General features: G+C 62.4%; 59 protein-coding genes and 1 riboswitch. Of the genes, 30 read left to right on the top strand and 29 right to left on the bottom strand.

Annotated features, from left to right (window positions below):
* Nucleotides 1-576: 576 nt before the first annotated feature.
* Both dapF and OCV80_RS06650 read left to right on the top strand, forming a co-directional pair.
* Complete coding sequence (gene dapF, locus OCV80_RS06655) at nt 577-1,419, top strand: diaminopimelate epimerase (protein ID WP_267288300.1); 843 nt, start codon at nt 577-579, stop codon at nt 1,417-1,419.
* A gap of 55 nt (nt 1,420-1,474) precedes the next feature.
* A complete protein-coding gene (locus tag OCV80_RS06650; protein ID WP_021747575.1) occupies nt 1,475-2,770 on the top strand; it encodes a dicarboxylate/amino acid:cation symporter in 1,296 nt (431 codons plus the stop codon).
* Nucleotides 2,771-2,824: 54 nt separating this feature from the next.
* Here the strand turns inward: OCV80_RS06650 and sdaAA are convergent, their stop codons facing one another.
* Entirely contained in the window at nt 2,825-3,718 is an 894-nt protein-coding gene (gene sdaAA, locus OCV80_RS06645; protein ID WP_119310742.1) for an L-serine ammonia-lyase, iron-sulfur-dependent, subunit alpha, read from the bottom strand.
* A gap of 1 nt (nt 3,719) precedes the next feature.
* On the bottom strand, nt 3,720-4,388 hold the full coding sequence (gene sdaAB, locus OCV80_RS06640) for an L-serine ammonia-lyase, iron-sulfur-dependent subunit beta (protein WP_174232994.1): 669 nt from the start codon (nt 4,386-4,388) through the stop codon (nt 3,720-3,722).
* Nucleotides 4,389-4,524: 136 nt separating this feature from the next.
* Here sdaAB and OCV80_RS06635 point away from each other — a divergent pair, with 136 nt between their 5' ends.
* The gene (locus OCV80_RS06635; protein ID WP_267288299.1) at nt 4,525-5,883 is read left to right on the top strand and encodes an 8-oxoguanine deaminase; all 1,359 of its coding nucleotides are present in this window, start codon (nt 4,525-4,527) and stop codon (nt 5,881-5,883) included.
* A 116-nt stretch (nt 5,884-5,999) separates the two neighbouring features.
* Here the strand turns inward: OCV80_RS06635 and OCV80_RS06630 are convergent, their stop codons facing one another.
* The gene (locus OCV80_RS06630; protein ID WP_036629569.1) at nt 6,000-6,296 is read right to left on the bottom strand and encodes a helix-turn-helix transcriptional regulator; all 297 of its coding nucleotides are present in this window, start codon (nt 6,294-6,296) and stop codon (nt 6,000-6,002) included.
* Nucleotides 6,297-6,439: 143 nt separating this feature from the next.
* Here OCV80_RS06630 and OCV80_RS06625 point away from each other — a divergent pair, with 143 nt between their 5' ends.
* Nucleotides 6,440-6,688: an AbrB/MazE/SpoVT family DNA-binding domain-containing protein gene (locus tag OCV80_RS06625; RefSeq protein ID WP_036629571.1), complete on the top strand. Its 249-nt coding sequence runs from the start codon at nt 6,440-6,442 to the stop codon at nt 6,686-6,688.
* Nucleotides 6,689-6,735: 47 nt separating this feature from the next.
* On the opposite strand, the gene OCV80_RS06620 is transcribed toward OCV80_RS06625, so the two are convergent.
* The 3 genes from OCV80_RS06620 to OCV80_RS06610 all read right to left on the bottom strand — a co-directional run bounded on the left by OCV80_RS06620 (nt 6,736) and on the right by OCV80_RS06610 (nt 8,865).
* The gene (locus tag OCV80_RS06620) at nt 6,736-7,182 is read right to left on the bottom strand and encodes a zinc ribbon domain-containing protein (protein ID WP_267288298.1); all 447 of its coding nucleotides are present in this window, start codon (nt 7,180-7,182) and stop codon (nt 6,736-6,738) included.
* A gap of 69 nt (nt 7,183-7,251) precedes the next feature.
* Entirely contained in the window at nt 7,252-8,172 is a 921-nt protein-coding gene (locus tag OCV80_RS06615) for a polysaccharide deacetylase family protein (protein ID WP_267288297.1), read from the bottom strand.
* A gap of 156 nt (nt 8,173-8,328) precedes the next feature.
* A complete protein-coding gene (locus OCV80_RS06610; RefSeq protein ID WP_136891608.1) occupies nt 8,329-8,865 on the bottom strand; it encodes a macro domain-containing protein in 537 nt (178 codons plus the stop codon).
* A 178-nt stretch (nt 8,866-9,043) separates the two neighbouring features.
* Here OCV80_RS06610 and OCV80_RS06605 point away from each other — a divergent pair, with 178 nt between their 5' ends.
* Complete coding sequence (locus OCV80_RS06605; protein ID WP_136891607.1) at nt 9,044-9,709, top strand: beta/alpha barrel domain-containing protein; 666 nt, start codon at nt 9,044-9,046, stop codon at nt 9,707-9,709.
* 64 nt (nt 9,710-9,773) lie between these two features.
* Nucleotides 9,774-9,944, top strand: a riboswitch (M-box (ykoK) riboswitch).
* Between the two features lie 243 nt (nt 9,945-10,187).
* Nucleotides 10,188-11,537, top strand: coding sequence for a magnesium transporter (gene mgtE, locus OCV80_RS06600; protein ID WP_025545283.1), 1,350 nt, complete (start codon nt 10,188-10,190; stop codon nt 11,535-11,537).
* A gap of 75 nt (nt 11,538-11,612) precedes the next feature.
* Here mgtE and selD read toward each other — a convergent pair whose 3' ends face one another.
* Genes selD through yqeC form a run of 3 tightly spaced genes read right to left on the bottom strand, consistent with a single transcriptional unit; the run spans nt 11,613 to nt 14,176 of the window.
* The gene (selD, locus tag OCV80_RS06595) at nt 11,613-12,653 is read right to left on the bottom strand and encodes a selenide, water dikinase SelD (protein WP_025545284.1); all 1,041 of its coding nucleotides are present in this window, start codon (nt 12,651-12,653) and stop codon (nt 11,613-11,615) included.
* Between the two features lie 48 nt (nt 12,654-12,701).
* Complete coding sequence (gene yqeB / locus OCV80_RS06590; protein ID WP_267288296.1) at nt 12,702-13,517, bottom strand: selenium-dependent molybdenum cofactor biosynthesis protein YqeB; 816 nt, start codon at nt 13,515-13,517, stop codon at nt 12,702-12,704.
* Nucleotides 13,508-14,176, bottom strand: coding sequence for a selenium cofactor biosynthesis protein YqeC (gene yqeC / locus OCV80_RS06585; protein WP_136891605.1), 669 nt, complete (start codon nt 14,174-14,176; stop codon nt 13,508-13,510). Before yqeC ends, yqeB begins: the two co-directional genes overlap by 10 nt.
* Nucleotides 14,177-14,367: 191 nt before the next feature.
* On the opposite strand from yqeC, the gene OCV80_RS06580 reads away from it, so the two are divergent.
* The 9 genes from OCV80_RS06580 to OCV80_RS06540 all read left to right on the top strand — a co-directional run bounded on the left by OCV80_RS06580 (nt 14,368) and on the right by OCV80_RS06540 (nt 21,776).
* A complete protein-coding gene (locus OCV80_RS06580) occupies nt 14,368-15,207 on the top strand; it encodes a helix-turn-helix domain-containing protein (protein WP_267288295.1) in 840 nt (279 codons plus the stop codon).
* 116 nt (nt 15,208-15,323) lie between these two features.
* Entirely contained in the window at nt 15,324-16,268 is a 945-nt protein-coding gene (moaA, locus tag OCV80_RS06575; protein WP_136891573.1) for a GTP 3',8-cyclase MoaA, read from the top strand.
* A 5-nt stretch (nt 16,269-16,273) separates the two neighbouring features.
* Nucleotides 16,274-16,753, top strand: a complete 480-nt coding sequence (gene moaC, locus OCV80_RS06570) for a cyclic pyranopterin monophosphate synthase MoaC (RefSeq protein ID WP_136891572.1) — start codon at nt 16,274-16,276, stop codon at nt 16,751-16,753.
* A 5-nt stretch (nt 16,754-16,758) separates the two neighbouring features.
* Nucleotides 16,759-17,202, top strand: coding sequence for an MOSC domain-containing protein (locus tag OCV80_RS06565; RefSeq protein ID WP_025544848.1), 444 nt, complete (start codon nt 16,759-16,761; stop codon nt 17,200-17,202).
* On the top strand, nt 17,199-18,218 hold the full coding sequence (locus OCV80_RS06560; protein WP_021749840.1) for a molybdopterin-binding protein: 1,020 nt from the start codon (nt 17,199-17,201) through the stop codon (nt 18,216-18,218). Before OCV80_RS06565 ends, OCV80_RS06560 begins: the two co-directional genes overlap by 4 nt.
* A gap of 133 nt (nt 18,219-18,351) precedes the next feature.
* Nucleotides 18,352-19,203: a molybdate ABC transporter substrate-binding protein gene (gene modA / locus OCV80_RS06555; RefSeq protein WP_136891571.1), complete on the top strand. Its 852-nt coding sequence runs from the start codon at nt 18,352-18,354 to the stop codon at nt 19,201-19,203.
* 334 nt (nt 19,204-19,537) lie between these two features.
* A complete protein-coding gene (modB, locus tag OCV80_RS06550) occupies nt 19,538-20,218 on the top strand; it encodes a molybdate ABC transporter permease subunit (protein ID WP_119310732.1) in 681 nt (226 codons plus the stop codon).
* Nucleotides 20,218-21,264: a sulfate/molybdate ABC transporter ATP-binding protein gene (locus OCV80_RS06545; RefSeq protein WP_021749837.1), complete on the top strand. Its 1,047-nt coding sequence runs from the start codon at nt 20,218-20,220 to the stop codon at nt 21,262-21,264. Before modB ends, OCV80_RS06545 begins: the two co-directional genes overlap by 1 nt.
* Before the next feature lie 14 nt (nt 21,265-21,278).
* Entirely contained in the window at nt 21,279-21,776 is a 498-nt protein-coding gene (locus tag OCV80_RS06540) for a MogA/MoaB family molybdenum cofactor biosynthesis protein (RefSeq protein ID WP_021749836.1), read from the top strand.
* Between the two features lie 26 nt (nt 21,777-21,802).
* Here OCV80_RS06540 and OCV80_RS06535 read toward each other — a convergent pair whose 3' ends face one another.
* Nucleotides 21,803-22,273, bottom strand: a complete 471-nt coding sequence (locus OCV80_RS06535) for an RrF2 family transcriptional regulator (protein ID WP_256264674.1) — start codon at nt 22,271-22,273, stop codon at nt 21,803-21,805.
* A 164-nt stretch (nt 22,274-22,437) separates the two neighbouring features.
* Here OCV80_RS06535 and OCV80_RS06530 point away from each other — a divergent pair, with 164 nt between their 5' ends.
* Nucleotides 22,438-23,610, top strand: a complete 1,173-nt coding sequence (locus OCV80_RS06530; protein ID WP_267288294.1) for an NAD(P)-dependent malic enzyme — start codon at nt 22,438-22,440, stop codon at nt 23,608-23,610.
* 74 nt (nt 23,611-23,684) lie between these two features.
* On the opposite strand, the gene OCV80_RS06525 is transcribed toward OCV80_RS06530, so the two are convergent.
* Nucleotides 23,685-24,242, bottom strand: coding sequence for a hypothetical protein (locus OCV80_RS06525; RefSeq protein WP_025544844.1), 558 nt, complete (start codon nt 24,240-24,242; stop codon nt 23,685-23,687).
* Between the two features lie 41 nt (nt 24,243-24,283).
* On the opposite strand from OCV80_RS06525, the gene OCV80_RS06520 reads away from it, so the two are divergent.
* Nucleotides 24,284-25,018 (top strand): single-stranded DNA-binding protein, encoded by a 735-nt coding sequence (locus tag OCV80_RS06520; RefSeq protein ID WP_249390704.1) that lies wholly within the window; start codon nt 24,284-24,286, stop codon nt 25,016-25,018.
* On the opposite strand, the gene OCV80_RS06515 is transcribed toward OCV80_RS06520, so the two are convergent.
* The 3 genes from OCV80_RS06515 to OCV80_RS06505 form a co-directional block, all read right to left on the bottom strand.
* Nucleotides 24,970-26,232 carry an MFS transporter gene (locus tag OCV80_RS06515; RefSeq protein ID WP_267288293.1) on the bottom strand — a complete coding sequence of 421 codons (1,263 nt, stop codon included), beginning with the start codon at nt 26,230-26,232 and terminating at the stop codon, nt 24,970-24,972. The two genes, OCV80_RS06520 and OCV80_RS06515, sit on opposite strands and share 49 nt — an antisense overlap.
* Nucleotides 26,233-26,413: 181 nt before the next feature.
* Entirely contained in the window at nt 26,414-27,067 is a 654-nt protein-coding gene (locus OCV80_RS06510) for a TetR/AcrR family transcriptional regulator (RefSeq protein WP_021749829.1), read from the bottom strand.
* A 113-nt stretch (nt 27,068-27,180) separates the two neighbouring features.
* Nucleotides 27,181-27,699 (bottom strand): NUDIX hydrolase, encoded by a 519-nt coding sequence (locus OCV80_RS06505; RefSeq protein WP_021749828.1) that lies wholly within the window; start codon nt 27,697-27,699, stop codon nt 27,181-27,183.
* A 182-nt stretch (nt 27,700-27,881) separates the two neighbouring features.
* On the opposite strand from OCV80_RS06505, the gene OCV80_RS06500 reads away from it, so the two are divergent.
* The 4 genes from OCV80_RS06500 (at nt 27,882) to OCV80_RS06485 (ending at nt 31,223) form a co-directional block, all read left to right on the top strand.
* A complete protein-coding gene (locus OCV80_RS06500) occupies nt 27,882-29,159 on the top strand; it encodes a redoxin domain-containing protein (RefSeq protein WP_136891567.1) in 1,278 nt (425 codons plus the stop codon).
* A 176-nt stretch (nt 29,160-29,335) separates the two neighbouring features.
* Nucleotides 29,336-29,848 (top strand): RNA polymerase sigma factor, encoded by a 513-nt coding sequence (locus OCV80_RS06495; RefSeq protein ID WP_021749765.1) that lies wholly within the window; start codon nt 29,336-29,338, stop codon nt 29,846-29,848.
* A 72-nt stretch (nt 29,849-29,920) separates the two neighbouring features.
* Nucleotides 29,921-30,790 carry a DUF4367 domain-containing protein gene (locus OCV80_RS06490; protein ID WP_267288292.1) on the top strand — a complete coding sequence of 290 codons (870 nt, stop codon included), beginning with the start codon at nt 29,921-29,923 and terminating at the stop codon, nt 30,788-30,790.
* Between the two features lie 13 nt (nt 30,791-30,803).
* Nucleotides 30,804-31,223, top strand: coding sequence for a hypothetical protein (locus OCV80_RS06485; RefSeq protein ID WP_136891565.1), 420 nt, complete (start codon nt 30,804-30,806; stop codon nt 31,221-31,223).
* Nucleotides 31,224-31,267: 44 nt separating this feature from the next.
* Here OCV80_RS06485 and dpaL read toward each other — a convergent pair whose 3' ends face one another.
* Nucleotides 31,268-32,482: a diaminopropionate ammonia-lyase gene (dpaL, locus tag OCV80_RS06480; protein WP_119310724.1), complete on the bottom strand. Its 1,215-nt coding sequence runs from the start codon at nt 32,480-32,482 to the stop codon at nt 31,268-31,270.
* 218 nt (nt 32,483-32,700) lie between these two features.
* Here dpaL and OCV80_RS06475 point away from each other — a divergent pair, with 218 nt between their 5' ends.
* The 4 genes from OCV80_RS06475 (at nt 32,701) to OCV80_RS06460 (ending at nt 36,917) form a co-directional block, all read left to right on the top strand.
* The gene (locus OCV80_RS06475; RefSeq protein WP_136891564.1) at nt 32,701-34,950 is read left to right on the top strand and encodes a heavy metal translocating P-type ATPase; all 2,250 of its coding nucleotides are present in this window, start codon (nt 32,701-32,703) and stop codon (nt 34,948-34,950) included.
* Nucleotides 34,951-34,983: 33 nt separating this feature from the next.
* A complete protein-coding gene (locus OCV80_RS06470) occupies nt 34,984-35,334 on the top strand; it encodes a metal-sensing transcriptional repressor (RefSeq protein WP_021749760.1) in 351 nt (116 codons plus the stop codon).
* A 15-nt stretch (nt 35,335-35,349) separates the two neighbouring features.
* The gene (locus OCV80_RS06465) at nt 35,350-35,544 is read left to right on the top strand and encodes a heavy-metal-associated domain-containing protein (protein WP_021749759.1); all 195 of its coding nucleotides are present in this window, start codon (nt 35,350-35,352) and stop codon (nt 35,542-35,544) included.
* Between the two features lie 347 nt (nt 35,545-35,891).
* Nucleotides 35,892-36,917: a G5 domain-containing protein gene (locus tag OCV80_RS06460; protein WP_136891563.1), complete on the top strand. Its 1,026-nt coding sequence runs from the start codon at nt 35,892-35,894 to the stop codon at nt 36,915-36,917.
* A 73-nt stretch (nt 36,918-36,990) separates the two neighbouring features.
* On the opposite strand, the gene OCV80_RS06455 is transcribed toward OCV80_RS06460, so the two are convergent.
* Nucleotides 36,991-37,674: a YjjG family noncanonical pyrimidine nucleotidase gene (locus OCV80_RS06455; RefSeq protein WP_051319996.1), complete on the bottom strand. Its 684-nt coding sequence runs from the start codon at nt 37,672-37,674 to the stop codon at nt 36,991-36,993.
* A 139-nt stretch (nt 37,675-37,813) separates the two neighbouring features.
* On the opposite strand from OCV80_RS06455, the gene rsmA reads away from it, so the two are divergent.
* Together rsmA and pckA are read left to right on the top strand one after the other, a co-directional pair.
* Entirely contained in the window at nt 37,814-38,680 is an 867-nt protein-coding gene (gene rsmA / locus OCV80_RS06450; RefSeq protein WP_136891562.1) for a 16S rRNA (adenine(1518)-N(6)/adenine(1519)-N(6))-dimethyltransferase RsmA, read from the top strand.
* Between the two features lie 90 nt (nt 38,681-38,770).
* Nucleotides 38,771-40,378, top strand: a complete 1,608-nt coding sequence (gene pckA / locus OCV80_RS06445; RefSeq protein WP_136891561.1) for a phosphoenolpyruvate carboxykinase (ATP) — start codon at nt 38,771-38,773, stop codon at nt 40,376-40,378.
* Nucleotides 40,379-40,517: 139 nt separating this feature from the next.
* On the opposite strand, the gene OCV80_RS06440 is transcribed toward pckA, so the two are convergent.
* Genes OCV80_RS06440 through OCV80_RS06425 form a run of 4 tightly spaced genes read right to left on the bottom strand, consistent with a single transcriptional unit; the run spans nt 40,518 to nt 42,525 of the window.
* Nucleotides 40,518-40,754 carry a hypothetical protein gene (locus OCV80_RS06440; RefSeq protein WP_021749750.1) on the bottom strand — a complete coding sequence of 79 codons (237 nt, stop codon included), beginning with the start codon at nt 40,752-40,754 and terminating at the stop codon, nt 40,518-40,520.
* A gap of 13 nt (nt 40,755-40,767) precedes the next feature.
* The gene (locus tag OCV80_RS06435; RefSeq protein ID WP_025545071.1) at nt 40,768-41,001 is read right to left on the bottom strand and encodes a hypothetical protein; all 234 of its coding nucleotides are present in this window, start codon (nt 40,999-41,001) and stop codon (nt 40,768-40,770) included.
* 39 nt (nt 41,002-41,040) lie between these two features.
* The gene (locus tag OCV80_RS06430; protein ID WP_021749748.1) at nt 41,041-41,484 is read right to left on the bottom strand and encodes a WapI family immunity protein; all 444 of its coding nucleotides are present in this window, start codon (nt 41,482-41,484) and stop codon (nt 41,041-41,043) included.
* Between the two features lie 15 nt (nt 41,485-41,499).
* Complete coding sequence (locus tag OCV80_RS06425) at nt 41,500-42,525, bottom strand: aldo/keto reductase (RefSeq protein ID WP_119310717.1); 1,026 nt, start codon at nt 42,523-42,525, stop codon at nt 41,500-41,502.
* A 253-nt stretch (nt 42,526-42,778) separates the two neighbouring features.
* On the opposite strand from OCV80_RS06425, the gene OCV80_RS06420 reads away from it, so the two are divergent.
* Nucleotides 42,779-43,153 (top strand): winged helix-turn-helix domain-containing protein, encoded by a 375-nt coding sequence (locus OCV80_RS06420; protein WP_021749746.1) that lies wholly within the window; start codon nt 42,779-42,781, stop codon nt 43,151-43,153.
* Between the two features lie 105 nt (nt 43,154-43,258).
* On the opposite strand, the gene OCV80_RS06415 is transcribed toward OCV80_RS06420, so the two are convergent.
* From OCV80_RS06415 to xdhA, 7 genes are all read right to left on the bottom strand, one after another.
* The gene (locus OCV80_RS06415) at nt 43,259-43,915 is read right to left on the bottom strand and encodes a cytidylate kinase-like family protein (protein WP_021749745.1); all 657 of its coding nucleotides are present in this window, start codon (nt 43,913-43,915) and stop codon (nt 43,259-43,261) included.
* Nucleotides 43,916-43,968: 53 nt separating this feature from the next.
* Nucleotides 43,969-44,169, bottom strand: coding sequence for a hypothetical protein (locus tag OCV80_RS06410; RefSeq protein ID WP_136891560.1), 201 nt, complete (start codon nt 44,167-44,169; stop codon nt 43,969-43,971).
* A gap of 12 nt (nt 44,170-44,181) precedes the next feature.
* Nucleotides 44,182-44,670 (bottom strand): hypothetical protein, encoded by a 489-nt coding sequence (locus OCV80_RS06405; RefSeq protein WP_021749743.1) that lies wholly within the window; start codon nt 44,668-44,670, stop codon nt 44,182-44,184.
* Nucleotides 44,671-44,802: 132 nt separating this feature from the next.
* Nucleotides 44,803-45,426 carry a TetR/AcrR family transcriptional regulator gene (locus OCV80_RS06400; RefSeq protein WP_021749742.1) on the bottom strand — a complete coding sequence of 208 codons (624 nt, stop codon included), beginning with the start codon at nt 45,424-45,426 and terminating at the stop codon, nt 44,803-44,805.
* Between the two features lie 127 nt (nt 45,427-45,553).
* The gene (xdhC, locus tag OCV80_RS06395; RefSeq protein ID WP_021749741.1) at nt 45,554-46,063 is read right to left on the bottom strand and encodes a xanthine dehydrogenase subunit XdhC; all 510 of its coding nucleotides are present in this window, start codon (nt 46,061-46,063) and stop codon (nt 45,554-45,556) included.
* The gene (xdhB, locus tag OCV80_RS06390) at nt 46,063-46,944 is read right to left on the bottom strand and encodes a xanthine dehydrogenase subunit XdhB (protein ID WP_136891559.1); all 882 of its coding nucleotides are present in this window, start codon (nt 46,942-46,944) and stop codon (nt 46,063-46,065) included. The genes xdhC and xdhB overlap by 1 nt, the downstream gene beginning before the upstream one ends.
* Nucleotides 46,945-46,959: 15 nt before the next feature.
* Entirely contained in the window at nt 46,960-49,254 is a 2,295-nt protein-coding gene (gene xdhA / locus OCV80_RS06385) for a xanthine dehydrogenase subunit XdhA (RefSeq protein WP_267288291.1), read from the bottom strand.
* A gap of 92 nt (nt 49,255-49,346) precedes the next feature.
* Here xdhA and OCV80_RS06380 point away from each other — a divergent pair, with 92 nt between their 5' ends.
* Together OCV80_RS06380 and OCV80_RS06375 are read left to right on the top strand one after the other, a co-directional pair.
* Complete coding sequence (locus OCV80_RS06380; protein ID WP_267288290.1) at nt 49,347-49,940, top strand: nucleotidyltransferase family protein; 594 nt, start codon at nt 49,347-49,349, stop codon at nt 49,938-49,940.
* The gene (locus OCV80_RS06375; protein ID WP_021749737.1) at nt 49,937-50,206 is read left to right on the top strand and encodes a DUF1905 domain-containing protein; all 270 of its coding nucleotides are present in this window, start codon (nt 49,937-49,939) and stop codon (nt 50,204-50,206) included. Before OCV80_RS06380 ends, OCV80_RS06375 begins: the two co-directional genes overlap by 4 nt.
* Nucleotides 50,207-50,251: 45 nt before the next feature.
* Here the strand turns inward: OCV80_RS06375 and xdh are convergent, their stop codons facing one another.
* Nucleotides 50,252-52,804, bottom strand: a complete 2,553-nt coding sequence (gene xdh, locus OCV80_RS06370) for a selenium-dependent xanthine dehydrogenase (RefSeq protein WP_256264742.1) — start codon at nt 52,802-52,804, stop codon at nt 50,252-50,254.
* Between the two features lie 135 nt (nt 52,805-52,939).
* The gene (locus OCV80_RS06365) at nt 52,940-53,587 is read right to left on the bottom strand and encodes a thiamine diphosphokinase (protein ID WP_119310712.1); all 648 of its coding nucleotides are present in this window, start codon (nt 53,585-53,587) and stop codon (nt 52,940-52,942) included.
* Nucleotides 53,588-53,839: the final 252 nt, after the last annotated feature.

The raw sequence follows: 53,839 nt of genomic DNA, 5'->3' as shown, positions 1-53,839 counted from the left end.
GGATCAAACTCTCTATAAAATGGTATCTAAACGAACCGTAGTCCGTTCAAACCTTCATAGAGCTATTTGTCATAGCTTCATTTCTCCATCCCACTGGTAATTGACTCAACCCAGTGAGACGGCTTTGTCCTTTGGCAAACTCACCTAAATGAGCTCGCCTTCTGGTGCTTCCTTTTCGTTACGTTGTTTAATTTACAAGGTGCACGCCGTTCCCGGCGGAACATTGCTATTATACTCGATTTCATTTCGTTTGTCAAGAACTTTTTTCAGAAGTTTTTTGACATCCGATCCATCTCGTATCAGCAGCAACCTGTTTAGGTTACCACATCTCAGCCTTGCTGTCAAGAACTTTTTTCATTTCTTCCCGGCCCGGCTCATCACCGCGCCGACAGCTTTGTTAGAATACCAAATCCTTCCCCTTTTGTCAATACCTTTTTCCTCTTTTCTCGATTTTTTTCGACCGTCTTCCCACTGACGTGGATTTCGCAGGTTCTGCATGGTTTTCCGCACATTCTCTGCTTTTCATTCTCAGTTCTCGCTGTTATAATAATGTATATACAAGAAGGAGGTGGAAACTTGAGATTTTGGAAAATGAACGGCGCGGGAAATGACTTTGTGATTCTGAACAACCTGGAGGAGCACCTCCCCCTGGAGCAGCTGCCACAAACCGCCCGGACGCTGTGTGAACGGCACATGTCCATCGGGGCGGACGGGTTGATGGTTGTGGATGCCCCCTCCCAGGGCGGAGATTATCGGATGCTGTTCTATAATTCTGATGGCAGCGTAGGTGAGATGTGTGGGAACGGTGCCCGCTGCATCTGCCGGTATGGCTACGAAAACGGGCTGGCCGGAGAGACGCAGACTGTGGAGACCACGGCAGGCATCGTCACCGGCCGGCGGATCGACCAGCGGCTGTACCGCATCCGGCTGAACGACCCCACCACCGTACGACTGGATAGCCCGGTGGAGGCAGACGGCGTGACATACGTCTGCTCCTATGTGGAGCTGGGAAATCCCGGCATCCCCCACGCCGTGGTGCCATACGCCGGACTGCGCCAGGCGGACGAAAACGAGCTGCGGGAGCTGGGCCGGGCTATTCGCTGGAACAAGGTCTTTCCCAAGGGTGCCAATGTGAACTTCTACGAGATCACCGGTGAAGATCTGATTTTCGAGCGGACATTTGAACGCGGCGTGGAGGACTTCACCTATGCCTGCGGCACTGGCACCGGATCTGTGGTGACCGTGCTGACTCTGCAGGGCAAAGTCTCCGGCCACGGCGTACAGGTGGATATGACCGGCGGCCGCTTGGTGATCGATGCGGAGCGGGTCCACTCCCATATCGCCAGCCTTTATCTGACAGGCCCCACCAACGTGGTGTGCAGGGGTGAAGTTACGGATGAGGACCTTATTATAATGTAAGGCCGGAAGGCCATATAGGTCAGCAGCTATTTCAATATGTATTGGAGGAGAGAGAATGAGTACACAGCTGAGCAAAAAGTCTGTTGCCCGGAACTACGCATTTCTGGCCGTCATGCTGGGGGCCATGATCCTGGGCTCCATCGTGGGCTGGATCTTCCCCCAGGAGCTGGATGCGGAGGGCAACGTCATCAGCGCCGGCGCCACGGTGCTGGAACCTCTGGGCACCCTGTTCCTGAATATGATGTTCTGCATCGTGGTGCCCATGGTGTTTTCGTCCATTGCCGGGTCTGTGGCTACCATGAAGAGCCGCAAACGGGCCGGCAAGATCATGGGCACCACCGTGCTGACCTTCGTCATCACCGGCGCCATCGCTGCGGTCATCATGATCGTCATTATGAAGATCTTCCCCCCGGTTCTGGAGCCCTGGACCAACCTGACTGAGGGCGTGGTGGAGGATCCCATCTCCATCCCGGACCTGATCGTGAACTTCTTCACGGTGAGCGACTTCTCCGGCCTGCTCAGCCGCAGCGCCATGCTGCCCCTGATCGTCTTCTCCATTCTGTTCGGCTTCGGCGTAAATCTGGGGCCGGGTCCTGACAGCCTGATTGCAAGATTCCTCACCAGCCTGTCCGAAGCTATGATGAAGGTCGTTCAGCTAGTCACCTACTACGCCCCCATCGCCTTCTTCGGCTTCTTCGCCAACCTGGTGGCCACCTACGGCTCCCAGATCGCTACGGACTATGCCCGGGCTCTGGTGGTGTACTATCCCCTCTGCTTCATTTATATTTTTGTGGCCTTCCCCTTGTTCGCCTGGTTCGGCGGCGGCAAGGGAGCGGTCAAGGAAATGTTCCGGCACATCGCCAAACCTGCCATCACTTCCCTGGGCACCTGCTCCTCCGTGGCCACCATCCCCACCAACATGGAAGAGGCGGAGGCCACCGGTATCTCCAAGGATGTCAGCGAGATCGTGGTTCCTCTGGGCGCCACCATGCACATGGATGGCTCCTGCTTCTCTTGCATTCTGAAGATCACGTTCCTCTTCGGCGTGTTCGGCCGGCCCTTTGACAGCATCGGCGACATGGCACTGATGGTGATTGTGGCCGTGCTGTCCTCCGTGGGCATGTCCGGCGTCCCCGGCGGCGGCTACATCGGCGAGTTCATCATGTGCTCCGTGTTCTTCCCGGACCAGCTGGCCATCGCCTATCCCATCGCCATCACCATCGGAAACCTGGTGGATCCCCCCGCTACCATGATCAACTCCGCCGGCGACTATGTGGTGAGCTTTTTGGTCTCCCGCTTTGTAGACGGCAAGGACTGGTTCCAGAAAGTCCTGGCCAGCCGGAACGCCTGATCTTCCCTTTCGCAAAAAGAAGGACCTGCCGCAGGGCAGGTCCTTCTTTCGTCCTCACAGCTCCTGTTCCTGGGAGCGGCGCTCTTCCCGCTTTGCCTTCACGCTCTGTCCGAATGGTGTGGCGGCGAGACCGCCCAGAGCGGTCTCCCGCAGCTCTACCGGCAGCCGGCGGCCCACGTCGCCCATGCAGTCGATCACCTGGTCCACAGGCACCCGGCTCTCAATGCCCGCCAGGGCCATGTCCGCCGCGCTGACGGCATTCACCGCGCCGATGACGTTTCGCTTGACGCAGGGGACCTCCACCAGTCCCGCCACCGGATCGCACACCAGGCCCATCAGGTTCTTCAGCGCCATCGCCACGGCGTGGCCGATCTGCTCCGGCCCGCCGCCCCGCAGGTCCACCAGGGCCCCCGCCGCCATGGCCGCAGCCGTGCCTACCTCCGCCTGGCAGCCGCCGGAGGCGCCGGAGATGGACGCCCGGTAGCCAACCACCGCGCCGATACCGGCAGCCACATACAGCGCCCGGACGATGGCCTCCTCATCTACAGCGCCCCGGCGGTACAGCGGCACCAGCACAGCCGGCAGCACGCCGCAGGCCCCCGCCGTGGGTGCCGCCACGATCCGGTGCATGCAGGCGTTGGACTCCGCCACGCACAGGGCCGTAGCGATCACCTCCTGCAGATAGGGGCCGCAGAGCGTCTCCTGCTGGGCGGCGTAGTCCCACATCCTCTGGGCGTCGCCCCCCACCAGGCCGCTGACGCTGCGCCGGTCCGCCCGGTAGGTGTCCACGGACTCCACCATGGCCCGCCAGGTGGCGTGCATCTTCTCAAAGGAGGCCTCCGCCGTCACCTGCCGCTCCTCCACGTCCGTATCCCGCACCACCTGCCAGAAGGGCTTCCGCCCCGCCTGGATCTTGTCGAAGATCTCCTGCATGGAATCCAGAGCCATTTCAGTCTTCCTCCTTCTCGTAGTAGGTGGCGCCCAAGACGCCGTAGAGCGCCTGGATACGCTCCAGGGCATCCGCCGGGATCTTCTGGTCCGTCTCCACCACCGTCAGGGCAGCGCCGCCCCGGCGGTCCCGGTTCAGGCTCATGTTGGCGATGTTCACCCCGCTGACGGAGAGCTCATTGAGAATCCGGGACAGCTCTCCGGCCACGTCCTGGTGGCGGACCACCAGGGTGTTGAAGATGCCGGTGAAGCTCACCTCCACTCCATCCAGCCGATCCACCCGGATGCGGCCGCCGCCGGTGGAGGCCGCCTGCAGCTCCAGCTTCCGCCCGTCGGCACTCTCCACCGTCAGCACCGCCGTGTTGGGGTGGGCATCCCGCAGACGGGCCGTGTGGAAGTGGAATTCCAACCCCTGGTTGGCGGCGATCTCAAAGCTCTGAGGAATGCCCAGATCGTCCGGCTTCATCCCCAGGAGGCCCGCCACCAGCGCCCGGTCCGTGCCGTGGCCTCGGCCGGTATCGGCAAAGGAGCCGTGGAGGCCGATGTCCGCCCGCGCCACTTCCGCCCCCAGCAGGGTCCTGGCCATGCGGCCGATCCGCACCGCCCCCGCTGTATGGGAGCTGGAGGGGCCCACCATCACAGGGCCCAGAATATCAAAGATGTCCAGCATAACCGTGTTCCTCCCGGTGATCCGAAATTGCTCTCAGCGTATCACATCCTCCCCGTTTCCGCAAGAAGTTTTCCCGGGAAAGTTGACCTTTCTCCCGCCGTCCTTTATACTGGGAGCAGAAAGGAGCGTGACCGCCATGTCCTCTTTGCTGCTGCGCAATCTGCGGACCATCCTCACCTGTGATGACGGCGACGCCGTGCTGGAGCACGCCGACCTCTATTGCGAAAACGGCATCATCCGCGGTCTGGGCCCAGACCTGCCCCAGACCGCAGACACTGTGATCGACGGGTCCCATTACTGGTGCTATCCCGGCCTCATCAACACCCACCACCACCTGTATCAGGTGTTCTCCCGGAACCTGCCCCAGGTGCAGAATCTGGAGCTGTTCGACTGGCTCACCGCCCTGTATGAGATCTGGAAGGGCCTGGACGAGCAGGTGGTGCGCCTCAGCTCCCTCACCGGCATGGGGGAGCTGCTGAAGCACGGCTGCACCACCTGCTTTGACCACCACTATGTCTTTCCCGCCGGATGCGGAGACCTGATCGGCGCCCAGTTCGCCGCCGCGGAGGAGCTGGGGATGCGGATGTTCGCCTCCCGGGGCAGCATGGACCTCTCCCGCAAGGACGGCGGCCTGCCGCCGGACAGCGTGGTCCAGACGGTGGACGCCATCATGAAGGACTCCGCCCGGGTGATCGAGGCGTACCATGACCCGTCCTTCGGATCCATGCGGCAGGTGGCCCTGGCCCCCTGCTCCCCCTTCTCCGTCAGCGGAGAGCTGCTGCGGCAGAGCGCCATCCTGGCCCGGCAGTACGGCGTCCGGCTCCACACCCACCTGTGCGAGACGAGGGACGAGGAGCGCTACACCCTGGAGCACTACGGCGTCCGGCCGCTGGAGTACATGGCGTCCCTGGGGTGGACAGGCCCGGACGTGTGGTACGCCCACGGCATCCACTTCAACGACGAGGAGCTGCGGGAGCTGGCCCGCACCGGCACCGGCGTGGCCCACTGCCCCATCAGCAACATGAAGCTGGCCTCCGGCGTGGCCCGGGTGCCGGAGATGCTGGCGCTGGACGTCCCGGTGGGATTGGCGGTGGACGGCTCCGCCAGCAACGACGGGTCGTCCCTGATGGAAGAGCTGCGGGTGTGCTACCTGCTCCACCGGCTGACCTCCAGCGAGAAGGCCCCCTCCGGGTATCAGGTGCTGAAGATGGCCACCCGGGGCAGCGCCCGGCTGCTGGGCCGGGAGGACATCGGGCAGCTGGCCGTGGGCAAGTGCGCGGACTTCTTCCTGGTGGATTCCCGCCGGCTGGAGCTGGTGGGCGGCGCGTACAGTCCCGCCGACGTGCTGGCCACGGTGGGCCTCCGCGGCCCGGTGGACTGCACGGTGGTGAACGGCCGGGTCGTGGTGAAGGAGGGGCATCTCGTCACCATCGACGAGGAAAAAACCGCCGCCGACGCCCGGAAGGCCTGCGGGGCGTATCTGGCAAAGGCGTAAAAAGAGCCGCTGCATCGGTTGATGCAGCGGCTTTCGCCTTATATTATCAGTTTCGGGAACCCGGCCTCTGTTCACGGCAGCCGAATACACAACCGCAAAGGTCCGTTGTCAACGTCTCAGGAAATGAATCGACGGATAAACTCACGCAGGGCAGCTTCTTCCGCTTCGGACAGATTGGGAAGCCGGATGACGACTCCATCCTCCAGACCGGCCAGATTGTCCAGTGTTGTCCCCAGTACCACCGCCAGCTTTCTCGCTGTCTCCAGAGATGGGGATTGAACATTGTTTTCGTAGCGATAAATACTTCCTTTGGTGACGCCGACGCGTTTCCCAAGCTCCTCCTGAGAGAGGTGTTTATTTTCCCGCAGTTTCCGGAGCCGAAGCCCGAAATCGAATACCTGTCCACTTCCCATATCCATGCACCTCATGGGCTTTATTATATGGGATGAATGTAATCTAATACGTTTATTTATATTCTAAAAAATAATCGTTTTTGTTGACTTTTTCTGACCGACGTGCTATCCTTTTTTCATCACTTCCGCAAGGAGATGGGGCAATGATATGTGAAACAGGCCATATGCGAAAATTGGATGAGTTGGGGCGGATCGTCATTCCCATCGATCTGCGCCGGGCTATGTTGTTGGATGAAGGAGACAGCGTCTCTTTTTCTCTGGATGAAGCATCTCACGCGGTGATCCTCCGCAAGAAGGAACCATCCTGCATCTGCTGCCATGCTGCGGATTCTCTCAGGCAGCTCCCCCATGGGATCTATGTGTGCGAAAGCTGTCTTGCGCAGCTGTCCTGAAAAAATCCAGGCGCCGGACCGCGGGTTTCCGCAGTCCGGCGCTTGTGTCAGTTCTCTTTCCATCGCCCCAGTGTGGGCAGAAGGCTCCGCATATAGGCGCGGCACGCCTCCGGATCCGTCCGGCCCAGGGGCATGTGTGGCAGGCATTGCTCCACCATCTCCTCTATGGTGCAGTCCTGGGCAAAACTCTCTCCGTCCCAGCACCACATACAGTACTGCTCATTGAAGCTGCCATCCGTATTTTTGGCCAGGATGTCATCGTTCAGCGGCATTCCACAGCTCTGGCAGACCAGGGTCCGGGGACTGCCCAGCAGGGTGTTGATGGACACGCCGAACAGCCTTGACAGCGCCTGAAGCGTCTCCACCTCCGGGATCGTCTCTCCCCGTTCCCAGCGGCTCACTGCCTGCCGGGTGACAAACAGCCGCTCCGCCACCTCGCTCTGGGACAGACCCGTCCGCTGCCGCAGCTGGGCGAACACCTCTTGAAACTCCATTCCCATCACCTCGGGACCAGTCTATCACAGCAGGGCAGCGGCGTAAAGCAACCGTCGGTTGCCTGCCGCTCATGCGGCGGCGGGCGCCGTCTCCGCAGGCAGGGGCGGCACCTGGAAGCGGAAGTAGTCGTAATTATAGGTGCGGTTGGGCTCCACCTGATCCCCAAAGCGCAGCTGGATCAGCTCGCTGACCGTCACCAGCTGGTAGCCCTGCTCCAGCAGCCAGGGCACCAGGACCTCCGTGGCCGCCACCGTGCTCTCGTAGATGCTGTGGAGCAGGATCACCTGTCCGTCCAGATTCCCGGCGTTCTCCACGCCGGTCACCACCTTGTCCGCGTCCTTGGAGCGCCAGTCCTCCGTGTCGATGGACCAAGTGACGATGCTCCGGCCGGAGGTGGTCTTCAGCGTCTTGTTCATGGAGCCATAGGGCGGCCGCAGCAGCGCGGGCGTGGTGCCCAGCACCTCCTGAAACAGCGCGTCCGCCGCGGCCTGATCCGCCTGCTGGGCGGCCTGATCCATCTTGCCCAGGTTTGCGTGGCGGTAAGAGTGGCTGCCGATCTCGCAGCCCATGTCCGCCGCCCGGCGGACTGCCTCCGGCGCCTTGGGGAGATTCCGCGCCACTTCGAAGAAGGTAGCCACCGCGCCGTGCTCCTCCAGAATATCCAGGATCTGGTCCGTGTAGACCGCGTGGGGACCATCGTCAAAGGTCAGGGCCACCATGGGGCGCGTGGGATCCACCACCCGCTGGGGCTCCGGCAGCGTCTCCACGGGAGTTCCGCCGCCCTCTTCCGGGGAGGGCTCCGAAGCATTCTCCCCGCCTGCCTCCTGGCTGTCCGGGAGGAGCTCCGGCATCTCGCCGGGAGCGGGGAGAACCTGAGCCGGGGGCGCCTCTGACACCAAATGCTCCGGCGGGGTCTTGGCGGGGGTCACAATGGTGCCGCAGGAGCTCAGCAGCAGGCAGGACAGCAGAAGGGAAACCAGTCGTTTCATGATGGGATACCTTTCTTTCATCTCTTGTTTGAGTCTATCATACGGAATGCCCCGGGAAAAATCGGGTCAAAACGGATACAAAAAGGTCAAAAAGAGTGACAAAAGAAACGAAGAGTGACAAACGCCGGAGCGGGAAAGGTCCCGCTCCGGCGTTCTTTACATCCGCTGGTCCTTGCCCTCCGCGTACCAGAGGTTCCAGGTCCGGCGGTAGACCTCCGCCGCCTGCTCCGAATGGCAGACCATCCGCACCCGCTCCGGCAGGGCATGGTCCGCCAGGAAGTCCATGATGGCCCGCAGGGCCACGGTGGCCGCCAGCGGCAACGGATACCCGTAGACTCCCGTGGATATGGAGCAGAAGTCTAGGGTGCGGATGCTGTGGGCCTCCGCCAAAAGCAGGCAGCTGCGGTAGCAGGAGGCCAGCAGGGCCGCCTCCCCCTGCTCCCCGCCCTGCCAGACGGGACCTGGCGTGTGGATCACATACCGGGCCCGCAGGCGGTAGCCCGCCGTCAGCTTGGCCCGCCCCCGCTCGCAGCCCCCCAGCGTCCGGCACTCCGCCAGCAGCTCCGGCCCCGCCGCCGCGTGGATGGCCCCGTCCACCCCGGCGCCGCCCAGCAGCGTGGGATTGGCCGCGTTGACAATGGCCTCCGCGTCCGAACGGGTGATATCTCCCACCAGAATGGAAAAGCGATCCATAGCCGTCCTCCTGTTCCCCTGTGCCGTCCCGACACATCTCGTCTCTTAACAGTATATCTCCCGCCGGAAAAAAAGCAAGCCCGGATCCGGGCTTGTCCCGCGTGGCTTCCTGCGGTATAATTTGCCTGTGAACAACCACCTGTGCCCGGCGTTCTGCCGCCGGGAGAAAGGAGTCCCTATGGCAAAACAGGTCCCCTCCTACACTGGGACGCTGCGCAATCACTCCCTGACCATCCCCGCCTGCGTCAGCGAGTGCAGCGGCATCCGTATTTTCGGCCGGCGCATCAAGTCCCTGGCCTTTTCCACCGATGTAGCCATCATCAAGAACATCAACGCGGATGCCATCATCGCCGTCTATCCCTTCACGCCCCAGCCGGTGATCTCCCAGGCCATCATCAGCGTGTCCGACGTGCCGGTATTCGTGGGCGTGGGCGGCGGAATCACCACCGGCTCCCGCTCCGTCCGGCTGGCCATCCAGTCCGAGCACCAGGGTGCCTACGGCGTGGTGCTGAATGCCCCCACCTCCGACGATGTCATCCGCCAGATCAAAAAGGTGGTGGACATTCCCGTGGTCATCACGGTGGTCTCCGCTCACACGGACATCGGCAGCCGCCTGGAGGCGGGAGCCGACTTTCTCAATGTCTCCGGCGCCGCCGCCACGCCGGAGATCGTGGCGGAGATCCGCCGGGACTTCCCGGAGGTTCCCATCATCGCCACCGGCGGCCCCACAGAGGAGTCGATCCTCCGCACCATCCAGGCCGGAGCCAATGCCATTACATACACCCCGCCCTCCAACGGCGTGCTGTTCGCCCGTATCATGAACCAGCACCGGAAGGCGCTGTGAGGCCATGGCGAAAAATTTTTTGAGGCGACGGGGTTGACAAACGTCCGTCCAGGCGGTTATAATGACGGCGAATCGGTAGGTGAGGCTACCACGGGGATTCGGAATCATCCAAAGACTGCTGCCGCACAGTTGTGGAGACACAACCAGCTGGTCAACAGGCCGCGTCGACAACAAGGCGCCGCTTAACGCAGTTGCTACGCCCCGTGAAGCTAAAGCTTGGACGAAGACGCCCATTGTGTGCAGCTCTCCCTGCCGGATTTCCGGCAGGGATTTTTTTGCTGCGGAAAAGCACGGCCAAAAATTCAAACGCGCCATTTCCCCGTCCCTTCGGGGCAGCTGGAAAGGATGCGCAAAACCTCACACAGCCGATGTTCCTAACGCGCGAGCGCGCATAGAGTTTTATGCAGAAAGGAGGTGCGGACCATGGAAAGTGCCAGTCAGCCACCCAGACAATACAGACGAAAGCGAGGTAACGACTATGACCATGTTCAACAAGGATCAGATCTTTCAGCTTTTGGAGAGCCGGGACGGCGAGGCGCTCCGCGCCCTTTGGCAGGGCCGCGGCGCCGTGGACATCGCCGCCCTCCTGGACTCCGTGGAGGACGGTGCCCGGCAGGCGGCGGTGTTCCGCACGCTGCCCAAGGACCTGGCGGCAGATGTGTTCTCCTATCTCCCCGGTCCCACTCAGGCCACCCTGGCCCGCTCTTTCGCGGACGGGGAGCTGCAGCAGATTTTTGACGCCCTGCATCTGGACGACGCAGCGGATTTTCTGGAGGAGCTTCCCGCTAACCTGGTGACCCGCATCCTCCGCTCCGCCAGCCCTCAGCGCCGTATGGCGGTAAATGCCCTGCTGCGCTATCCGGCGGACAGTGCCGGCAGCGTCATGACGCCGGAGTTTGTCTCCCTCCGGCCGGGCGATACGGTCCGGCAGGCGCTGGATACCATCCGCCGCACCGGAATCCACAAGGAGACGGTCTACACCTGCTATGTGCTGGAGCACCGGCAGCTGCTGGGCGTGGTGTCGGCCAAGGACCTGCTGACAGCCGCGGAGGATGCCGCTGTGGCGGACCTGATGGTCACGGATGTGGTATCTGTGGGTACGCTCACAGACCGGGAAGAGGCCGCCCGGCTCCTGGCGAAATATGACCTGCTGGCCTTGCCGGTGCTGGATGGAGAGGAGCGGATGGTGGGCATCGTCACCGTGGATGATGCCATGGATGTCCTGACGGAGGCCGCCGCAGAGGATCTCTCCATCATGGCGGCGGTGACGCCGGACGAGAAGCCCTACTTCGCCGCCTCCGCCTGGGAGCACGCCCGCCATCGGGTAGTGTGGCTGCTGATTTTGATGCTGTCCGCCGCCATCACCGGCTCTATCATCACCCGGTACGAGGACGCCATCTCCGCCGTGCCCCTGCTGGTGGCCTTTCTACCCATGCTGATGGACACCGGCGGAAACTGCGGCTCCCAGAGCGCCACGCTGGTGATCCGGGGGCTGGCTCTGGAAGAGATCCGCCCCCGGGACGCGCTGCGGGTGATCCGCAAGGAGCTGGCGGTAGCCGCCATCGTCAGCGCCGTCCTAGCCGCGGCCAACGGCCTGCGGATCTACCTTCAGTACCATGACAGCGCCATCGCCCTGGTGATCTCCCTGTCCCTGGCGGCCACGGTGGTGCTGGCCAAGCTGGTGGGCTGTATGCTGCCCATTGCCGCCAAGCAGCTCCACATGGATCCGGCCATCATGGCCTCCCCCCTCATCACTACCATTGTGGATGCCGGGGCGGTGCTGATCTACTTCCAGGCCGCCGCCGCGCTCCTGCGCCTGCCCGTTTAAGGGTCCCGCCCGGTACGGGCGCAAAACAGGTGCCTGCCAGAAATCCGGCAGGCACCTGTTTCCCATTTTCGACTTTCACCGCAGGAAGATGCGTTTCCCGCCTCGGTAGGCCTTCACGACGCCGATCCGCTGGGCACTGGGAACGCGGCCCTGCAGCTCCCGGTGCAGCGCCTCCGCGTCTGCCGGGTCCACGGCCATGAGGAGGCCCCCAGCGGTCTGGGGATCATAGAGCAGGTCCTGTCTGCACAGCGCGGTCTCCCCTGCATCCACGCCCACCTCCGCAAAGGCGCGGTTACGGTACATCCCCGCCGGCAGCAGACCCATGTTTGCAAACTCCAGCGCCTCCGGAATCAGGTCGATGGCGTCCACCTCCAGCTCCAGCTCCACATCGCTGCCCTGGGCCATCTCATAGCTGTGGCCCAGCAGGCCAAAGCCCGTTACATCCGTGCAGGCGTGGACGCGGTACTTCACCATGGCGTCCCGGGCGGACTTGTTCAGGGTGGTCATCAGTTCCTCTGCCAAAGCCCGCCCCTCGGCCGACAGCATCTCCGCCTTCTGTGCGGTGGTGAGGACGCCGATACCGATGGGCTTCGTCAGCAGCAGCACGTCCCCCGGCCGGGCGCCGGAGTTGGTCAGCACCCGGTCCGGATGGACGAAGCCGGTGACCGCCAGGCCGTACTTGGGCTCGTCGTCCAGGATGCTGTGGCCGCCGGTGATGAGCGCCCCCGCCTCATACACCTTGTCATAGCCGCCTCGCAACAGCTGGTGCACCGCCTCTTTCGGCATGGACTCCGGCACGGCCATGATGTTCAGGCACAGCTTGGGCTCGCCGCCCATGGCGTACACATCGGAGAGGGCGTTGGTGGCCGCGATCTGTCCGAACAGGTACGGGTCGTCGGCAATGGGCGGGAAGAAATCCACCGTCTGCACCAGGGCCAGATCGTCGCTGACCTTATAGACCGAGGCGTCATCGCTCTTGTCGAACCCCACCAGCAGATTGGGGTCCCGATGCACCTGGATGCCGTCCAGCAGCTGGGCCAGCACACCGGCCCCCACTTTGGCGCCGCACCCGGCACACTTGGCCAGCTTCGTCAGCTTGACATCATTTTCAGGCATGATTCTTCCTCCCGTTTCCTCAGTTTGATCGTCCCCGACAGGCTGCACCTAACCGGAATACCCACCTGCGCGGTCTTTCAGCGCTCCCGTCAGGTCCAAAATCGCCTCCAGCACACCGCCGCCAATGGCCAGGGCCTTGTCGCTGGCGGTATAGCAGTGCTCCACCTTGCAGCGGGGGTCGATGTCCCCGGCCTTCATCCCTTTGTGCACCGGGGTATCATCCGGCAGGATACCCCGCAGGACGCCGTCCAGGGTGCAGGTCATGGGCACGCCGTTCACCGTGGCGGCCACATCCCCCTGCCGCACCTGGGCGCCAATGTCCAGCAGCTGGTGAAACACGCCGTCCGCCGGGGCCCGCAGCACTCGTTCCCCGGCAAAGCCGCCGATGAGCCCCGGGATCCCGGTATTGGGCAGCGCACTGCCCGCATGGATCACCCGGCCCAGCGTGTGGCCCCGCATGGTCTCCACCACCGCGTGACAGTCCACCCCGGCAGTGAAGCCCGGCCCCACGCCGATGACCACCGGGGCATCGGTGATCCGGGTGCCCAGATTCCGCTTGGCCAGGATGGCGTCCACCACCACGTCCGGCTTCAAAACTGGGATACAGATCCCCTCCGGGTCCGCCAGCACCGGGACTACATTCTCTTGCAAAAGGGCCATAGCCGCCTCCGGTGTCTCCGCCCGGCGGGCGGTGACGTCCTCCACCTTTGTCTCTCCCAACACGATGGCCTGGGAGAAGGCTACGGTCCGCCGGATGGCAGTTGGGGCCGGTATATCGGTCATAATCACCGATATATGCGCCCTTTTCAGCCGAAGAGCAATACCGGTGGCCAAATCACCGGCGCCTCGGATGATTACCAGCATGGAAAATACTCCCTCCTCCACAAACTGCCGGCCAGAACCGGACAGTCCATCAGGCGCGCCAGGACCCTGGCATCTGCCAGATTCCACAGCGTCTCCACCTGATTGACATAAACTTTCGTGTGCAGATCTTCGGATCGAAGCACCCTCGCCTCGGCCTCCGGCGTGGCCTCCGCCGCCTCCGGCACCCCCGCAAGAAGCGCGTACCGCTCCGGCCGGTGAGCGGCCGCAGCGATGGGACGGCCGAAGCCGGAGGCCCCCACCACGCAGATGGTTTGATTGGCCTCAGTTGGGATCACCGGCTCGTGGGGGGCGTGCGCCTTCAGGGGACGGCGGGCAGCGCCGTCCGCCTCCACCAGAATGTAGTCGAATTGCTCCGCCAGCACCGCCATGGGCGTCTCTGGGGCCGTCAGCTTACCCGTTCCCGGTACGTCTGTCCCGGCACACAGCAGCTGATGCGCCCTGCGCAGTTCGTCCAGCTCCGCCGCTGTCCGGGCGCAGGGCAGGTCCGAAAACGGGAGAATCTTGGTGGTGGTGCACAGCAGAACCGGATGCTGTCCGGCCAGCTCCTCGCCCAGGGTCCGCAGGAGAGTGGTCTTTCCCCCGCCGCCGATGACGGCAGTGACACCGGGACGGATGTCAAGCAACTCCGCCAGCTTCAAAGCAATCCCTCCCGTCGTTCTTCTTTTATTAGAATAGCACCTCCTCTGTTTCTCGTCAAGCAAGGCCGACGGGACTGCCTGTTTTTCGGGCTTTTGGCAATGTGCAACTGGCAGTTGCCAAATTTTCAGGTCCCCTTGGTGGACTTTTGCCCACCCTCCCGCTATACTGGAACCACAAAGGAGGGCGCGGTATGAGCCTTGGAACCAACATCAGCCGCCTGCGGGCGGAGAAACGCCTGTCTCAGGGGGACCTGGCGGAAGTGCTGGAGGTGAGCCGCCAGTCCGTCAGTAAGTGGGAGACGGATTCCAGTGTGCCGGACCTGAACAGGCTGATGAAGCTGAGCCAGCTCTTCGGTGTGACGCTGGATGAACTGGTGACGGGAGCAGAGCCCCCAGTGAAGGTGGAGACGCCTCCGGTCATGGTGTCTCCGTCAATGCCGGGTCGGAAGATCGCCGGGATCATCCTCTTCTGCATGGCCTTTCTGGCGTTTCTGATCCCCACGGGGCTGGGGGGGATCCTCATCGGCCTGATCCTGGCCGTTCCGTTTCTGGTGTGCGGGATCATCTGCTTTCTCGTCCGAAAGCGGCCGGGGCTGTGGTGCGCCTGGGCAGCGTACTTGACGGCTTACATCTTTTGCTACTATGGCACCGGCATCAGCTGGAATCTTTTCTTTTTCACGTTCTCTTGGGAGGAAGTCGGAACCCCCGTCTATACCTTTGCAGCGTGGATCCAATCGCTGATGATACTGGCTCTGCTGATTGGGACTGTCCGCTCCTTCTGCACATTCTCCTTTCCTCCCACCCGGCGGAATGGAGTGATTCTGGTCGTGCTATGGATTGAATTCCTGGCGTACCGATTGCTGACCGCGCCCATCGCCGACTTGCTCTCAGCACCGGAAATTCCTGTGACCTCCATGTGGGCCTTGATGGCTCTGATTCTTATGGCAGGCATCGCCTCCCTCATCCTGCTGGCCATTGCCTTGACGCTGTCGGTGCGGATGGCTGCCGCCTGGAGGGCCTCTCACCGCTGATACTTTTCGGTTCACGCCCCGACATTGGCCGGGGCGTTTTTCTTGACTTTTCCCGCAGGGCGCTTATAATATAGTATATCGTTTATCTCACTTGAGTATCACGGTTGGAGGACATTATGCGGGACAGCTGCGGACGGACAATCGACTACCTGCGGCTTAGCGTCACGGATCTGTGCAACTACCGGTGCCAATACTGTATGCCGCCCGAGGGCGTGGAGAAGCGGCTTCACAGCGATATTCTCTCCATCGAAGAGCTGGCGGAGATCGCCGCGGCGGCGGTTCGGTGCGGGGTAAAGAAGATCCGCCTCACCGGCGGGGAGCCTCTGGTGCGGCGGGGATTGCCGGACCTGTGCCGGATGCTGCGGGCCATCCCCGGGTTGGCGGAGCTGTGCCTCACTACCAACGGCTCCCTCCTGCCCCAGCTGGCAAGGCCCCTGCGGGATGCGGGGGTGGACCGGCTGAACATCAGCCTGGATACGCTGCGGCCGGACCGGTTCGCCGCCATGACCCGGCTGGGGACCCTCCAGGACGTGCTTGCGGGCATTAAAGCTGCGGAGGCGGCTGGATTCCGGAATCTAAAATTTGACACCGTCCTCATCGGCGGGTTCAACGACGATGAGATCGAAGATTTTGTGAATCTCAGCCGGGAGCATCCCTGGGAGATGCGGTTCATCGAGCTGATGCCCATGGGCCCCTGCGCCGGGTGGGATCGGAACCGCTTCCTGCCTGCAGAAACGGTGCTGGACCGGATGGCAGAGCTGGAACCCATCGAGGCCCAGGGCGTGGCCCGGCGGTACCAGCTGCCCGGCGCGCTGGGGACAGTGGGGCTCATCTCCCCAGTGAGCCACGACTTCTGCGCGGACTGCCGCCGGATTCGGGTGACGGCGGACGGCAAGCTGAAGGGCTGCCTCCACAGCCGGGAAGAGATCCCCCTCCGGGGCCTCCACGGCCAGGCGCTGGAGGACGCCGTCCGGCGGGGCATCCTCCACAAGCCGGAGCGCCACCATCTCACAGAACGGTCCAGCGACACGCCCCGAAACATGAATCAGATCGGAGGATGACCACCATGGCGGAATTGACCCATTTCAATGAACAGGGCCGGGCCAGGATGGTGGATGTGACGGAGAAGGCCGTCACCCACCGCCGGGCAGTGGCTGCTGGGGAGATCCACATGGCCCCGGAGACATTGCAGAACATCAAGGACGGCACCTTGAAAAAGGGCGACGTGCTGGCGGTAGCCCAGGTGGCGGGCATCCAGGCGGCCAAGCACAACTGGGAGCTGATCCCCATGTGCCACCCCCTGCCCCTGACAGGTATCGACATCACCTTCGCCCTGTCCGATTCCCCCTGCATGGTGGAGATCCAGGCCGCCGTCACCTGCACCGGCGTTACCGGGGTGGAGATGGAGGCCCTGACAGCCGTGTCCGTGGCGGCGCTGACCATCTATGACATGTGCAAGGCAGTCCAAAAGGACATGCGCATTGAAAACATCCGCCTGCTGTCCAAGTCCGGCGGCAAGAGCGGAGATTACCAGATCAAGGAGTGAGCCTGTTGGCAAACGTGGTATCGGTCAACATCAGCGAGCGGAAGGGGGAGCAGAAGCACCCCGTCCCGGAAATCCAACTAAAGTTCCGCCACGGCATCGTGGGGGACGCCCACGCCGGGGACTGGCACCGGCAGATCTCCCTGCTGGCGGAGGAGAGCGTGGACACCATGCGGGCGAGCTGCCCCATCCCACTGGATCCGGGGGTGTTTGCGGAGAACATCAACACCGAGGGCATCGACCTGAAACACCTGCCGGTGGGCACCCATCTGCGGATCGGTGAGACGGAGGTGGAGGTGACCCAAATCGGCAAGGAGTGCCACAGCGACTGCGCCATCAAGCAGGCGGTGGGCAGGTGCGTCATGCCCACGGAGGGTATCTTCGCCGTGGTGGTCCGGGAGGGCGTGGTCCGTCCCGGCGATGAGATCGAGATTCTGGAGGCGGAAGCATGAAGCTGATACGGACGGAGGATGCGGTGGGCCATGTGCTGTGCCACGACCTGACCCAGATCATCAAGGACCAGTACAAGGATGCCCGGTTCCGCAAGGGCCATGTGGTGGCGCCGGAGGACATCCCGGTGCTGCTCGGCATGGGCAAGGAGCACCTGTACGTGTGGGAGATGACGCCTGGGATGCTCCACGAGGATGAGGGGGCGGAGCGCCTGCTGGCCCTGTGTGCCAACGAGAATATGGAGCGGAGTGGCGTCAAGGAGGGCAAGATCGAGCTGAAGGCATCCTGCGACGGGCTGTTCCTGGTCCGGTCGGAATCCCTGCGGGCGGTAAACGCCATCGATGAGCTGATGATCGCCACCCGGAAGGGGGGTACAGCCGTCAAAAAAGGTGACAAGCTGGCGGGGATGCGGGTGATCCCCCTGATCATCGCGGAGGAGAAGCTGACAGCCGCCAAAGCGGCCGCCGGAGATACCCCCCTGCTGGAGCTACGGCCCTGGGTGCGAAAAACCGCCGCCATCGTGGCCACCGGCAGCGAGGTGAAGAAGGGATTGATCCAGGACACCTTCACTCCGGTGGTGAAGGACAAATTGAGCGCCTATGGCATCGAGACCATCTCCGTCTCCTATTCCGGCGATGGGGTGGAGAACGTGGCAGGCGCCATCTCCCAAGCCCGGCAGACTGGGGCGGAAGTCATCCTCTGCACCGGGGGTATGAGCGTGGACCCCGACGATAACACCCCCGGCGGGATCAGGCAGAGCGGGGCGAAGATCGTCACCTACGGCGCCCCGGTGCTGCCCGGCGCTATGTTCCTGCTGGGCTACTACGACGACGGCACCCCCGTCATGGGCCTGCCCGGCTGCGTCATGTACGCCGGGGCCACCATCTTCGACTTGGTGCTGCCCTGGGTGGCGGCGGATGTAAGCGTCACCAAGGAGTGGATCGTCTCCCTGGGGGAGGGCGGCCTGTGTCTCGGCTGCCAGCCCTGCCGCTGGCCCATCTGCCCCTTTGGAAAGTAAAAATCAGCCCGCGCCGGAGCGTCCGGCGCAGGTTTTTTCCATTCGTTATCCTCATTTGAATATCACGTTAGTTTGACACCGGACTTGCAAAGCCGGGTTCAACATATTATCATCAAGAAAGGAAGATTTCGCCATGAAAAAGCTTTTCTCCCTCGTTCTGGCCCTGTCCATGGCGCTGGCCCTGACCGCCTGCAGCGGCAGTGCGGACACCGACAGCACCACAGACGACACCACAGAGACCACCGCCGAACCGGTAGAGCTGCACGTCTTTGCCGCGGCCTCCATGCAGGAGTCCCTGGATCAGGTCATCGAGGCCTACAAGGCCGTGGCTCCGGAAGTCGCCGTCGTGGCGACTTATGACTCCTCCGGCACCCTGAAAACCCAGATCCAGGAGGGAGCCGACTGTGATGTGTTCATCTCCGCCGCTCCCAAGCAGATGAACCAGTTGGACGCCGAGGGCGGCGAGGAGAACACCGAGGGCCTGGACCTGGTGAATAGCGCCACCCGCCTGGACCTGCTGGAGAACAAGGTGACCCTGGCCGTTCCCGAGGGCAACCCCAAGGGCATCGAGTCCTTTGACCAGCTGGCGGAGCTGCTGGCCAGCGGCGATGTGTTCCTGGCCATGGGCAACAGCGACGTTCCAGTGGGCCAGTACACCCAGAAGATCTTCACCTACTACGGTCTGAATGAGGAGACCCTGGCCAGTTCCGGCGTGCTGACCTACGGCTCCAACGTGAAGGAGGTCACCACCCAGGTCTCTGAGGGCACCGTGGACTGCGGCGTGATCTACGCCACCGACGCCTTCTCCGCCGGTCTGACCGTGGTGGACGAGGCCACCGCTGAGATGTGCGGCCAGGTGATCTACCCCGCCGCCGTCATGAAAAACAGCGCCAATCCCGATGCTGCCAAGGCCTTCCTGGACTTCCTGTCGACCGATGAGGCCATGGCCTGCTTCGAGGCGGTAGGCTTCAGCCCCATGGTGTGAGTTCAAACAGATTGGAAATAGGCGTTTGATAAAGCTGGATCGTTTAAAATGCTTTCTGACAGCCCTTGATCCCCTCATTCCAAACTCCGGATTTCTTATTTTCCAGTTTTTTGAAATGGACTGGTACCCTCTCTATAACTCATTGCGGATCGCCGCCATCGTTCCCATTGGGCCTTGGCCCAATGGGAGCCCTTGATTTGATTTTGCTCGGCCAGGCAGAGCCCGGCCTCTCCAAGGTTTTGCTTTGCAAAACGCTTGTACGCCACTTCTGCGGCGGCCCGCCTCTGGCGGGTCGGGATGGCAGACGCCCCCTTTCCCCAGGAGGTTTTTTGAAATGGACTGGTACCCTCTCTACAACTCATTGCGGATCGCCGCCATCTCCACGGTGGCGGTATTCTTCCTGGGGATCCTGGCGGCGTACTACATCGCCAAGCTGCCCCGGCTGGTGAAGGGCGTGCTGGATGTGGTGCTGACCCTGCCCCTGGTGCTGCCGCCCACCGTGGTGGGCTGGCTGCTGCTGGTGCTGCTAGGGCCCAACCGCCCCATCGGCGCCTGGGTGCAGGCCCACTTCGGCCTGAGGCTGGTGATGACCTGGTGGTCCGCTGTCTTTGCCACGGTGGTGGTGGCCTTCCCCCTGATGTACCGTACCGCCCGGGGGGCCTTTGAGAGCTTCGATCCTACGCTGGCGGAAGCTGCGGCGACCCTGGGCCGGTCCAATATCTGGATCTTCTGGCGGGTGCGGATGCCCGTGTGCCGCCAGGGCATCCTGGCGGGGACTGTGCTGGCCTTTGCCCGGGCTCTGGGGGAGTATGGTGCCACCTCCATGATCGCCGGCTACACCCCCGGCCGCACCGCCACCATCTCCACCACCGTCTATCAGCTCTGGCGGACCGACAATGACACAGAGGCCCTCCGCTGGGTGCTGGTGAACATTGCCATCTCCGCTGTATTCCTGTTGGCAGTGAACCTGCTGGAAGCCCGCCAGAAACGGGCCGGAAAAGGGGGCAGACGGTAATGGCGCTTTCCGTGGACATCCGAAAGGCCCTGGGAAATTTTCATCTGGCGGTCCAGTTTGACGCCGGGGATGAGACGCTGGCCCTGCTGGGGGCCTCGGGGTGCGGCAAGTCTGTGACCCTCAAGTGCATCGCCGGCATTCTGACGCCGGACGAGGGACACATCGAGCTGGACGGTGTTACCCTTTACGACAGCGCCTCCAGAATCAACCTGCCGCCCCAGCGGCGGCAGGTCGGGTACCTGTTCCAGCAGTACGCTCTGTTCCCCAACATGACGGTGCGGCAGAACATCGCCGCAGCCGTACGGGACAAGGCCCGCCGCCAAACAGAGGTGGCGGAGAAGCTGCGGCAGTTCCGGCTGGAGGCCGTGGCAGACCAGAAGCCGGGGCAGCTCTCCGGCGGGCAGCAGCAGCGGTGCGCCCTGGCCCGAATCCTAGCGTCGGAGCCCACGGCCATCCTGCTGGACGAGCCCTTCTCCGCCCTGGACAGCTACCTGAAATACCAGCTGGAACTGGAGCTGGCAGAGACACTGGGCGGATTCCCGGGCACGGTGCTGTGGGTCTCCCATGACCGGGGGGAGGTGTTCCGGAACTGCCGCCGGGTGTGTGTCATAGACCGGGGCAGATCCCAGCCTGTGACCACCCTGGGGGAGCTGTTCCGCAGCCCCGGCACAGAGGCCGCTGCCCGGCTCTCCGGCTGCAAGAACTATGCCGACGCCCGGCCAAGGGAGGATGCGGTGTTTCTTCCGGACTGGGGACTGACGCTCTCCTGCGGCCGTCCGGTGCCGGAGGGCGTCTGCCGGATCGGCATCCGGGCCCACCATGTTCAGCTGGCCGGTCCCGGGGCGGAAAACGCCTTCTCCTGCACGGCAGTAAAGGTGGTGGAGGACGTGTTTTCCACCATCGTGCTGCTGCGGCCGGAGGGCGCGGCGCCGGAGGCGCCCCTGCTGCGGATGGAGCTGGACAAGGACAACTGGCAGGCGGTGCCGGACAAGGACCGCCTCACCGTCTCCGTTCCGCCGGAGGCCATTCTGCTGCTGGAATCGTGAAGGAGTGATCTACCATGTTCAAAGCCGCTGTCCTGACCGTCAGCGACCGGAGTTTCCGGGGAGAGCGCCCTGACGCGGGCGGGCCTCTGGTTGTGGAAATTCTGAAAAACGCCGGGTACGCGGTGACGGAGACCGCCATTGTCCCGGACGAGAAGGGCCGGATCGAGGCTGCCCTGCGGCAGTGGTGCGACCGGGAGCCGGTGGATCTCATCGTCACCACCGGAGGCACCGGCTTCGCCCCCCGGGATGTGACGCCGGAGGCCACCCTCGCCGTGTGTGACCGGCTGACCCCCGGCATTCCGGAGGCCATGCGCTACGCCTCCATGCAGGTGACGAACCGGGCCATGCTGTCCCGGGCCGCGGCGGGCATCCGGAAGGGGACGCTCATCGTGAATCTCCCCGGCTCTCCCAAGGCGGCCAGGGAAAACCTGGAGGCCGTCCTCCCCGCGCTCGCCCACGGGCTGGAGATGCTCTCCGGACGGCCCGCCGACTGCGCCGGGCTGACGGACTGACCTGCTTTTCAAACAAACGCCGGCCTCTATATGAGGCCGGCGTTTTGCCATTCAGTCTGTGGAGGGTCGGACGCTCTCCCCTGTTTCTCCAATTCCTCCCGCACCAGATCCGCCAGGGTGAAGCGGTCTACATATTCGTTCACAGCCGCATACAGGCCCGTCCAGAAGTCCAGGGTCGGGCAGACGCCGCACCGCTCGCAGGCGTTCTCCTCCGTCTCCAGGCAGGCCACCGGGGCCAGATTTCCCTCTGTCAGCCGGAGGATACTGCCCAGGGTATACTCCTCCGGCGCTTTCGTCAGACGATATCCCCCCAGGGCGCCACGCCCGCTGCGGAGGAATCCCGCCTTTCCCAGCAGACCCGCGATCTGCTCCAGATACTTCATGGAAATGCCCTGCCGGGCGGCCACATCCTTCAAGGAGACGAACTCCTCCCCGCCGTGGACCGCCACATCGATCATCAGGCGCAGGGCGTACCGCCCCTTGGTCGAAATCTTCACGAAACCGCCTCCTTTTCTGTCCCATCTATTTTGCCACAGGCGCTTCCGGAATGCAAGAGACCGCCTGGATTTTCCCCGCCCCGCCGGCACCGGAAATTGACAACCGTCCGCTTTTCCCGTACAATAAAAACAACTTTTGAGCGTTATGGAGAGGAGTACCGATCATGGATTACGCAAAGGAATCCCTGCGCCTGCATTCCGAGTGGAGGGGCAAGCTGGAGGTGACGCCCCGGGCCCAGGTGGACAGCAAGGAGGCGCTGTCCCTGGCCTACACCCCCGGCGTGGCCCAGCCCTGCCTGGAGATCCAGAAGGACATCAGCAAGAGCTACGAGCTGACCCGCCGGTGGAACACCGTGGCGGTGGTCACCGACGGCTCCGCCGTCCTGGGGCTGGGAGACATCGGCCCGGAGGCGGGGATGCCCGTCATGGAGGGCAAATGCGTCCTGTTCAAGGCCTTCGGCGGCGTGGACGCCATTCCCCTGTGCGTCCGCAGCCACGACGTGGACGAGATCGTGAACACCGTGGCCCTGCTGGCCGGGTCCTTCGGCGGCGTGAATCTGGAGGATATCGCCGCCCCCCGGTGCTTTGAGATTGAGCGGAAGCTGAAGGAGCGGTGCGACATCCCCATCTTCCACGACGATCAGCACGGCACCGCCGTCATCACCCTGGCGGGGCTCACCAACGCCCTGAAAGTGGTGGGCAAGCGGCTGGAGGATGTCCGAATCGTTATCAACGGTGCCGGCGCCGCCGCCGTCTCCATCACGAAGCTGCTGCTCTCCGCCGGGGCAGGGGACGTGACCCTCTGTGACCGGAAGGGCGCCATCTACGCCGGCCGCAGCGACGGCATGAACTGGATCAAGGAGGAGATGGCCCAGGTGACGAATCCGGAGAAGCGGACCGGCTCCCTGGTGGACGTGCTGGCGGGGGCTGATGTGTTCATCGGCGTGTCCGCCCCCGGCGCCGTGACCAAGGAGATGGTGCAGACCATGAACGCTGGAGCCGTCATCTTCGCCTGCGCCAACCCCACGCCGGAGATCTTCCCCGACGACGCCAAGGCCGGCGGTGCGGCGGTGGTGGCCACCGGCCGCAGCGACTATCCCAACCAGATCAACAACGTGCTGGCCTTCCCCGGCATCTTCCGGGGCGCCCTCGATGCCCGGGCCAGCGACATCAACGACGCCATGAAGATCGCCGCCGCCCATGCCTTGGCGGAGCTGGTGGGAGACGACCTCTCTGCCGACTATATCATCCCCGCCGCCTTCGATCCACGGGTGCGGGACGCGGTGGCCTCCGCTGTGGAGCAGGCCGCCCGCGCCTCCGGCGTGGCCAGAGTCTGAGTCCTCCGCTGCTGTTCACGTATGCAGAAGGCCCCGGCTGTCCTTTTGGACAGCCGGGGCCTTTTTCGTCAGGTTCAAATGTCCACGCTGGGGACCGCTTTCACCTCTCCGTCGTGGGGGCCCTCCCGGAACCAGCGGACGATCTCATCCAGCGCCTCCTCCCGGACAAAGTCGCCGCCGTGCTGAAAGATCTCCGCCATCCGGCGCTCCTGGTCCGTGGCGGCCTCTCCCCGGGCCTGCACCTGACGGACAACGGAGCCGGCCATGGGCTTCATCATCATGCGATAGAAAAAGCCCAGCTTCTCCGGCGCGTAGCCGCCCTGGAGATAGAACAGCCGCCCGCCGCTGTCGCTGTATCCCCCGTTGATCCGGGCCTCGGTCCAGAGGTCGCCGTTCCCCTGAGGCGAGACCCCCACAATGGCTGCCCCCCGGATGGTATAGCGGTCCATGGCGCTCTGGAGGCCCTTCACCGTGCCGGCCATCAGCCAGCCCATGTAGAAGATCTCCTCGCCCCGCCGCAAGCTCTTTCCGGCCTCCTTCAGGCTGTATGCCGGCACGCCGGTCCTTTCCGCCAGCATCTGGGCATACCGCTGGGTGTGCCCGGTCTGGGATGTGTAAACGATGGCTTTCATCGCTTCCCCTCCTTGTGGAACGGCGGTGGGCCGCCGGATTCATGGCTTTATTATATACGCATTCCGCCCCGGAGGCAAGGACCTGTTCCGCCGCCGGGGATTTTCAGGTCTATCCCGGCCGCGGCTCTCATAAGGTGTACCATCACGACCGAGAGGTGGACAACATGACGACTCAGACCCGCAACGAGGTGCTGCTGGAGGGGATTGCTCTGGAGGCGCCTGCACTCTCCCATGAAAACCACGGCACCCGGTTTTATCGCTTTCCCCTGCAGGTGCCCCGGCTCTCCGGCACTCCGGACACGCTGCCGGTGCTGGTGCCGGAGGCCCTGCTGACTGCGGTGCGGCTGGAGGACCCGCTCCGGGTCCGGGGGCAGCTGCGGTCCTTCAACAACCGCTCCGGCGTTGGGAATCGGCTGGTGCTGACGGTGTATGCCCAAGCCATGGAACCCGGGTCCGGAGAGCCCTGCAACCGCATTCTGCTCTCCGGCGCCCTGTGCAAGCCCCCCATCTTCCGCCGCACCCCTCTGGGCCGCAGCATCTGCGACCTGATGCTGGCGGTGAGCCGCCGGTACGGCCGGGCGGACTATCTGCCGGTGATCGCCTGGGGACAGCTGGCGGTCCAGGCGGCCCGGCTCCAGGTGGGGGACACGCTCAGCCTGGAAGGCCGGGTCCAGAGCCGGACCTACCGCAAGGTCCTGGAGGACGGCACCGCCCAGGAACGGGTGGCCTACGAGGTCTCCGCCATGCACCTGCTGGAGCCGGAGGCGGCAGAGTAAGCCACCCGCCGGGCCGCCACAGCGACGATCATGGCCCCGCAGGCCGCGCCCAGCAGCACCCAGCCCTCGCCCCCGGCCAGCTGCTCCAACAGGACCCCGTAGAGAGCCTGCCCCGCCGGCTGGGCGCATAGGGAGACGGTCAGCAGCAGAGACACCACCTTCCCCACCAGCGTGGCCGGCGTCTGAGCCTGAATGTGGGCCAGCATGGTCACGGTGAACAGCGCGGCGCAAGCCATCAGAACGAAGCCCGCAGCCGTCAGCACAGCAAAGGCCGCGACAGCCCCCACGCCTGCCAGCAGGCAGAGCCCCATGGGGATGAGGCAGCCCCCGCAGGCCAGCAGCGTCAGCCAGGACCGGCGGACTGTCAGCCGGGGACCCAGCAGTCCCGCTGTCAGGCCCCCGGCCAGGCTCCCTGCCGCCATGGCGGTCTGGTTGAGGCCGTACCAGGTGTCCCCCAGCACCAGGGTCTGTTTGATGAGCACCGGCATACTCACCACCAGCAGCGCGCTCAGCAGCAGGTTGAAGGCGCTGACCAGGGCGATGTACTTCAGGATCTCCGGCCGTTCCTGCCAGAGGAAGGTCCCGCTCTCCGCCAGATCCGCTCTGGCGGTCTGCCAGACGCTGGCTCCAGTGTGTCTTGGCGTATGGGGGATATGGATGAACAGTTCCATCACCGCCGAAGCAAAAAAGCAGGCGGAGGCCCCCGCCAGGACCGGTGTCACGCCGAAGGCACCGTAAACCAGGCTCCCCAGCAGCGGTCCCAGCAGGCTGGACAGGGCGCTGACCTGGTTGATGACGGCGTTGCCGTCCACCAGCCGATCCGGCGGGCACAGCAGGGGCATGCTGGCCTGCACCGCCGGCTGGTATGCCCCGGAGATACCATACAGCAACATCATGGCCGCCACCAGCACCGGCACCAGGGGCAGATGTCCCAAGGCCAGCGCCGTCAGGGCCACCAGGGCGCAGGTGAAGAAGTCCAGCGCCACCATGATCCGCTGCTTATGGAGACGGTCCGCCACCACGCCGCCCAGGGGCGTCAGCACCACCATGGGCACGAACGCCGCGGCGGAGCACAGGCCGAACAGGCTCCGGGAACCGGTGACGTCCAGCAGATACAGCGGCAGGACGAATCGCAGCACGGCGTTACCCAGCAGGGAGATGATCTGTCCAATCACCACCAAGGTGAAGTCCCGGTGAAACAGCTTTTCCCGCATCTCAATTCCTCCTCCCGTTCTCTCCTGCCAGCAGGGCCAGACCCAGCAGCCACAGACAGGCGGCCAGGTCCTGGGGCAGGAGCCGATCAGTTTGTCTCATACGCTCCTCCTTTTCATACATTTGGTTGGTATGTATTTATGTGAAAAAGAAGCTGCCCTGTCGGGCAGTTTCTTCTGTTGTTTACAGCCGTTCCTGGGACAGGCGGCAAAATCGCTCCCACTGATTCAACAGCTCCTGATCCAGCAGGTCCAGGCCCATGCTCCGCAGCATCTGGTCGTATAGCTCCATGCGGCGGCGGGTCTTCTCCGGCGTGGCAGGGTAGATCATGGGATTCAGCCACACGTTTGACAGGAGAAGCAGCAGCTCCCCCAGTTCCTCCGGGTAGTCCGTCCGGATGGAGCCGTCCGCCACCGCCTCCCGCAGGACGGGCTCCATGTAGTTGGGCAGGACCTCCCCGATCATGCTCTCCAGCAGGATGCTCATCAGCTTGGGGTTCTTCAGCATATTGGGCGCCAGCACGAACAGGTCCGTCTGGTCCGAGTTCTCCAGGGATGCCCGGAACATCTTCTGCAGCTTCTCCGCTCCGGTCAGGCCGGGATCGTCCCGGACCGTCCGCATCCAGGCCTCCGTCTGCTCTCCCATCCGGTCCGCGATGGCAAGGAGGATCTCCTCCTTGCCCTTGAAGTGGTGGTAGATGGCCCCCTTGGTCAGTCCTCCCAGATTGTCAATGATGTCCTGGAGGGTGGTGTGCTCATATCCCTTTTCCATAAACAGCTTCGCGGAGACCGCCAGGATCTTTTCCACCGTCTCCTCCGGGTGCTTGTTTCGGGCCATACCGGTCCCCCCTTATATACATACCATCAGTATGTTTTGTTTATACCATGTCTAACGTCCCCTGTCAAGGCCGTTTTCCGAAAAAGCACTGAAGCTTCGGTCCAGGCGGAGCTTCATTTGGTGCAGAAGCCGAAGGTCCCCCGCATGTCGAACAAAAACGCCAGAAAGCTTTTGGGATAGTCGATGAACTCCCCCCGGTCCACCATGTCCAGGATTTCCGGCAGCTCCGCCCAACGGGCCCGGGCCACCTCCTCCTTTTGGAGCGTCAGCTCCTCCAGGCCAAGGTCCCGCTCCACCAGGAAGAAGTCATCAAAGCCGCCGTCGAAGTTCACGGTGCAGGAGGGCCGCACTCCCGTCAGGTCCAGGGCCACGCCCAGCTCCTCCCGGAACTCCCGCTCCGCCGCCTGGCGGCTGGTCTCTCCGGCATCCACGCCGCCGGCGGCAGACACATCCCATGCCTCCGGCCAGACGGCCTTTTCCCGAGACCGCTGCTGGATCAGCAGGCGGCCCCGGCTGTCGAACACGCAGATATGGACCACCACCCGGTATTCTCCCTCCCCCTTGGGGGCGTAACGCTCCGCCGTCCGGCCCAGAGGGAGCCGGTTCTCGTCGTACAAATCCACCATTTCCATTGCAAAGTGCCTCCCTGCCGCCCGTTGCGGTCTTGTTTTCCACTCTTTATCTTGACCGCCCCGCTCCCCGCTGTCAAGAGGATTCTTCCGTGTTTCCCGGAAGATGTGGCAAATCCCTCTTTACAGCGGCCGGAAAACCCGGTATGATGGCGCCATGACTTCATATTCAGGAGGATGTCCCCATGGGCTTTTCCATTGAGACCAGCGTATCCGCCGTCACTGTCTTTCTGCAGGGCGCGCTGAGCTTCTTCTCCCCCTGCGTGCTGCCGCTGGTGCCGCTGTACGTCAGCTATCTGGCCGGCGGCGCCGCTGTGGTGGGCGAGGATGGCGTCCGCCGCTATCCCCGGGGAAAGATCTTCCTCAATACCCTCTTTTTCGTGGTGGGCATCAGCTTCGCCTTCTTCCTGCTGGGGCTGGGCCTCACCGCCCTGGGGGAGTTCTTCCACAACTACCAAGTGTGGTTCGCCCGGGCCAGCGGCGTCATCATCCTGCTGTTCGGCCTGTACCAGCTGGGGCTGGGCAAGCGGACCATGCTGCTGGAGCAGGAACACCGCCTCCCCTTCCATCTGAACAAACTGGCTATGAACCCGGCGGTGGCCCTGGTGATGGGCTTCACCTTCAGCTTCGCCTGGACGCCCTGCGTGGGCCCCACCCTCAGCAGCGTCCTGCTGATGGCCTCCTCCGCAGAGTCCTCCGCTGCGGGATTTCTGCTGATCGGCGTGTACACCCTGGGCTTCGTACTACCCTTCCTGGCAGTGGGACTCTTCACCGGCACGGTGCTGGATTTCTTCAAGTCCCACCAGAATGTGGTGCGCTACACGGTGAAGATCGGCGCGGTGCTGCTGATCGTCATGGGCATCCTGACCCTCACCGGCGCCACCGGCGGCATCTCCGCAGATCTGGCTGCCGGCTCCGGCACGGTGCAGGAAGAGCCCGCCGGGAACAGCGGCGAAGAGGCGGCCCCCTCCGGCGATTCTCAGGAGGAGCACAGCGGGGCGGACAGCCAGGAGATCCCCGTGGTCCCCGCTCCGGACTTCACCCTGACGGACCAGTACGGCCAGTCCCACACCCTCTCGGACTACCAGGGGAAGACGGTGTTTCTGAACTTCTGGGCTACTTGGTGCGGCCCCTGCAAGATGGAGATGCCGGACATCCAGGCCCTGTATGAGGACTGGGACGAGAACGCCGGGGAGCTGGTGGTGCTGGGCGTGGCCGGGCCCAATATCGGCCAGGAGGGCAGCGCCGAAGACATCACCGCCTTCCTGGAGGAAAACGGCTACACCTATCCCGTGGTGATGGACGAGACGGGCACGCTCTTCTACCAGTACGGCATCAGCGCCTATCCCACCACATTCATGATCGACACGGAGGGCAACGTCTTCGGCTACGTCCAGGGCGCCGTCAGCCGGGAGGTCATGGACGACATCGTGGAGCAGACCAGGACCGGGCAGCGCAGATGATCCATCCAGGCCGCCGGGGCCGCACATTCGCGGTTCCGGCGGCTTTTTCCCGTGCTGCGGAGAGCGCTTGCAAAAAAGTTGTAAACCTGCGGCAATTTGTGTTAGAATCAAATTCGTACCGCGGCCCGCTCCGGCGGCGCGGCACCCCGATAGATAGAAAGAGAAGGGGGACGCCTATGGCGCATAACGATTCTTTTGATGAACCGCGATTTGAAGCCCTCTACCGGAAGCTGTATCCGGACCTGCTCCGCTGTGCGGAGATCGCCCTGCGGACTGGCGGAAGCTGGTACGTCTCCGTCGCCGGGCGTGCGGAAGAGGTGGTGCAGGAGCTGTTCGCCTTCGCTTGGGAGCATCAGGCAGATCTTTGGAGCAGCGCCTCGCCCACGGGATGGCTGTACCGGGTCCTGCGCTATAAGGTCCTGGAGCTCCTGAAAGAGGACCGCTTCTGGCGGAAGCACCTGATCCGGGCCGCCGGCGAGATGCCCGCTTCTCCGGAGGATGATTTCCAGCAGCGGGCGGAGATCACCAGCATCCTCACGCCGGAGGAGTACGAGATCCTGCGGAAGCTCTATCTGGAGAAGTACACCTACGAGGAGCTGGCGCGGGAGATGGGGTTGAAGAAGTCCGCCCTGGCCATGCGGGTCAAGCGTTCAAAGGAGCGGTTCGTCAAACAGTGGAACCGGCACTAAAAGTTTTTTCGCCGCCCCTGTGAACAAGCGGGGCCGAAACGGTCATTATAGATACAGAGGAGGTTCCCGGAGATGCCATCAGATCGAAATACGGCGTATCCTTTCCTGGAACAAATGCGCACCGAAGAGCTGGAGGCTCTGCTCCAGCAGGAATTCACGGCTGCGGACGGCGGTGAGCCGGACGTGGACTACATCATGGCGATTATGGAGGTGATGAAGCAGCGGGATGCGAATCCCCCGGCGGCGGAGGTCGACGTGGACGCCGCATGGCGGGATTTCAAGGAAAATTATCAAGGACAGGCTTCTGCCTATGAGACTGAGGTCCTCCCGGAACGTGACTCATCCCATCTTGACCAAATCACCTCCCCTTCCCCCAAAAAGAAAAGCCGCCGGATTCTGCGGGCAGCCGTCATCACGGCCGCGTGCATTGTGATTCTGTGCGGCGCTGCCTCCGCCTTTGGGTTCGACATCCTCCAGGCGTTCGCGGACTGGACCGCGGAGACCTTTGGATTTGTGACGCCGGGGCAGGAGGAAGCAGAAGCGCCGCAGGATGATCCGTATAATACTCTGCGTTTAGCGGTTTCTGAAAGAACTGATCTCCCAGTTGTTCCCACATGGTTTCCAGAAGATACAGAACTAGTCGGAAGCATTAGTGTTGTTGAACAAATTGGTATGATCAGACTCCAAGGAACATTCGAAAACAGTCAAGAGCAATTTACAATTCGAATTCAAATTTATGACTCTGTACCAGAAAAATACGATGGTACATATCAAATTGATAGTAACTCATTCGAACTTTATGAGGTGGACGGGATTACTTATTATTTAATGAGTAATAATGATACAAACAGTGTAGCTTGGTTGAATGGGGTGGTCGAAGGGCACATTCAAGGCCACGTTTCTTTTGATGGATTGAAAAAGATGGTCGATTCTATACAATAGGGGTAGTCTTCACATGAAGCAGAAATTCATTCGTTTAATTATTTTTACTTTGACTTTTGTAATACTTCTGGGTACAGTATCTGCAAGTGCTCAATCTCAAAGAGCTAGCGATTATTTTTCATATACGAGAGTTGTGGCAACTCCTTTAGGAGATGGTGAATTTGCCGTAGAATTTGACATCAATGCCACTCATATTATGGATAGACTTGGTGCTACAGAGATTGTAATTTGGGAACGCCAAAGCAATGGTTCTTATGAAGATGTAAAAACATATACAAGTGGTCTAATTGATACGAATACTTCAGCCGCATATAGAAGAGTGGACTACCAGGGCACACCCGGCGTGCGTTACTATGCAACGGTTGCGCTCTATGCAAAAGACAGTTCCGGCAGCGAAACCCTTTACAGCAACACATCCGTCATCACCGCCTAAACCGAAAACAAATCGGGGGAAGCAATGCTTCCCCCGGTTCTTTTTTACACCGTCGGATATTCGCCGTCCCACAGCACCTTGCGGAACTTCATGGGATCCGTGTTGCCCTCCGTGGAGAACAGCAACACCTGGCTGAACCGGTCCAGGCCGATGGCCTCCCGCAGGTCCTGGTACTCGTCCGTCTCCATCAGGGCCGCGATCAGGCCCATGCCCACCGCGCCGGACTCGCCGGAGATCACCGTGGGGTCGCCCTTCACCGGCACGCCCAGCATCCGCATGCCCCGGGCGCTGACCCAGTCCGGGCAGGAGACGAAGGCGGAGACATGGTTGCGCAGAATGTCCCAGGAGAGGATGTTGGGCTCTCCGCAGGCCAGGCCCGCCATGATGGTCTTGAGATCGCCTTCCACGATCCTCGGCTGTCCATCCCCTGCCAGGGCGCCCTGGTACAGGCAGTCCGCCGCCCGGGCCTCCATCACCACGAAGGTGGGGGGATCGTTGGGGAACAGGTTGGTGAAATATCCGATCACTGCTCCGGCCAAACTACCCACACCGGCCTGCACGAACACGTGAGTGGGGCGGTTGATCCCCACCTGCCGCAGCTGCTCCGCCGCCTCATTGGCCATGGTGCCGTAGCCCTGCATGATCCAGGCGGGGATCTCCTCGTACCCTTCCCAGGCGGTGTCCTGCACCACCACGCCGTGCTTGGTCTCGGCGGCCTCCGCCGCAGCCATGCGGACGCAGTCGTCGTAGTTGACTTCCTCGATGGTGACCTGGGCGCCCTCCTTGGCGATATTCTCATACCGGGCCTGGCTGGAGCCCTTGGGCATGTGGACCACTGCCTTCTGGCCCAGCTTGTGAGCCGCCCAGGCCACGCCCCGGCCGTGGTTGCCGTCCGTGGCGGTGAAGAAGGTGGCGTGGCCGAACTCCTGGCGGAATGCCTCGCTGGTCAGGTAGTCGTAGGTCATCTCGCTGACGTCCCTGCCCATCTCCTTGGCGATGTACCGGGCCATGGCGAAGGAGCCGCCCAGCACCTTGAAGGCGTTGAGGCCGAAGCGGAAGGACTCATCCTTCACGAACAGGCCGCCCAGGCCCAGGTACTTGGCCATGCCGTCCAGCCGGGCCAGAGGCGTGATGGAATACTGGGGAAAGCTGCTGTGGAAGAATCGAGCCTTGGCCACGTTCCCCAGGGACATGATGGAAAGCTGCCGGTCGTCGCTCTTGGGCATCCGATTGGCGACCCATTTGATCGAATCTCTCATAATCCTCACCATACAAAATTTTTTAGTTTCACAAATTTTTTGTTAGATTTCATATTCATCATACCATAGTTCCCCCGGTTGTCAAGGGGTTTTCCGGATTCCACGGCATTTTTTCACAGCCGAAAATTCCCCTCTTGACAAATACCCCCCAGGGGTATATAGTAGGTCTCAGAAAGAATACCCCCGGAGGGTATCTCTCCGGCAGATTGGAGGTTCCTATGCGAGAAGAAAAATACGACATCTCCGGGATGCACTGCGCCGCGTGCAGCGCGTCCGTGGAGCGGGTCACCCGGAAGCTGCCCGGCGTGGAGCGCAGCGAGGTGAATCTCACCACCGGTATCATGACCATTGCATACGATGAAAGTCAATGCACCCAGGAGCAGATCGTGGCCAAGGTGGAGAAGGCAGGCTTCGGCGCCGCCCTGCACCTGGAGCACCCGGCCCCCGCCACGGTCCAGAATGCTGAGGATGCAGAGACCGCCGCCCTGAAGCGGCGGAAGATCGAGCTGATCGCGGCGGCGGTGTTCTCCGCGGTGCTGCTGTATGTGTCCATGGGGCAGATGCTGCCTTTCGGGCTGCCAGCTCTGCCCCTGCCGGACCTCTTCTCCATGCACACCCATCCCATGAATTTTGCGGTGCTGCAGCTGATCCTGGCCGTGCCGGTGCTGTACTGCGGCCGGAACTTCTTCCAAGGGGGCTTCAAGTCCCTCTTCCACGGCAACCCCAACATGGACTCCCTGGTGGCCATCGGCTCCGGCTGCTCCTTTGCGTACAGCCTGGTGATGACCTTTCTGATCTCCGACGATCCCAGCTACGTCCACAATCTCTATTATGAGTCCGCCGCCGTGGTGCTGACTCTGGTGTCCCTGGGCAAGTTCCTAGAGAGCCGGAATATGCAGAAGACCAAAGGCGCCATCACCGCCCTGATGCAGCTGTCCCCGGATACCGCCATCCTGGCGGACACGGGCCGGGAGGTGCCCACCAGCCAACTGAAGGTGGGCGACGTGGTGCTGGTGAAGCCCGGCGCCCGGGTCCCGGCGGACGGCACCGTCACCCAGGGCGAGAGCAGCGTCAATGAGGCCATGCTCACCGGCGAGAGCCTGCCGGTGGAGAAGGCCGTGGGCAGCGAGGTCATCGGCGGCAGCGTCAATGAGAACGGCGTGCTGTACGTCCAGGTGACCCGTACCGGCGACGACTCCACCCTCTCCCGCATCATCCGGTTCGTGGAGGACGCCCAGGGCCGGAAAGCCCCGATCTCCAAGACCGCCGACAAAGTGGCCGGTGTGTTCGTGCCGGTGGTCATGGGCATCGCGCTGCTGGCCGCCGTCATCTGGGCCATCGCCGGGCAGCCCTTCTCCTTTGTGCTGCGGGTGTTCACATCGGTGCTGGTCATCGCCTGCCCCTGTGCCCTGGGGTTGGCAACTCCCACCGCCATCATGGTAGGCACGGGCCTGGGGGCCAAGCATGGTATCCTGATCCGCTCCGGCGAGATTCTGGAGATCACCCACAGCGTGGACACGGTGGTGCTGGACAAGACCGGCACCGTCACCGAGGGCACCCCCGCCGTGACGGAGGTCCTCCCCCATCGGTGTGAGGCATCCGACCTGCTGTCCGCCGCGGCGGCGGTGGAGGCGGTGTCCGCCCATCCCCTGGCAAACGCCATCACCGCCTACGCCCAAGAGCATGGCTACGGCGGCACCGTCCGGCCGGAGAGCTTTGAGAACCTGTCTGGCCGGGGCCTGAAGGCCGTGCTGGGCGGCGAGACCGTCCTGGCCGGCAACCGCCGATTGCTGGAGGAGCACGGCGTGGACGTCTCCTCTCTGGCATCTGATGCGGAGCGCCTCTCCGCCCAGGGCCAGACCCCCATGTACTTCGCCAGGGGCGGCACCCTGCTGGGCCTGATCTCTGTGGCCGATCCGGTGAAAGAGACCAGCGCCGCCGCCATCCAGAAAATGCGCGGGCAGGGCATCCGGACCGTGCTGCTGACCGGCGACAACCGGGCGGCGGCGGAGCACATCGGTTCCCTGGTGGGTGTGGACGAAGTCATCGCCGAGGTGCTGCCAGAGGAGAAGGCCGGCGTGGTGGAGCGGCTCCAGTCTCAGGGCCGCAAGGTGATGATGGTGGGCGACGGCATCAACGACGCCCCAGCCCTCACCGCCGCCACCGTGGGCTGCGCCATCGGCAGCGGCAGCGACATCGCCATCGAGTCCGCGGACATTGTGCTGATGCGCTCGGACCTGCAGGATGTACCCCGGGCCATCCGGCTCTCCCGGCTGACCCTGCGGGACATCAAGCAGAATCTCTTCTGGGCCTTCTGCTACAACACCATCGGTATCCCCATCGCGGCGGGCCTGCTGTTCGCCTTCGGCGGCCCTCTGCTGTCCCCCATGTTCGCGGGGGCGGCCATGAGCCTCAGCTCCGTCTGCGTGGTAGGCAACGCATTGCGGCTGGGCCGGGCCAAACTGTGATTTGACGGGAAACGGGAAAAAGGAGTATTCTATATGGAAGATCAGACTTTGCAAGCAGTCCCCGCCGCCGAGGCACCGGCGGAGGAGACAGCGGCAGGCTGTCCCTGCCGCCACAAGCACCGGGAGGCCCCGGAGTACGACTCCCTGATCCGGCGGCTGAACCGGATCGAAGGCCAGGTCCGAGGCGTCCGGGGCATGGTGGAAAAAGAGTGCTACTGCACGGACATCCTCACCCAGGTCTCCGCCATCCAGTCGGCGCTGAACGCCTTTTCCCGGGAGCTGCTCAGCAACCATATTCACTCCTGCGTGGTGCAGGACATCCAAAACGGACATCTGGAGGTCGTGGACGACCTTCTGGTCACCATTCAAAAACTGATGAAATGAAAAGGAGCACTCAATATGACTACGATTTCTGTCCCTGATATGATGTGTGAGAACTGCGTCAAGCGCATCACCAACGCCCTCACCGCCGCGGAGCTGAAGTTCTCTGTCTCTCTGGACACCAAGACTGTCACCGTCGACGGCTGTGACAACTGCGTCAAGACAGCCGTCAGCGAGCTGGAGGATCTGGGCTTCACGCCGGAGGTCCGCTGAATCCCTTGAAAACAGAGGGGGTTCCCCAACAGGTCCCGCGTCTGAACAGACAGGCGCGGGGCCTGTTTTTTTGCGTCGGTTTTATGTCACCAATTTGTTACTTTTTTTATTTTTTCTCCAGACTTTTGCACAGCTCGACCGCGTTGTTTTTCTGCAAAGTGGGAGACATAACACCGTAACCCCCACAAAAACTTGACAAAAGTGGGAAGCCGGTGTATACTAGCCCCAGTTTTCCAATCGGTAACAAAAGTTACAAGTTGTTTTCATTCAGGAAAACACCGAGGTATAGACCTTCCAAAACCAGGGAAGACTGGCATGGAAGACCTTTTCTGAGGAGGTATCTGATTTTGAACACACATGCTTTTGAGAAAAAGCTGCACAGCCTCAAGGCCCGGTTCGGTCTGCAGCTCTTTGTGCTGGCCGCCGTTGTCTGCACCAGCTGGATCGTCACCGATCACGCAAACGCCGTGTATATTCTCACCGGTCCAGAGGACGCCGCCATCGTGCTGAACGAGGAGGAAGTCCGGGAGGGCGAGATGTCCTCTCAGCTGGTGTACCTCTCCAGCGGCCAGAGTGGCTATGACATGGCCCTGACCGCCGGACAGGAGGTCACGGTCACGCACGACGGCAGCACCGTCACCGCCAAGGCCCGCAGCGAGACTGTGGCAGAGCTGCTGGAACGGCTCCACATCACCCCCAGTCCCCTGGAGATGGTAGCCGTGGATCTGGACGAGGACAGCGCCGAGCTGACCATTGCCTCCGAGCTGACCTATTACGACCAGGTGGAGGAGCCCGCCACCTACGAGACAGTGCGGGTGGCCAATCCCTCCCTGCCCAAGGGCACGGAGAAGGTGGTCCAGGAGGGCGCCGACGGCGTCCGCACCTCCATCTATGAGGTGGTCTGGTCCGGCGGCGAGGAGATCTCCCGCCAGTTCGTGGAGGAGCTGGAGAGCACCGCCGTGAATGAAGTCGTGGAGTACGGCACCGCCGTCGCTTCCACCAGGGCGGGCGTCGCCAGCGTCTCTAAAAACGCCGACGGCAGCGGCATCCTGACCCTGACAGACGGCACCACTCTGAACTTCTCCGGCGTGAAGTCCATGACCGCCACCGCTTACACCGCGGGCCACGGCGGCGCTGACTACACCACCGCCACCGGCACTCTGGTCAAGGTGGGCACCGTGGCTGTGGACAAGAACGTTATCCCCCTGGGCACTAAGATGTATATCGTGGCGGCCGACGGCTCCGTGGTCTACGGCACCGCCGTGGCGGCGGATACTGGCGTGCGGGGAAATATCGTGGACCTGTACTACGACACCTATCAGCAGTGCATCAACTTCGGACGGCGGACGTGCAATGTCTATATCCTGGAGTGATGAAACTGCCCGCAGAGGCACATTCTGAAAAGAGGTCCCCCGCCAAAAGCGGGGGACCTCTTTTCAATCGCGCTCACAGCCGCTCCAGCAGGGGTGGAAGCTCCGGCAGGGCCCCGATGGTATAATCCGCCGGGATGTCCGGCCGGGGCGGCAGGTACTGGGGATTGTACCAGCAAGACCGCAGGCCGACGTTCCGGGCGCCCCGGATGTCGGAGGTCAGGCTGTCCCCCACCATCATGGCCTCCGCCGCATCAAAGTCCGGGATCGCCGCAAAGCAGGCGTGGAAGAAGGCCGGGCTGGGCTTATAGGCCCCCATCTGTTCGGAGATGAAGATGTTTTGGAAATAGCGGGCGATGCCTGCGCTCTCGATCCGGCTGTTCTGGACCTCGGGAGTGCCGTTGGTGGCCAGATACAGCTCATATCTTGTGTGCAGGGCCTCCAGCAGTTCCTGGGCGCCGGGCACGAAGAAGTGGCCCTGGGCCAGTTGTTCCTCATAAAGCTGGCAGACCTCCTGCGGAGCAGCACGGACCCCCAGCTCATCAAACAGCAGCTGGAACCGCCGGACCAACACCTGGGGCCGGGTCAGCTTCCCCTCTTCCAGCAACTCCCACTGTCGGCGGTTCAGGACGTGATAACGGTCCAGAACGGCGTCCGTGGGGTCTACATGAAAGTGCCGCAGGGTCTGGGAGAGCGCCTGCCGCTCCGCCCGGTGGAAGTCCAGAATGGTGTCGTCCAGGTCCAGAAAAATGAATCGCATCTGCATCCCTCCTGGGGATTTTTTGATGCCACCAGTTTACCGGATCAGGCGGTATTTTGCAAGGACCATTCCCTCGCCGGGATGGGGTTGGCAGACCCGCAAAAATTTGATATACTGCTGAAGAAAGGCGGGATCAGGTATGAATCTCTGTGACTACAACACCATCCGGGACCTGCTGGCCCGGCATGGGTTCCATTTCTCCAAATCCATGGGACAGAACTTTTTGATCGATCCGGAGGTGCCCCGCCGGATCGCGGAGGCTTCCGGCGCGGACGCAGGCTGCGGCGTGCTGGAGATCGGCCCGGGCATCGGCCCCCTGACGGCGGAGTTGGCCCAGCGGGCCGGGAAGGTGGTGGCCGTGGAGCTGGACCGGGCCCTGCTGCCGGTGCTGGCGGAGACCATGGCCCCCTATCCGAATGTGGAGGTCGTGCCGGGGGACGTGCTGAAACTGGACCTCACGGCCATCACGGCAGAGAAGTTCCAGGGCCTCACGCCTATAGTCTGCGCCAACCTGCCCTACAACGTCACCTCTCCCATTCTGGAAAAGCTGGTGGAGTCCCCCTGCTTTACTGCCTTCACGGTGATGATCCAGCGGGAGGTAGCCCGGCGGCTGTGCGCCCCACAGGGCTCCTCTGAGGGCGGCTCCTTCTCCCTGTTCCTCCAGTACTACATGAAGCCGGAGCTGCTGTTCGACGTGCCGCCGGAGAAGTTTCTCCCCGCTCCCAAGGTGACCTCCGCCGTGATCCGCTGCGTCCGGCGGGAGCGGCCCGCCGTGGATGTAGCGGACGAGAGCTTTTTCTTCAAAGTGATGCGGGGCGGCTTCCTGCTGCGGCGCAAGACCCTGGCCAACAGCCTCTCCGCCGCCCTGCCGGGGATTCCCAAGGAATCCATCCAACAGGCCATCGCCGATATGGGCCTGCCTGCCGCCGTCCGGGGGGAACAGCTGACGCTTGAGGACTTCGCGGCCCTCTCCGCCGCGCTGGGGCGGGAGGCGGATGGAGATTGACTTTATCTCCCGCACCGTGTATGATATTGATACGAAAAATGCCCCTCCGCCGCGCCGGCTGGAAGATTATTCAGAAACGAGGTCATTCAAATGGCAACCATTGATCTGAGTAAATATGGTATTACTGGTACCACGGAAATTATCCGCAATCCCTCCTATGAGTTCCTGTTTGAGGAGGAGACCAAGGCCGGCCTGGAGGGCTATGACAGGGGACAGGTCACCGACCTGGGGGCCGTCAACGTCATGACCGGCATCTACACCGGCCGCTCCCCCAAGGACAAGTTCATTGTGATGGACGACACCTCCAGGGATACCGTGTGGTGGACCTCCGACGAGTTCAAAAACGACAACAAGCCCGCCTCTCAGGAGGCTTGGGATGCCTGCAAGAAGCTGGCGCAGGAGCAGCTGTCCAACAAGCGTCTGTTTGTGATGGATGTGTTCTGCGGCGCCAACCACGACTCCCGCATGGCCATCCGCTTCATCATGGAGGTGGCATGGCAGGCCCACTTCGTCAAGAATATGTTCATCCAGCCCTCTGCTGAGGAACTGGAGAACTTCGAGCCTGACTTCATCTCCTACAACGCCGCCAAGGCCAAGGTGGAGAACTATCAGGAGCTGGGCCTGAATTCCGAGACCGCCGCCATCTTCAACCTCACCTCCCGGGAGCAGGTCATCCTGAACACCTGGTACGGCGGCGAGATGAAGAAGGGCATGTTCTCCATGATGAACTACTACCTGCCCCTGAAGGGTATGGCCTCCATGCACTGCTCCGCCAATACTGATATGAACGGCGAGAACACCGCCCTGTTCTTCGGCCTGTCCGGCACCGGCAAGACCACCCTGTCCACCGACCCCAAACGCCTGCTCATCGGCGACGACGAGCACGGCTGGGATGACAACGGCGTATTCAACTTTGAGGGCGGCTGCTACGCCAAGGTCATCAACCTGGACAAGGACGCCGAGCCCGACATCTACAACGCCATCAAGCGCAACGCCCTGCTGGAGAACGTGACTGTGGACGAGAACGGCCACTGCGACTTCGCCGACGACTCCGTCACTGAGAACACCCGCGTTTCCTATCCCATCGACCACATTGAGAAGATCGTGCGACCCGTGTCCGCCGGACCCGACGCCAAGAATGTGATCTTCCTGTCCGCCGACGCCTTTGGCGTGCTGCCCCCTGTTTCCATCCTGACCCCGGAGCAGACCCAGTACTACTTCCTGTCCGGCTTCACCTCCAAGCTGGCCGGCACCGAGCGGGGCATCACCGAGCCCACTCCCACCTTCTCCGCCTGCTTCGGCCAGGCCTTCCTGGAGCTGCATCCCACCAAGTATGGCGAGGAGCTGGTAAAGAAGATGCAGAAGTCCGGTGCCAAGGCCTACTTGGTGAACACCGGCTGGAACGGCACCGGCAGGCGCATCTCCATCAAGGATACCCGCGGCATTATCGACGCCATTCTGGACGGCTCTATTCTGACTGCTCCCACCAAGACCATCCCCTACTTCAACTTTGAGGTGCCCACCGCTCTTCCCGGTGTGGACCCCGCCATCCTGGACCCCCGGGACACCTACCCGGACGCCGGCGAGTGGGATACCAAAGCCAAGGATCTGGCCTCTCGCTTTGTGAAGAACTTCTCCAAGTATGCCGCCAACGAGGCGGGCAAGGCTCTGGTAGCTGCCGGCCCCAAGGCAGAGTAAGTAAAAAACGAAAAGCCAGATGAGGGCGCCGCGGAAGCAGCGCCCTCATCTGATGGAACACACTGCCGCTTGTTCCACACAGCCGCAAGGCCGCTCTGCAAATGCAGAGCGGCCTTGTTTTGCCAGTATAACAGGATTTTTACCGAATGTACTCCCCACACTCCGGGCAGTAGTGGGGAATGCCGCCCCGGGGATCCCAGTGTCCGCCGCAGTACGGACACCGGAAGAACAGCAGCGTCTGGAGAACATCCGCCATAACAACCACCGCTCCCGGCCACAGCAGCCATCCAATCTCCAGAAACACGCCGATGAGCATCAGGACGAATCCGGCAATCAGCCCCACCCACAGCAGCGTATAACTCTTCTTGTAGTCCATGGCCGCCCTCCGTTCAGTCCAGGGGCTTCTTGCAATAGGGGCAGGTTTTGGGCAGGGTCCGCTTGGGCAGATCCCGCTTGCAGTGGGGGCAGTGGTAGAAGAAATTCATCTGAAGCGTCCCAACCAGCACACAGATGATGCCCAGCACGCCGATGACGGTTCTGCCGGTGATCCCGCCGATCAGCATCACCAGAATGCCGCCGATGCCCAATATCCGCATCAGCCAATAGCTCGTCTTATAGTTCAAGCCTGTTCACCTTCTTTCCAACCGGGGCTCCGGGGTTTTTCAGGTCCGATCCGGGAATTTTTCGCAGAGCCGGTCCAGTTCGCCGATCAGCGCCTCCATCTCCTTCTGGTCCATGGTGCAGGTGATCTCAGCGGTGTCGTCCCCGTCCATGGTGTTGGGCAGATAGAAGGACACCACCACTTCAAAGGTCCCGTCTCCCAATGCCCGGGCGCCGACGGAGAAGTAAAAGTTCTCCTGAAAGTCACTGACGTACACATCCCGGATTCCAGCCTTCAGCACTTTCAGCCCGGCGCTCATGCTCTGGAGCTCGTGGGTCAGCAGGCAGCTGTTGGAATCCTTCACCACGTCTCCGTCCTCCTTGTTCCAAGTGGCCCGGAGCACCAGCCAGTTCCGGTCGTCACTGGTGGGGTCGCCGCCGTCCGGCGGAAATTCATAGTTCACGATATCCAGCCTCAGGCTGGACTCCTCATTGCGGAAGAGCATCTGGGGTTCTCCTTTTCAGTCGTTGTGATGGGCGGCGTAAAACGCGTCGTAGTCCGCCAGCTGCTTCTGCAGCAGGGCCGGGGTGTCCAGCCCATAGGGACAGCGGGACTTGCAGGCGTTGCAGTGGATGCAGTTTTTGATCTGGTGCATCTTCTCCCGCCACTCGTCGCTCAGATAGGGCTTGTAGGGTGCCCGCCGCAGCAGCTGGGCCATCCGGGCCGCCTGGGGGATGTCGATGCCGGCGGCGCAGGGCAGGCAGTAGCCGCAGGAGCGGCAGAAGTCCCCCGACAGCTCCGTCCGGTCGTGGTCGATCACCGCCTGGAGCTCCGGCGTCATGCGGGGATTCCGCTCCGTCAGCTCCAGCCACTGGTCCAGCTCCCACTCATGCTGGATGCCCCAGATGGGCACCACGTCTGGATGCTCCTGCATAAAGGCGTAGCAGGCCTCCGCATTGTTCAGCAGGCCGCCGGAGAGGCCCTTCATGGCGATGAAGCCCATGTCGTGCTCCCGGCACAGCTCCACCAGCTCCAGGTCCTTCTCCGTGGCCAGATAGCAGAAGGGGAACTGCAGCGTCTCAAAATTGCCGGACTCAATGGCCTCGTGGGCCACCTTCAGCCGATGGTTGGTGATGCCGATGTGGCGGATGTAGCCCTTCTGCTTGGCCTCCAGTGCGGCGGCAAAGGGCCCGTCCGGGTCATGGATATCCGGCAGCACCGCCGGATTGTGGAACTGGAACAGGTCGATGTAATCCGTCCGCAGGCTGCGGAGGCTCTGCTCAATGTGGGCCTGGACCGTCTTTTTGTCTCCTCCGCCGCTCTTGGTGGAAATCACCACGTTCTGCCGCACGTCGTGGAGGGCCTCTCCCAGTTTTTCCTCGCTGTCAGTGTACATATTCGCGGTGTCGAAATAGTTGATTCCCGCCTCACAGGCCCGGCGGACCAGCTTCACTGCATCCGCCTTGGAAATCCGCTGGATGGGCAGGGCACCGAACGCCGTCTTGGTCACCAGCAGGCCGGTACGGCCCAGTCTGATTTTCTCCATAATAGTTCCTCCTTCCCGCACAGAGCGGGTCACTCCCCTGCATTGGATTGTATCACATTTTTCCAGGTTTGCAAACCGCAAATCCTGTGATATGATAGAAGCAGAATATCGCTTCGGAGGGACATGATCTCCCGTCCGGGACCCCGGCACCCCTGTCCTCAGCCTATTGGGGTCTCGCCCGGCAGGTCGGGCCCCGGATGGGTGTCCGGACGGTCCCGGCGGGGGATTGGGACAGAAACAGAGGAGGCGCCCTATGGCACAGAATGAGCTCCATTTGAAAGTGACGCTGCGGATTTACAGCGACGATGACCAGCGCTGCTTCGGCCCCGGCATCGCCACCCTGCTGCAGCGGGTGCGGGAGCACCACTCCCTCCGGGCCGGAGCCGCCTCTATGGAAATGGCCTACTCCAAGGCGTGGCGTATCATCCGCACAGCTGAGACAGTGTTTGGGTGCAAGCTGCTCTCCTCCACCATCGGAGGTGCCCACGGCGGCGGCGCGGTGCTGACGCCGGAGGCGGAGCGCCTTCTGGCGGCCTATGAGGCCTACTGCGCCGATGTGGGCACCTACGCCCAGGGGAAATTCGAGGATGCCTTCCGCTTCTACCGGGATCTGGACCATCGGCCATGACCCGGTGCGGCGTGAGCCGCCGTGCCTGCCCAGGAGTTATCCTCTCTGAACAGGAAAACGGGACCGGAGCCTGTGCGGCTCCGGTCCCTCCGTGTTTTGCGGCGCTTACGTCCGGGGACGGGTGGGATCCTCCTCCGTGGGGCTGGGGATCGGATGCTCCTTGTGGGCCACCATGGCCTGGATCAGCTCCACGGTCCGGCCCAGGCCCAGATAGCTGGAATCGATGCAGAAGTGGTAACTGTCCACACTGCCCCACTTCTTGGAGGAATAGTACTCGTAATAGGACGCCCGGCGCTTGTCGGTCTTGAGGATCAGCTGGCGGGCCTTCTCCGGCGTGAGGTTCTGCCGCTGGGCCACGCGCTGGATACGGACCTCCAGAGGTGCGCTGATAAACAGGCTCAGGTGGTTGGGATAGTCCGCCAGGGCGTAGTCCGCGCACCGGCCGATGATAACGCAGGGCCCTTGGTCCGCGATGTGCCGGATGGTGTTGAAAGTCGCCAGATACACCTGTTGTTCCAGAGAGTCACCCACACCGCTGCCGGGCAGGGCAAACATATAGGAATCCATGGCGATGGAGTACAGGAGGCTCTTGGGCCGCTCGTCGAAGTTTTCAAAAATCTTCTCGCACAGGCCGCTCTTCTTGGCGGCCTCCTGCAGCAGCTCCTTGTCATAGAAGGGAATGCCCAGCTCCTTGGCCACGCGGATGCCGATCTCCTTGCCGCCGCTGCCAAACTGCCGGCCGATGGTGATGATGGTTTTCATAGAGAACCCTCCTCTCCTTGTTGGTTTTATTATACCGCAAGAAGAGGCCGCCGTCAAACAGTACCGGGCGGACCGTCGCCGGAATCGCCCTCATCCGGCGGAAGGGGATGCCAGGGCTCCCGTTTTCCGGAAAAAAAGCGGCGGGCAATAGCATCCTTCACCATCTCCACCAGTGCATACCAGAGGTGTCCCGCCACAAAGAGAATCACCAGGGCCAGCAGGACGGCACCGACCTGCTCCAGGGAAAGCGACATGGCACGCGCTCCTCACTTCGTGGCGTAACAGGTCTTGAAGAAAGTCTCAAAGGCCTGCTCTTCCGGTCCCTGGTCCACGTAGATGAACAGCTTCTCATCCTCCAGCCACTCGAAGGTGTTGATGGCCAGATAGTGACGCCCATCCGGGTAGATGATGAAGGCGTCCGTGGGGTACTTATTCTGATAGGCCTTTTTGACTGCGGAACGGGGGCAGATTTCCGGATCGCCGCAGCCGGAGAGGTCCGGAACTGTGGGCACGACCACCACCGTGGGGTCCGCCCCCTCCTTCCAGCCCACGATCAGGCTGCCGTAGGTAGTCTTGCTGCCGTGGACCAGGCCGTAGTTGAACCGCTTCGCATCCTCCGTATAGGCGGCCACCAGCTGGTACTGCCCGCCGTCGGGCACCACGCTGTCAAACAGGCGGCGCATCTTCTGCTTGCTGTCCGCGCTTTTGGCCTGGTCAATTTCAGGTCCCTTGAAGAGTTTTCCGAAAATTCCCATGACAATCCCTCTTTAATATCTCAATTTTATATTGACCATTTTATTTTATCTGGTCAATATATGAGATATCATACCAAAAGAAACCGGATTGCGCAACTGGGTAATTATCAGCGCACAAAAAAAGACCGCCCATCAGCGGTCTTTTTTTGCGTTGCGCAGGGAGCCCAGATAGTTCACCAAAAATTTCACGTGCAGCGCCGCCGTCTCCTCCAGGTGCGAAGGAAACAGAAATGGCATGGATTCCGGCGCGGAGTTATAGATCAGGAGGCAGGAGAACACCAGGTTCGCCAGCACCTCAGGGGCGCAGTCCTCCTGCCGGATGTCCAGCAGCGCCATCAGGCGCAGAAAGAAATCCCGCTGCCCGGGCCGGAAATCCTGGAATCGCTCCGGCGTCAGGCGGCTGTGCAGATCCGCCTCCTCCCCCTGGGTCATCACCAGGATGCCGTTTTCCCGGTGGCGGAGGATCGTCCGGAAAAAAGACTCCACGTGCTCCTCCCAGGTCCCCTCCGGCCGGGCCAGCTCCTGTTCCAGCAGCCGGAGCAGACGGCAGCGCTGCTCCTCCATCATCTGGAGGGAAAAATCCTCCAGCGAGTCAAAAAACGTGTAGAAATAGGGCTTGGAAATCCCCACCGCCGCGGCGAGCTCCGCCAAGTGCAGCCCCTTCAGACCCTTGCTTACGGCCATATTCAGCCCCGTGTCCAGCAGAGCCTGCCGCACCCGGGCCCGGTCCTCCTCCGTATAGGTCTTGCGGGCCATGGCATTCCCTCCCCTTTTTCATCTGGTGCCAGTATAACACAATTCCCGGGAAAAGAAAACCGTTCTGCCGCGCATCCCCCAAAAAGCAACCCGGCCGCTGTGCGCGGCCGGGTTGCTTTTGAAGATCTCACGCCTCCGGCATGGGCTTGCCTAGGCGCTTGTACATGGTCTTTTTCACCGCCCGGAGGATATTCTCATACCCGGTGCAGCGGCACAGGTGGCCGGAGAGGAGTTTTCTCAATTCATCGTCCGTGTACTCCTTGCCGCTCTCCAGGATCTCCACTGCCGTCAGGATAAAGCCCGGCGTGCAGAAGCCGCACTGGATGGCCGCCTCGTCCACAAAGGCCTGCTGGATGTCGCTGAGCTCGCCGTTAGGGCCCAGCAGCCCTTCCAGGGTGCGGATGTGCTTGCCCTCCGCCCACACGGCCAGATAAATGCAGGAGTTGTATGCCTCCCCGTCGATCAGGACGTTGCAGGCGCCGCACTCCCCCACCTCGCAGCCCTTCTTCACGGAGGTCATCCGGAAGTCGTTGCGGAGCATGTCCGTCAGGCTGGCCCGCACGTCCACCGTGCGTTCCACGTCCTTGCCGTTCAGATTGAAGTGAACAGTCTGATACTGCATCACATGCTTTTCCATCACAGGTCACCTCCCGCCAGCTTCACCGCTTCGATGAACGCCCGCCGGGCGCTCTCCACCGCGATGTGCATCCGGAAATCCTTGGCCGCCCGCCAGGAGTCCCGGGGATTGATGTCCTCCTTCACCGCCTGGGCAAAGCGATCCGCCAGCTCCAGGCTCACCGGCTGTCCGGCGGCCAGCTCCTCCGCAGCCGCCGCCCGCAGGGGCACCGGCCCCGCCACGCCGAAGGCCACTCTCGCCCGCTCCACGGTCTTTTTGTCGGCGGAAAGGCGGACGTTCACAGAGGTTCCCAGGGTGGCGATGTCCATGGCATTCCGCATGGCATACTTTATATAGTGGCCAAATGTGTCAATATAACTGTCTTTTTCGATCAGGATAGCCGTTTGGATCTCGCCGGGACGGATATCCACCTTGCCTGCCCTGATGTAGAACTCCCGGATGGGCTGGCGGCGGATACCGTCCGGTCCCGTCAGCTCCACAATGGCGTCGTAGGCGTGGAGAGTGGAGGCGGAGTCCGCGGAGGTGACACCGTTACAGGTGTTGCCGCCGATGGTGCCGATGTTGCGGATCTGGGGACCGCCCACCTGGTCCACGGCCTCTCCCAAAACATGGAGGTATTTCTGGATCAGGGGATCCCGGGTAATGAGGGAAAAGCTGGTGAGGGAGCCGATCCGCAGGGTGCCGTCTGCCTCCAGGGTCACGCCCCGGAGTTCATCCAGCCCGTAGATGGAGATCAGCTCCACCCCGGCCCGCTTGCCCTCCCGCATCTGCACCAGCACGTCGGATCCGCCGGCGATGATCTGGGCATCCGGATGGGCCACCCGGAGGGCCACCGCGTCCTGAACGCTCTCCGCCTGATACAGGGCTTTCATATCATACATGAGTGGTTCCCTCCTTTAGTCTTCGATCAGCCCAGCCTCTTTGAATCCGCGGTAGAGGACATGGGGCGTGATAGGGCATGCGTCAAAGGCCACACCTGTGGCGTTCAGGATGGCGTTGCGGATGGCCGGCGCCGGCGAACAGGCCGGGGGCTCGCCCAGGGCCTTGGTGCCGTAGGGAGAGGTGGGCTCCGGGTTTTCCACGAACGCCGCCTGGAGCGTGGGATGGTCCATAAAGGTGGACAGCTTGTAGTCCAGCAGATTGTTGTTCAGGGGCTTTCCGGTCTTCTCGTCGAACTTCAGCTCTTCACTGAGGCCGTAACCGATGGCCATGGACATGCCGCCGTGGACCTGGGCCTCTGCCAGCGCCGGGTTGATGAGGGTGCCGCAGTCGTGGACGTTGACCAGATTCAGCAGCTTCACCTTGCACAGAGGGACGTCCACCTCCACCTCTGCGAAGGAGCAGCCGAAGGAGTAGGCGTTGGACTTGATCTGGGCCGTGGTCTCGGCGGTGATGTGCTGACTGTGCTCCAGGGAGTAGAGGCTCTCCGTTGCCAGCTCGCCCAGAGTCTTGAGGACCCGGCCGTCCTCCTTGCGGATGATCTTGCCGTCCACCAGATCCAGAACAGACACCGGCATCCGGGTCTGCTCGTGGGCGATCTGCAGAATCCGCTCCCGCAATGCTTGAGCCGTCTGCATGATGCTGAAGCCGCCGATGTACGTCTGCCGGGAGGCGTAGGCACCGGTGCCGAAGGGCGTCACGTCCGTGTCCTGGGTGGACACCACATGGACGTCCTCCACCGGGATACCCACCGCGTCCGCCACCATCTGGGAATAGGCGGTGTCGCAGCCCTGTCCAATCTCCGTCTCACCGGTCTGGAACTGGAGGGAACCGTCCTGGTTCAGCACCATCCGGCAGGAGGAGGACTCCAGCGAGATGGGCCACACAGCCGTGTTGTACCAGAACACCGCAAGGCCCACGCCCCGACGGACAGGGCCAGTCTGGTTCTGGTATTCCCGATATTTCCGCTGGTAATCCAGCATCGCCATTCCCTTGTCCATGCACTGGTTGAAGGTGTCGGCGTACAACTCGTTTCTGGAGAAGCCGTCGGTATACCCCACCGGCATCAGATTCTTCCGGCGGAATTCCATAGGCTCCATCCCGATAGCCTGACAGATATCGTCGATGTGGCACTCCCCGGCCCACATGGCCTGGGGGATCCCATAACCACGCATGGCGCCGGCGGCGGGGCGGTTGGTGTAGACCGTCCAGCAGTCGCACTCCAAATTGTCGCAGGGGTAGAGCTGGGGGAAGGCGCCCATGCCCTTGGCCACGATGCTGTGGCCGTGGGAGGCGTAGGCCCCCTGGTTGGACCAGGCCTCAAACTTCCGGGCCACCAGGGTGCCGTCCGGCCGGACGTAGGAGATGATGTGGGTGCGGATGGCGTGGCGGACCCGGTTAGAGACAAAGGTCTCCTCCCGGCTGCACTCCAGATGCACCAGCCGTCCCCCCACCTGGGTGGAGAGCCAGGCGCACAAAGGCTCGTACAGAGCGTCCTGCTTGTTGCCAAAGCCGCCGCCGATGTAGGGCTTGATGATCCGCACCTTGCCCCAGGGCAGACCCAGTGCCTGCCCCACCACCCGGCGGATGATGTGGGGGATCTGGGTGGAGGTGACCACCACCACCCGGCCCGCCTCCTCATAGGCGAAGCAGCCGTGGTTTTCAATGTGGCAGTGCTGGACAGTGGGGGTGTCGTACCAGCCCTCCACCCGGATCAGGCCCGGCTCCTGGATGGCGGTCTGATAGTCGCCTCTGCGGATATCTGTGTGCTTCAGAACATTGCCGGGGCAGTCCTCGTGGATCTGTGGGGCATCCGGCTCCATGGCCTTCTGCACGTCCAGAACGAAGGGCAGCTCCTCATACTCCACCTTCAGCGCCCGGACGGCCTGAGCGGCAGCTATCTCGTTCTCCGCGATGACGGCGGCGATGTCGTCGCCGTAATACCGCACGTGACGGTTCAGCAGCAGCCGGTCCGCCACGTCCTGGTGGGCGGGATCTGTGGACCAGGGGTGTCCCGCTGTGGGGAAGCGGTAATCGGGCACGTTGAAGCAAGTCAGGACCTTCACCACACCGGGAACGGCCTCAGCCTCCGTAGTGTCGATGGACTTCACGTAGCCGTGGGCGATGGTGGCGTGCAGGATCCTGGCCACCAGGGCGCTTTGATCGCACAGGTCCGCCACATACTTGGCGCGGCCCGTGGCTTTTTCATAGGCGTCCACACGGGTGACGCTTTTGCCGACGCTTTTGCTCATCAGGCAAGCCTCCTTTTTTGATCAAAGTTCCGCCGCCCATTGACTGGACACGGCGAAAGCGGATATACTACTGATAAAATGAGGTGATGGATGTGGAAAACAAGCCGAAAATCGGTTGTGTGGTCATGGCCGCCGGCAACGCCCGGCGGTTTGGGGAAAATAAGCTGGCCGCCCAGCTGCGGGGCAGGAGTCTCATCCTCCGGGCGCTGGAAGCCGTCCCGGCCGAGAAGTTTGACAAAGTCGTGGTGGTGACTCAATACCCGGAGGTCATGCGGCTGGCCGGGGAGTTCCACTTCGCCGCCATCCACAATCCCCACCCGGATTACGGCATCAGCCACACCATCGAACTGGGCCTGACGGCTCTGCGGGACTGTGACGGGGTGCTGTTCCAGGTGAGCGATCAGCCCCTCCTGCGGCGTGAGAGCGTGGCAGAGCTGGTGGACCGCTGGCGCACCCGGCCGGAGAAGATCGTCGCTCTGGGCCACGGCGGCGTGCGGGGCAATCCCTGCCTCTTCCCTGCCCGGTTCTTTCCGGAGCTGCTGGAGCTGCGGGAGGACCACGGCGGCAACACCGTTATCCGGCGGCACGAGGCGGATCTCCTCCTTCTGGACGTCCCGGCGGAGGAGCTCCGCGACGTGGATACCGCCCAAGCCCTGGAGGAATTGAAAGCGGAGGAGCAGGTATGAATCCAACCGTCTATGAATTCGATGCGGTGATCCGGAAAGTTCCGGACATCGACGGAGCCTATGTAGAATTCCCCCATGACGTACAGGCGCTATTCGGTAAGGGCCGAGTCAAGGTGGCTGCCACCTTTGACGGCGTCCCCTACGCGGGGAGCCTGGTGCGGATGGGCACTCCCGGCCACATCCTGGGGATGCGCAAGGACATCCGGGCCCAAATCGGGAAGCAGCCCGGAGACACCGTCCATGTGACAGTGCGAGAGCGGGGGTAACGCAGATTCGGACAGGCCGCGGCGGAAGTACCGCCGCGGCGCTTGTTATTTACGGCTGTAAGGCGTGCCCTCCAGGGGCAGACTGGTACGGAACTTGCCGTCGTAGCGGTAGTAGGCGTCCGCAATGGCTGGGGCTGTGGGGATGGAGGTGATCTCGCCGATACCGATGGCGCCGCAGGCCACGTTCAGTCCCGCTTTTTCCACGATGATGGGGGTGATCTCCGGGATCTGGTTGGCCCGGAACAGGCCCAGCGTGCCGTATTTGGCGGTGGGCCTGCAGTCCGTGAGGGGATACCGCTCCGTCAGGGCAAAGCCCATGCTCATCACCACGCCGCCCTCGATCTGCCCCTCGATGGACAGGGGATTCACGGCCTTGCCCACATCGTGGGCAGCCACCATCTGGCGGATTTTCCCCTCGTCGTCCAGGATGCACACCTGGGTGGCGTAGCCGTAGGCCACGTGGCTGACGGGGTTGGGCACCGGGGCCCCCAGAGGGTCCGTCTTTCCCAGGTATTCGCCATAGAACTCCTGACCGTTCAGGGCGTCCAGACCGCCGGAGGCCCCCATGGCCTCCTTCAGATCCTGGCAGGCCCGGCGGACCGCCTCGCCGGTGAACAGCGTCTGGCGGGAGCCGGAGGTGGTGCCGGAGTCCGGCGCGCAGTAGGTGTTGGACCGCTCGTAGACGATCCTGTCCCGGGGAATGCCCGTCTGCTCGTAGACCATCTGTGTCAGCACCGTGCCCAGGCCCTGGCCGATGCAGGAGGCACCGGCAAAGATGTGGAGCCTGCCGTCCTCCACCACCAGGCGGCACCGGCCGGTGTCCGGGATGCCCACGCCCACGCCGGCGTTCTTCATGGCGCAAGCCAGGCCCACGTACTGGTTATTCTCCACATAGGGCTTCACCGCCTCCAGCGTCTCCACCAGGCCGGTGGAGTTGTCTACGATCTGGCCGTTGGGCAGCTCCTGTCCCGGGCGAATGGCGTTGCGGTAGCGGATCTCCCAGGGGGTAATGCCCACGATGTCCGCCATCTGGTTTAAGAGGCTCTCGATGCAGAAGCAGGTCTGGGTGACACCGAAGCCCCGGAAGGCCCCGGCGGGAGGGTTGTTGGTATAATAGGCCCAGCCGTCGATCTCAAAATTCTGGTAGTTGTAGGGACCGGCGGCGTGGGTGCAGGCCCGCTCCAACACCGGCCCGCCCAGAGAGGCGTAGGCCCCGGTGTCGGCGATGACCTCGGCGGCCACGCCCTGGATGATGCCGTTCTCGTCGCAGCCGATGGAGAACTCCATCTCCATGGGGTGACGCTTGGGGTGGATCAGAATGCTCTCCGCCCGGGTGAGCTTCACCTTCACCGGGCGCTTGGTCAGGTACGCGATCAGGGCGGCGTGGTGCTGGACCGTCACGTCCTCCTTGCCGCCGAAGCCGCCGCCCACCAGGCAGTTGCGGACCTTCACTTTTTCCGCCGGCAATCCCAGCATCCCCATGGTCTCGTGCTGGGTGTCGTAGGCGCCCTGGTCTGTGGAGAGGATCATGACCCCGTCCCCGTCGGGATAGGCCACGGCGCACTCCGGCTCCAGGAAGGCGTGTTCCGTCCAGGGTGTGGAGAAGTGCTGGGTCAGCACATGCTTCGATTTGGCGATGGCCTCTGCCGGGTTGCCCCGCTGGATGTGCTTGTGGGTCAGCAGGTTCCCGGTCCGGTGGACCAGGGGAGCGTCTGGCAGCATGGCCTCCCGGGGACTGCGGACCATGGGCAGCTCCTCATAGTCCACTTTCACCAGGGCCTTGGCCTGGGCCAGGATCTCCGGTGTCTCCGCCGCCACCAGGCAGATGGCGTCACCCAAGTAATGGGTGATATCCCCCACGGCGATCATGGTGTCCCAGTCTTTCACCAAATGGCCCACCTTGTTCTGCCCGGGGATGTCCTCCGCCGTAAAGACCCCCACCACACCGGGCAGGGCCCTGGCCTCCTCCGTGTGGATGGCCAGCACCCGGGCCCGGGGGTATTGGGACCGGACGGCGCTGCCGTAGATCATGCCGTCCAGATAGATGTCGTCGGGATAGATGCCGGTGCCAGTGACCTTCTCCTCCACGTCCACCCGGGGCACCCGCTGCCCCAGGGACCAATCAGCGGGAGCCGGCGGCACCTCGCCCTTGCGGAACAGCTCGGCGGCCAGCAGAATCGCATCAATGATCTTCACATAGCCGGTGCAGCGGCAGATATTGTTTCGGATGGCGTAGGCCGCCTCCTCCCGGGTGGGATTGGGATTCATATCCAGCAATCCCTTGGCGCTCATCACCATACCGGGGATGCAGAAGCCGCACTGAACCGCCCCCGCCATGCCGAAGGCGTAGGTATAGACCTGCTTTTCAAAATCGGTCAGCCCCTCCACCGTGACGATGGACTTGCCCTCCAGCTTATCGGTCTGGGGGATGCATGCCTTGGTGGGCTTACCGTCGATCAGCACTGTGCAGGTGCCGCAGGCGCCCTCGCTGCAGCCGTCCTTTACACTGGTGAGATGCAGGGTATCCCGCAGGTAGCGGAGCAGCTTCTGGTTGTTTTCCACTGTCACGGCCCGGCCGTTCACGGTAAATTTTGCCATGGCAAGTTCCTCCTTGACTGCCGTGCCCAACCCTGGTCCCACGGTCATCGGTGTTCTTTCGGAAAGGTCGACCTTTCCGCTGTCTCTATTATACAATAACTTTCTTGCCGCCGCAACTGAACTTTGTCCGGCACGCTATTTTATCTCGGAAACAACGCCACCAGACGGCAGCTCCCACCCCACGATCAGGGCGCCCTTCCGGACGGTGATCCGGGCCTTGGGCTCGATGATGTGGTTGCTGACGCCCAGGGGGAACTCCGCCGAAAGGGAGGCGTGGGAGAGGGGATACTGCACACCCTTCTCGTCAATGCCGGAGGCCGGTGCACCCAGGCAGAAGACGGAGAGCAGGCCCCACTCCACCGTCTGCTCCACAGTGATGGTCTCATTCTCCACAGCCGTCCACACAAAATCATTGTCATAGAGGTATCCCCTGGCCCCATGGCGGCGCAGATACAGCAGTGTCTGCAGATTGGCCAGGGTGTGGTCCAGCCGCCTGCCGCCGGTGCCGCCGTAAATGTAAAACTCGCCGCAGCCCTGCTCCAGCCCCGTCTTCACAGCCAGCATGGTGTCCGTGTCATCCTTCTCCACCGGCACCCGGCGGACATGGTCAAAGTCCGCGGGCTGATCCATGGAGTCAAAGTCTCCCAGCAGCAGATCCGGGGTGATCCCCGCCTGGCGGCAGGCCAGATACCCGGCATCCGCCGCCAGCACCAGGTCCCCTGTCTGGGGCCGCTCCCGCAGGCCGTAATAGGTGCCTGCGGCAAAAATGAAGCATCGTTTCAATGGGTCCACTCCCCGTCTTGTTCATTGAGATGTCACGCGGCCGCCGTGCCGTGAAATCCAGCGGCTGTCCTTACAGCCATTGTACCATGATTCCGCGCCCATGACAAACAGAACTTCCTGACAGAAGAGCCGCATCCAGGCAGCGCCCGGACACGGCTCCTCCGTTTACTGGATATGCTCCTCACAGAAGTTGTCCAGCACCCGATAGCCCATCTCTTCCGGCTCCGCCACCGGGAAGGTGGCGATGCTGAC

The organism is Oscillibacter acetigenes (assembly GCF_025567605.1).
In the GTDB taxonomy this organism is placed as follows: domain Bacteria; phylum Bacillota; class Clostridia; order Oscillospirales; family Oscillospiraceae; genus Oscillibacter; species Oscillibacter welbionis.
This window is presented reverse-complemented; position numbering and strand designations above follow the sequence as displayed.

Bases quoted from the DNA above. Each gene is read 5' to 3' on its own strand.
- OCV80_RS06375 (WP_021749737.1), top strand. From the start codon at position 49,937: ATGAATCCAACCGTCTATGAATTCGATGCGGTGATCCGGAAAGTTCCG.
- OCV80_RS06520 (WP_249390704.1), top strand. From the start codon at position 24,284: ATGGCTTTATTATATACGCATTCCGCCCCGGAGGCAAGGACCTGTTCC.
- OCV80_RS06615 (WP_267288297.1), bottom strand. From the start codon at position 8,172: ATGAAACGACTGGTTTCCCTTCTGCTGTCCTGCCTGCTGCTGAGCTCC.
- OCV80_RS06635 (WP_267288299.1), top strand. From the start codon at position 4,525: ATGTCCTCTTTGCTGCTGCGCAATCTGCGGACCATCCTCACCTGTGAT.
- OCV80_RS06405 (WP_021749743.1), bottom strand. From the start codon at position 44,670: ATGGGAATTTTCGGAAAACTCTTCAAGGGACCTGAAATTGACCAGGCC.
- moaC (WP_136891572.1), top strand. From the start codon at position 16,274: ATGGCGGAATTGACCCATTTCAATGAACAGGGCCGGGCCAGGATGGTG.
- sdaAA (WP_119310742.1), bottom strand. From the start codon at position 3,718: ATGGCTCTGGATTCCATGCAGGAGATCTTCGACAAGATCCAGGCGGGG.
- OCV80_RS06515 (WP_267288293.1), bottom strand. From the start codon at position 26,232: ATGCGGGAAAAGCTGTTTCACCGGGACTTCACCTTGGTGGTGATTGGA.
- selD (WP_025545284.1), bottom strand. From the start codon at position 12,653: ATGCCTGAAAATGATGTCAAGCTGACGAAGCTGGCCAAGTGTGCCGGG.
- OCV80_RS06490 (WP_267288292.1), top strand. From the start codon at position 29,921: ATGCCATCAGATCGAAATACGGCGTATCCTTTCCTGGAACAAATGCGC.
- OCV80_RS06540 (WP_021749836.1), top strand. From the start codon at position 21,279: ATGTTCAAAGCCGCTGTCCTGACCGTCAGCGACCGGAGTTTCCGGGGA.
- OCV80_RS06440 (WP_021749750.1), bottom strand. From the start codon at position 40,754: ATGGACTACAAGAAGAGTTATACGCTGCTGTGGGTGGGGCTGATTGCC.
- OCV80_RS06545 (WP_021749837.1), top strand. From the start codon at position 20,218: ATGGCGCTTTCCGTGGACATCCGAAAGGCCCTGGGAAATTTTCATCTG.
- OCV80_RS06425 (WP_119310717.1), bottom strand. From the start codon at position 42,525: ATGGAGAAAATCAGACTGGGCCGTACCGGCCTGCTGGTGACCAAGACG.
- rsmA (WP_136891562.1), top strand. From the start codon at position 37,814: ATGAATCTCTGTGACTACAACACCATCCGGGACCTGCTGGCCCGGCAT.
- OCV80_RS06560 (WP_021749840.1), top strand. From the start codon at position 17,199: ATGAAGCTGATACGGACGGAGGATGCGGTGGGCCATGTGCTGTGCCAC.
- OCV80_RS06610 (WP_136891608.1), bottom strand. From the start codon at position 8,865: ATGGATCGCTTTTCCATTCTGGTGGGAGATATCACCCGTTCGGACGCG.
- moaA (WP_136891573.1), top strand. From the start codon at position 15,324: ATGCGGGACAGCTGCGGACGGACAATCGACTACCTGCGGCTTAGCGTC.
- OCV80_RS06430 (WP_021749748.1), bottom strand. From the start codon at position 41,484: ATGCTCTTCCGCAATGAGGAGTCCAGCCTGAGGCTGGATATCGTGAAC.
- OCV80_RS06650 (WP_021747575.1), top strand. From the start codon at position 1,475: ATGAGTACACAGCTGAGCAAAAAGTCTGTTGCCCGGAACTACGCATTT.
- OCV80_RS06470 (WP_021749760.1), top strand. From the start codon at position 34,984: ATGGAAGATCAGACTTTGCAAGCAGTCCCCGCCGCCGAGGCACCGGCG.
- xdhB (WP_136891559.1), bottom strand. From the start codon at position 46,944: ATGTATGATATGAAAGCCCTGTATCAGGCGGAGAGCGTTCAGGACGCG.
- OCV80_RS06605 (WP_136891607.1), top strand. From the start codon at position 9,044: ATGGCAAAACAGGTCCCCTCCTACACTGGGACGCTGCGCAATCACTCC.
- OCV80_RS06625 (WP_036629571.1), top strand. From the start codon at position 6,440: ATGATATGTGAAACAGGCCATATGCGAAAATTGGATGAGTTGGGGCGG.
- dpaL (WP_119310724.1), bottom strand. From the start codon at position 32,482: ATGAGAGATTCGATCAAATGGGTCGCCAATCGGATGCCCAAGAGCGAC.
- OCV80_RS06415 (WP_021749745.1), bottom strand. From the start codon at position 43,915: ATGAAAACCATCATCACCATCGGCCGGCAGTTTGGCAGCGGCGGCAAG.
- OCV80_RS06485 (WP_136891565.1), top strand. From the start codon at position 30,804: ATGAAGCAGAAATTCATTCGTTTAATTATTTTTACTTTGACTTTTGTA.
- OCV80_RS06530 (WP_267288294.1), top strand. From the start codon at position 22,438: ATGGATTACGCAAAGGAATCCCTGCGCCTGCATTCCGAGTGGAGGGGC.
- modB (WP_119310732.1), top strand. From the start codon at position 19,538: ATGGACTGGTACCCTCTCTACAACTCATTGCGGATCGCCGCCATCTCC.
- OCV80_RS06495 (WP_021749765.1), top strand. From the start codon at position 29,336: ATGGCGCATAACGATTCTTTTGATGAACCGCGATTTGAAGCCCTCTAC.
- sdaAB (WP_174232994.1), bottom strand. From the start codon at position 4,388: ATGCTGGACATCTTTGATATTCTGGGCCCTGTGATGGTGGGCCCCTCC.
- xdhA (WP_267288291.1), bottom strand. From the start codon at position 49,254: ATGAGCAAAAGCGTCGGCAAAAGCGTCACCCGTGTGGACGCCTATGAA.
- OCV80_RS06525 (WP_025544844.1), bottom strand. From the start codon at position 24,242: ATGAAAGCCATCGTTTACACATCCCAGACCGGGCACACCCAGCGGTAT.
- OCV80_RS06500 (WP_136891567.1), top strand. From the start codon at position 27,882: ATGGGCTTTTCCATTGAGACCAGCGTATCCGCCGTCACTGTCTTTCTG.
- pckA (WP_136891561.1), top strand. From the start codon at position 38,771: ATGGCAACCATTGATCTGAGTAAATATGGTATTACTGGTACCACGGAA.
- OCV80_RS06465 (WP_021749759.1), top strand. From the start codon at position 35,350: ATGACTACGATTTCTGTCCCTGATATGATGTGTGAGAACTGCGTCAAG.
- OCV80_RS06410 (WP_136891560.1), bottom strand. From the start codon at position 44,169: ATGTCGCTTTCCCTGGAGCAGGTCGGTGCCGTCCTGCTGGCCCTGGTG.
- OCV80_RS06475 (WP_136891564.1), top strand. From the start codon at position 32,701: ATGCGAGAAGAAAAATACGACATCTCCGGGATGCACTGCGCCGCGTGC.
- OCV80_RS06400 (WP_021749742.1), bottom strand. From the start codon at position 45,426: ATGGCCCGCAAGACCTATACGGAGGAGGACCGGGCCCGGGTGCGGCAG.
- OCV80_RS06510 (WP_021749829.1), bottom strand. From the start codon at position 27,067: ATGGCCCGAAACAAGCACCCGGAGGAGACGGTGGAAAAGATCCTGGCG.
- OCV80_RS06420 (WP_021749746.1), top strand. From the start codon at position 42,779: ATGGCACAGAATGAGCTCCATTTGAAAGTGACGCTGCGGATTTACAGC.
- OCV80_RS06505 (WP_021749828.1), bottom strand. From the start codon at position 27,699: ATGGAAATGGTGGATTTGTACGACGAGAACCGGCTCCCTCTGGGCCGG.
- xdh (WP_256264742.1), bottom strand. From the start codon at position 52,804: ATGGCAAAATTTACCGTGAACGGCCGGGCCGTGACAGTGGAAAACAAC.
- yqeB (WP_267288296.1), bottom strand. From the start codon at position 13,517: ATGCTGGTAATCATCCGAGGCGCCGGTGATTTGGCCACCGGTATTGCT.
- mgtE (WP_025545283.1), top strand. From the start codon at position 10,188: ATGACCATGTTCAACAAGGATCAGATCTTTCAGCTTTTGGAGAGCCGG.
- OCV80_RS06620 (WP_267288298.1), bottom strand. From the start codon at position 7,182: ATGGAGTTTCAAGAGGTGTTCGCCCAGCTGCGGCAGCGGACGGGTCTG.
- OCV80_RS06580 (WP_267288295.1), top strand. From the start codon at position 14,368: ATGAGCCTTGGAACCAACATCAGCCGCCTGCGGGCGGAGAAACGCCTG.
- xdhC (WP_021749741.1), bottom strand. From the start codon at position 46,063: ATGGAAAAGCATGTGATGCAGTATCAGACTGTTCACTTCAATCTGAAC.
- modA (WP_136891571.1), top strand. From the start codon at position 18,352: ATGAAAAAGCTTTTCTCCCTCGTTCTGGCCCTGTCCATGGCGCTGGCC.
- OCV80_RS06455 (WP_051319996.1), bottom strand. From the start codon at position 37,674: ATGCGATTCATTTTTCTGGACCTGGACGACACCATTCTGGACTTCCAC.
- OCV80_RS06630 (WP_036629569.1), bottom strand. From the start codon at position 6,296: ATGGGAAGTGGACAGGTATTCGATTTCGGGCTTCGGCTCCGGAAACTG.